The 57,671-nt window shown below is 49.6% G+C and carries 54 protein-coding genes and 1 riboswitch (1 of these 55 running past the window's edge); of the genes, 4 read left to right on the forward strand and 50 right to left on the reverse strand.

The window, feature by feature from the left end; translation table 11 throughout:
• Positions 1-35: 35 nt before the first annotated feature.
• Complete coding sequence (locus D1831_RS04525) at positions 36-887, forward strand: phage integrase N-terminal SAM-like domain-containing protein (protein ID WP_125071738.1); 852 nt, start codon at positions 36-38, stop codon at positions 885-887.
• 328 nt (positions 888-1,215) lie between these two features.
• Complete coding sequence (locus D1831_RS04530) at positions 1,216-1,416, forward strand: YozE family protein (RefSeq protein WP_125071739.1); 201 nt, start codon at positions 1,216-1,218, stop codon at positions 1,414-1,416.
• Positions 1,417-1,474: 58 nt separating this feature from the next.
• Here the strand turns inward: D1831_RS04530 and msrA are convergent, their stop codons facing one another.
• The 6 genes from msrA to parE form a co-directional block, all read right to left on the reverse strand.
• Positions 1,475-1,993 carry a peptide-methionine (S)-S-oxide reductase MsrA gene (gene msrA / locus D1831_RS04535; RefSeq protein ID WP_125071740.1) on the reverse strand — a complete coding sequence of 173 codons (519 nt, stop codon included), beginning with the start codon at positions 1,991-1,993 and terminating at the stop codon, positions 1,475-1,477.
• Positions 1,990-2,445, reverse strand: coding sequence for a peptide-methionine (R)-S-oxide reductase MsrB (gene msrB, locus D1831_RS04540; protein WP_125071741.1), 456 nt, complete (start codon positions 2,443-2,445; stop codon positions 1,990-1,992). The genes msrA and msrB overlap by 4 nt, the downstream gene beginning before the upstream one ends.
• 156 nt (positions 2,446-2,601) lie before the next feature.
• Complete coding sequence (locus D1831_RS04545) at positions 2,602-3,531, reverse strand: manganese-dependent inorganic pyrophosphatase (RefSeq protein ID WP_125071742.1); 930 nt, start codon at positions 3,529-3,531, stop codon at positions 2,602-2,604.
• Between the two features lie 22 nt (positions 3,532-3,553).
• Positions 3,554-4,513, reverse strand: coding sequence for a LysR family transcriptional regulator (locus D1831_RS04550; protein WP_125071743.1), 960 nt, complete (start codon positions 4,511-4,513; stop codon positions 3,554-3,556).
• A 218-nt stretch (positions 4,514-4,731) separates the two neighbouring features.
• The gene (gene parC, locus D1831_RS04555; protein ID WP_125071744.1) at positions 4,732-7,182 is read right to left on the reverse strand and encodes a DNA topoisomerase IV subunit A; all 2,451 of its coding nucleotides are present in this window, start codon (positions 7,180-7,182) and stop codon (positions 4,732-4,734) included.
• Between the two features lie 13 nt (positions 7,183-7,195).
• Positions 7,196-9,202 (reverse strand): DNA topoisomerase IV subunit B, encoded by a 2,007-nt coding sequence (gene parE, locus D1831_RS04560; RefSeq protein ID WP_125071745.1) that lies wholly within the window; start codon positions 9,200-9,202, stop codon positions 7,196-7,198.
• Positions 9,203-9,599: 397 nt separating this feature from the next.
• On the opposite strand from parE, the gene plsY reads away from it, so the two are divergent.
• Positions 9,600-10,208 (forward strand): glycerol-3-phosphate 1-O-acyltransferase PlsY, encoded by a 609-nt coding sequence (plsY, locus tag D1831_RS04565; RefSeq protein ID WP_125071796.1) that lies wholly within the window; start codon positions 9,600-9,602, stop codon positions 10,206-10,208.
• A gap of 181 nt (positions 10,209-10,389) precedes the next feature.
• Here the strand turns inward: plsY and D1831_RS04570 are convergent, their stop codons facing one another.
• The 43 genes from D1831_RS04570 to dnaE form a co-directional block, all read right to left on the reverse strand.
• Positions 10,390-11,268 (reverse strand): aldose 1-epimerase family protein, encoded by an 879-nt coding sequence (locus tag D1831_RS04570; RefSeq protein WP_125071746.1) that lies wholly within the window; start codon positions 11,266-11,268, stop codon positions 10,390-10,392.
• Between the two features lie 25 nt (positions 11,269-11,293).
• A complete protein-coding gene (gene hslU / locus D1831_RS04575) occupies positions 11,294-12,712 on the reverse strand; it encodes an ATP-dependent protease ATPase subunit HslU (RefSeq protein ID WP_125071747.1) in 1,419 nt (472 codons plus the stop codon).
• 16 nt (positions 12,713-12,728) lie between these two features.
• Positions 12,729-13,271: an HslVU peptidase proteolytic subunit gene (hslV, locus tag D1831_RS04580; RefSeq protein WP_125071748.1), complete on the reverse strand. Its 543-nt coding sequence runs from the start codon at positions 13,269-13,271 to the stop codon at positions 12,729-12,731.
• A 17-nt stretch (positions 13,272-13,288) separates the two neighbouring features.
• Positions 13,289-14,200 (reverse strand): tyrosine recombinase XerC, encoded by a 912-nt coding sequence (xerC, locus tag D1831_RS04585; RefSeq protein ID WP_125071749.1) that lies wholly within the window; start codon positions 14,198-14,200, stop codon positions 13,289-13,291.
• A 67-nt stretch (positions 14,201-14,267) separates the two neighbouring features.
• Positions 14,268-15,608 carry an FADH(2)-oxidizing methylenetetrahydrofolate--tRNA-(uracil(54)-C(5))-methyltransferase TrmFO gene (gene trmFO, locus D1831_RS04590; protein ID WP_125071750.1) on the reverse strand — a complete coding sequence of 447 codons (1,341 nt, stop codon included), beginning with the start codon at positions 15,606-15,608 and terminating at the stop codon, positions 14,268-14,270.
• 278 nt (positions 15,609-15,886) lie between these two features.
• A complete protein-coding gene (locus D1831_RS04595; RefSeq protein ID WP_125071751.1) occupies positions 15,887-17,644 on the reverse strand; it encodes a peptidoglycan amidohydrolase family protein in 1,758 nt (585 codons plus the stop codon).
• 191 nt (positions 17,645-17,835) lie between these two features.
• A complete protein-coding gene (gene topA, locus D1831_RS04600) occupies positions 17,836-19,998 on the reverse strand; it encodes a type I DNA topoisomerase (RefSeq protein ID WP_125071752.1) in 2,163 nt (720 codons plus the stop codon).
• Positions 19,999-20,086: 88 nt separating this feature from the next.
• Positions 20,087-20,953, reverse strand: a complete 867-nt coding sequence (gene dprA / locus D1831_RS04605) for a DNA-processing protein DprA (protein ID WP_125071753.1) — start codon at positions 20,951-20,953, stop codon at positions 20,087-20,089.
• A 34-nt stretch (positions 20,954-20,987) separates the two neighbouring features.
• Positions 20,988-21,755, reverse strand: a complete 768-nt coding sequence (locus tag D1831_RS04610; RefSeq protein ID WP_125071754.1) for a ribonuclease HII — start codon at positions 21,753-21,755, stop codon at positions 20,988-20,990.
• A complete protein-coding gene (gene ylqF / locus D1831_RS04615) occupies positions 21,748-22,602 on the reverse strand; it encodes a ribosome biogenesis GTPase YlqF (RefSeq protein WP_125071755.1) in 855 nt (284 codons plus the stop codon). Before ylqF ends, D1831_RS04610 begins: the two co-directional genes overlap by 8 nt.
• Positions 22,603-22,694: 92 nt before the next feature.
• On the reverse strand, positions 22,695-23,180 hold the full coding sequence (locus D1831_RS04620; protein ID WP_225422769.1) for a GNAT family N-acetyltransferase: 486 nt from the start codon (positions 23,178-23,180) through the stop codon (positions 22,695-22,697).
• A 74-nt stretch (positions 23,181-23,254) separates the two neighbouring features.
• On the reverse strand, positions 23,255-24,760 hold the full coding sequence (locus D1831_RS04625) for a S41 family peptidase (RefSeq protein ID WP_125071756.1): 1,506 nt from the start codon (positions 24,758-24,760) through the stop codon (positions 23,255-23,257).
• A gap of 30 nt (positions 24,761-24,790) precedes the next feature.
• Positions 24,791-25,012: a YozE family protein gene (locus D1831_RS04630; protein ID WP_125071757.1), complete on the reverse strand. Its 222-nt coding sequence runs from the start codon at positions 25,010-25,012 to the stop codon at positions 24,791-24,793.
• Positions 25,013-25,021: 9 nt separating this feature from the next.
• Entirely contained in the window at positions 25,022-25,681 is a 660-nt protein-coding gene (locus D1831_RS04635; RefSeq protein WP_125071758.1) for a YpmS family protein, read from the reverse strand.
• A 12-nt stretch (positions 25,682-25,693) separates the two neighbouring features.
• Complete coding sequence (locus tag D1831_RS04640; RefSeq protein ID WP_125071759.1) at positions 25,694-26,635, reverse strand: SGNH/GDSL hydrolase family protein; 942 nt, start codon at positions 26,633-26,635, stop codon at positions 25,694-25,696.
• Positions 26,636-26,710: 75 nt separating this feature from the next.
• A complete protein-coding gene (locus D1831_RS04645) occupies positions 26,711-27,562 on the reverse strand; it encodes a DegV family protein (RefSeq protein WP_125071760.1) in 852 nt (283 codons plus the stop codon).
• A 105-nt stretch (positions 27,563-27,667) separates the two neighbouring features.
• On the reverse strand, positions 27,668-28,159 hold the full coding sequence (locus D1831_RS04650) for a dihydrofolate reductase (RefSeq protein WP_125071761.1): 492 nt from the start codon (positions 28,157-28,159) through the stop codon (positions 27,668-27,670).
• 178 nt (positions 28,160-28,337) lie between these two features.
• A complete protein-coding gene (locus D1831_RS04655) occupies positions 28,338-29,480 on the reverse strand; it encodes a hypothetical protein (protein WP_125071762.1) in 1,143 nt (380 codons plus the stop codon).
• 349 nt (positions 29,481-29,829) lie between these two features.
• The gene (locus tag D1831_RS04660) at positions 29,830-30,780 is read right to left on the reverse strand and encodes a thymidylate synthase (protein ID WP_125071763.1); all 951 of its coding nucleotides are present in this window, start codon (positions 30,778-30,780) and stop codon (positions 29,830-29,832) included.
• Positions 30,781-30,793: 13 nt separating this feature from the next.
• A complete protein-coding gene (locus tag D1831_RS04665; protein WP_125071764.1) occupies positions 30,794-32,704 on the reverse strand; it encodes an ABC-F family ATP-binding cassette domain-containing protein in 1,911 nt (636 codons plus the stop codon).
• 176 nt (positions 32,705-32,880) lie between these two features.
• Positions 32,881-33,348: a hypothetical protein gene (locus tag D1831_RS04670; protein WP_125071765.1), complete on the reverse strand. Its 468-nt coding sequence runs from the start codon at positions 33,346-33,348 to the stop codon at positions 32,881-32,883.
• Positions 33,349-33,405: 57 nt separating this feature from the next.
• The gene (locus D1831_RS04675) at positions 33,406-34,629 is read right to left on the reverse strand and encodes a CCA tRNA nucleotidyltransferase (RefSeq protein ID WP_125071766.1); all 1,224 of its coding nucleotides are present in this window, start codon (positions 34,627-34,629) and stop codon (positions 33,406-33,408) included.
• Entirely contained in the window at positions 34,626-35,411 is a 786-nt protein-coding gene (dapB, locus tag D1831_RS04680) for a 4-hydroxy-tetrahydrodipicolinate reductase (RefSeq protein ID WP_125071767.1), read from the reverse strand. The genes D1831_RS04675 and dapB overlap by 4 nt, the downstream gene beginning before the upstream one ends.
• A gap of 191 nt (positions 35,412-35,602) precedes the next feature.
• Positions 35,603-36,406, reverse strand: coding sequence for a Cof-type HAD-IIB family hydrolase (locus D1831_RS04685; RefSeq protein WP_125071768.1), 804 nt, complete (start codon positions 36,404-36,406; stop codon positions 35,603-35,605).
• A 64-nt stretch (positions 36,407-36,470) separates the two neighbouring features.
• Positions 36,471-37,739: a tetratricopeptide repeat protein gene (locus D1831_RS04690; RefSeq protein WP_125071769.1), complete on the reverse strand. Its 1,269-nt coding sequence runs from the start codon at positions 37,737-37,739 to the stop codon at positions 36,471-36,473.
• 176 nt (positions 37,740-37,915) lie between these two features.
• A complete protein-coding gene (locus D1831_RS04695; RefSeq protein WP_003640587.1) occupies positions 37,916-38,191 on the reverse strand; it encodes an HU family DNA-binding protein in 276 nt (91 codons plus the stop codon).
• 254 nt (positions 38,192-38,445) lie between these two features.
• Positions 38,446-39,756 carry a ribosome biogenesis GTPase Der gene (gene der, locus D1831_RS04705; protein WP_125071770.1) on the reverse strand — a complete coding sequence of 437 codons (1,311 nt, stop codon included), beginning with the start codon at positions 39,754-39,756 and terminating at the stop codon, positions 38,446-38,448.
• Positions 39,757-39,843: 87 nt separating this feature from the next.
• Positions 39,844-41,133 carry a 30S ribosomal protein S1 gene (gene rpsA, locus D1831_RS04710; protein WP_125071771.1) on the reverse strand — a complete coding sequence of 430 codons (1,290 nt, stop codon included), beginning with the start codon at positions 41,131-41,133 and terminating at the stop codon, positions 39,844-39,846.
• 89 nt (positions 41,134-41,222) lie between these two features.
• Positions 41,223-41,906: a (d)CMP kinase gene (gene cmk, locus D1831_RS04715; RefSeq protein WP_125071772.1), complete on the reverse strand. Its 684-nt coding sequence runs from the start codon at positions 41,904-41,906 to the stop codon at positions 41,223-41,225.
• Between the two features lie 33 nt (positions 41,907-41,939).
• The gene (locus D1831_RS04720; protein WP_125071773.1) at positions 41,940-42,560 is read right to left on the reverse strand and encodes a LysM peptidoglycan-binding domain-containing protein; all 621 of its coding nucleotides are present in this window, start codon (positions 42,558-42,560) and stop codon (positions 41,940-41,942) included.
• Positions 42,561-42,621: 61 nt separating this feature from the next.
• Positions 42,622-44,061, reverse strand: a complete 1,440-nt coding sequence (locus tag D1831_RS04725) for a RecQ family ATP-dependent DNA helicase (RefSeq protein WP_125071774.1) — start codon at positions 44,059-44,061, stop codon at positions 42,622-42,624.
• The gene (locus D1831_RS04730; RefSeq protein WP_125071775.1) at positions 44,054-45,088 is read right to left on the reverse strand and encodes a helix-turn-helix domain-containing protein; all 1,035 of its coding nucleotides are present in this window, start codon (positions 45,086-45,088) and stop codon (positions 44,054-44,056) included. Before D1831_RS04730 ends, D1831_RS04725 begins: the two co-directional genes overlap by 8 nt.
• Positions 45,089-45,200: 112 nt before the next feature.
• Positions 45,201-45,785, reverse strand: a complete 585-nt coding sequence (locus tag D1831_RS04735; protein WP_125071776.1) for an ECF transporter S component — start codon at positions 45,783-45,785, stop codon at positions 45,201-45,203.
• Between the two features lie 122 nt (positions 45,786-45,907).
• Positions 45,908-46,029: riboswitch (FMN riboswitch) on the reverse strand.
• Between the two features lie 55 nt (positions 46,030-46,084).
• Positions 46,085-46,801, reverse strand: coding sequence for a pseudouridine synthase (locus tag D1831_RS04740; protein ID WP_125071777.1), 717 nt, complete (start codon positions 46,799-46,801; stop codon positions 46,085-46,087).
• Positions 46,801-47,409 (reverse strand): SMC-Scp complex subunit ScpB, encoded by a 609-nt coding sequence (scpB, locus tag D1831_RS04745; protein ID WP_125071778.1) that lies wholly within the window; start codon positions 47,407-47,409, stop codon positions 46,801-46,803. Before scpB ends, D1831_RS04740 begins: the two co-directional genes overlap by 1 nt.
• The gene (locus tag D1831_RS04750) at positions 47,396-48,163 is read right to left on the reverse strand and encodes a segregation and condensation protein A (RefSeq protein WP_125071779.1); all 768 of its coding nucleotides are present in this window, start codon (positions 48,161-48,163) and stop codon (positions 47,396-47,398) included. The genes scpB and D1831_RS04750 overlap by 14 nt, the downstream gene beginning before the upstream one ends.
• The gene (locus D1831_RS04755; RefSeq protein WP_125071780.1) at positions 48,129-48,512 is read right to left on the reverse strand and encodes an N-acetyltransferase; all 384 of its coding nucleotides are present in this window, start codon (positions 48,510-48,512) and stop codon (positions 48,129-48,131) included. The genes D1831_RS04750 and D1831_RS04755 overlap by 35 nt, the downstream gene beginning before the upstream one ends.
• 14 nt (positions 48,513-48,526) lie before the next feature.
• A complete protein-coding gene (gene xerD / locus D1831_RS04760; RefSeq protein WP_125071798.1) occupies positions 48,527-49,417 on the reverse strand; it encodes a site-specific tyrosine recombinase XerD in 891 nt (296 codons plus the stop codon).
• Between the two features lie 7 nt (positions 49,418-49,424).
• A complete protein-coding gene (locus D1831_RS04765; protein ID WP_125071781.1) occupies positions 49,425-50,312 on the reverse strand; it encodes a CvfB family protein in 888 nt (295 codons plus the stop codon).
• Between the two features lie 18 nt (positions 50,313-50,330).
• Complete coding sequence (locus D1831_RS04770; protein ID WP_125071782.1) at positions 50,331-50,789, reverse strand: DUF441 domain-containing protein; 459 nt, start codon at positions 50,787-50,789, stop codon at positions 50,331-50,333.
• Positions 50,790-50,940: 151 nt separating this feature from the next.
• Positions 50,941-52,701: a pyruvate kinase gene (gene pyk / locus D1831_RS04775; protein WP_125071783.1), complete on the reverse strand. Its 1,761-nt coding sequence runs from the start codon at positions 52,699-52,701 to the stop codon at positions 50,941-50,943.
• An 86-nt stretch (positions 52,702-52,787) separates the two neighbouring features.
• Positions 52,788-53,750: a 6-phosphofructokinase gene (gene pfkA, locus D1831_RS04780; RefSeq protein ID WP_125071784.1), complete on the reverse strand. Its 963-nt coding sequence runs from the start codon at positions 53,748-53,750 to the stop codon at positions 52,788-52,790.
• Between the two features lie 113 nt (positions 53,751-53,863).
• The gene (dnaE, locus tag D1831_RS04785) at positions 53,864-57,214 is read right to left on the reverse strand and encodes a DNA polymerase III subunit alpha (protein ID WP_125071785.1); all 3,351 of its coding nucleotides are present in this window, start codon (positions 57,212-57,214) and stop codon (positions 53,864-53,866) included.
• Between the two features lie 135 nt (positions 57,215-57,349).
• On the opposite strand from dnaE, the gene D1831_RS04790 reads away from it, so the two are divergent.
• A complete protein-coding gene (locus tag D1831_RS04790) occupies positions 57,350-57,550 on the forward strand; it encodes a YjzD family protein (RefSeq protein ID WP_125071786.1) in 201 nt (66 codons plus the stop codon).
• Positions 57,551-57,618: 68 nt separating this feature from the next.
• On the opposite strand, the gene clpB is transcribed toward D1831_RS04790, so the two are convergent.
• Positions 57,619-57,671, reverse strand: partial view of an ATP-dependent chaperone ClpB gene (gene clpB, locus D1831_RS04795; protein ID WP_125071787.1) — the 3' end only. The gene runs 2,557 nt beyond the window's last position; only the last 53 of its 2,610 coding nucleotides appear in the window; its start codon lies beyond the right edge, outside the window; the stop codon is at positions 57,619-57,621.

The following is a 57,671-nucleotide window of genomic DNA, read 5'->3' on the forward strand; positions in this document are numbered from 1 at the left end:
GTAACAGTTTATAATCAGAAAGGATCTGCACCACCATGACCGCACAGTTTCCATATGAAAAAAGTTTTACCAAACAGCTCCAAGCTAACGGTAAACAACCTTCGACCATTGAGCAATACCAATTGACCTTAGCCGATTTTTTTAACTACGAACAACACTTCAACGAAACTTTTGCTAAGGACCAGTTACTAGCTGACTTAACTGAGAACGACGTTCAAACCTACTTGGATATGTTGCAAGACCAGCGCTCGTTCAAACGGTCTACGATGAACAAGGCACTCTCAAATCTGAACGGTTACTTCAGTTATTTGTTTGAACACCGGATTATTACAACGTTGCCAACGTTTAGTATTAAGGGTAAGGCGCTAACTAACGATCAGCAGCTGTTACGCTGGCCTGACCAATTACCAAGCTTGCTCCAAAACGACGATTTGCACGTCTACACGCGGGCGTTCTTACTATTTACTTGCAAGGGCTTCACAACGGCTGAAATGTTAGCCCCGGATTTTGAACAACAACTTAACCATATCACGTTCAGCGATAGCGAACAAGTGTTCTTGGAAAAGCTAATGACCTTTTTGCAACCACTGCGAACTAGCGGTCAGTCCGGACTATTTTTAAAAGTCCGTCAGCGGGGTCAAGACGCCCACTTATCCTTAGCCGCGTTACACAAATACCTTGGCGGTGACAGCCAGCGCGTCGGTTTACCGCTCAAGCCCGTGGCATTACGCCAAAGCTACGTTCTGTGGGTCTTGGATCAGCACCGCAACACGGATCCGGAAATTCTGATGCGGCGCTTAAGGCTCGATGACAGCAGCTTAGCTTATTACCAAAACTTGCTGCGGCGTCAGGACTTACGTCAATTTAGAAATAATCCCCAGTCTTAAACGGTTCAAACCGGCATTGACGTAAATAATAAGTGTTGGGACCCAAATTCTTCCCAACACCCTTGCTGAATGCCTTTAGTTGTCTCCTGGCACACCCTTAACGGGGTGTGCCAGCTTTTTTAATTGACCAACAATTTTTTACCACGGTCGTTCGATTTTCATAATATTTACATTATTACAAAAACTTAACGAGACTTCACAAACCAATCACAGACTTTACGGTTGATTTGCTACATAGTTAAGAAGCCTTAAAAGCCCTGTACAAGCGGCCCTGAGCCCGTTAAACTAGGTACATCTTGTTACTTAAGTTTTTGAAAGGATGACTCAGATGACTTTTTATCGCTGGCTAGAACCATTTATTGACCAACGGGGCCCGTACGCTTCAGCAGCCTGCTACGCCCATTCTGATTTTGATTTCCCATTAACTAGTGATGTCCGTGAATTATCCGATTACATTACTTATTTAAATATTCGCGACTCCGTTAAGCAATCATTCTATTCCGCCCTGGACGCTTACCAGGCGGCTTAATACCAACCAAAATAACCCCGTTAGCAATTTATGCTAGCGGGGTTTTTCATGTTTAAAATTAAACTTGCCAGTGTTGTTTAATGAACGTTTCCCGACCGCCCATTTCCTCAATCTGGTAACGAAACTGGTTTCGCCGGTAAAAGTCCTGGTGCTCCGGTTCCGCCGGGTAAAACGGTTTGGCAGCTTCAATTTGCGTCACGATGGGTTCTTTAAAGCGGCCACTCGTTGCCAGGGCGTTTTTGGACGCCGTAGCGACCCGCCGTTGTTCCGCACTATTCACAAAGATTACCGGCCGGTAGCTATCTCCCCGGTCCTGGAACTGCCCAGCCGCATCGGTGGGATCGGTTTGACGCCAGTAAATTTCAACCAGTTGTGCGTAGCTGATCATCGCCGGATCGAAGGTGATCTCAACGGCTTCCGTGTGCCCGGTCGTGTGACTAGCCACCTGCTCATAGGTGGGATTGGCGACCGTTCCGCCAGTGTAACCCGAAACAACTTTCTGGATGCCCGGTTGCTGATCAAACGGCTTGACCATGCACCAAAAACAGCCCCCGGCAAAAATTGCGGTTTCCGTCATTGGTGATCACCTTCAGACTTTGCGAATAAATCAACGTACTGGCCATAACCAGCCGCCCGCAACTCGGCTAGCGGAATGAACTTTAACGCGGCCGAGTTTATGCAGTACCGTAATCCCCCCTGTGCTTGCGGTCCATCGGGAAAAACGTGGCCGAGGTGAGAGGCAGCTTGGGCACTCAGGACCTCGGTCCGGTGCATACCAAACGACTCGTCGTGGTGCTCGGTTAGTTGCGCATTTTGAATTGGCTTCGTAAAGGACGGCCACCCGCAACCAGCGTCGTATTTATCTAACGAACTGAATAGCGGCTCGCCACTAACCACGTCAACGTAAATCCCCGCTTGGTAAAAATTATCATAAACACCACTGAACGGCCGCTCCGTGGCGGCTTCCTGAGTAACCGCGTACTGTTCCGGGGTTAACCGTTGTCGCAACGACTCCTTGTGTTCACTCATCCAATCAGTCCCTTCTATTATATCAATCGATTGTGCATAATCAATTGTGCGCAATCAATCGGCCCTAACGTATACTATACGCTACTTTTGCTTAATTACAAAAAAGAAGTTTCCGCAATTAAACGGAAACTTCTTTGAATTGACAATTTAATTAACTTAGGCGTTAAACGCGTCGGTCAATGGTGGTACCACTTGCTTCTTCCGTGAAACAACGCCTGGTAAACTTAAGCGGTTATTGGCCAGCTTCTTACCAAAGGCCTTTTCAACGGGTTCCGTTGGGGCCCCAACGACTAATAATTCGGAATCACTGTTTAAGATGTTGGTGGCCAAGATCAAGAACAGGTCGTAACCTTCAGCTTGGTTTTCATCCTTAGCAGCGGCTTCCAAAGCGGCTTGGCGCTTGAAAACGTCATCCAAATCAACCGTGTTGATTTGGGCAACGCGAACCGTTGAACCGTTCATGTCAAACGATTTAGCATCGGCATCGATCAATTCCTTTTCGGACTTGCTGTCGATGTTGGTACCGGCTTTAAGCATTGCTAAGCCGTAAGTTTCGTAATCAACGTCGGCAATTTTAGCTAAGTCCTTAACGACCGCAACGTCGGTTGGCGTGGTGGTTGGTGACTTCAACAATAAGGTGTCGGAAATGATGGCGGATAACATCAAACCGGCTAACTTAGCAGGAATTTCAACGTGATTTTCTTTGAACAGTTTGTAAACAACGGTGCTGACACAGCCAAGTGGTTCGGCCCGGTAGAATAATGGTTGGGCGGTGTTAAAGCCAGCAATCCGGTGATGGTCAACCACGTGGGTAACCGTTACGTCGGCGATGTCGCTAACACTTTGTTGGGGTTCGTTATGGTCCACTAACATAACTTTGTCAACTTCGGGAGCCGCCTTAGTGATGACCCGTGGAGCTGGTTCGTTAAAGTGGTCCAAAACAAACTTAGTTTCTTCGTTTGGTTCGCCCAAAGCAACGGCTTCGGTATCGGCACCCAACTTATTTTCTAAATATGAAAAGGCCTTGGCCGCCACAATTGCGTCGGTGTCAGGATTTTGGTGTCCAAAAACTAATTCCTTACTCATTAGCACAAAACTCCTTTAAAAACTATTTTTGATTAATTTTTTGTAACCGTGAAATGTAATCGTCTTGGCGGAGATAGTTATCAAATTCGTCCAAGAAGTTCTTGATGCGCGGAATTTGGTCCTTATCTTTCCGGAAGACAAAGTTCAAGTCAAACTTGATGGCCGGTTCAAACGAAACCGTGTGGAGTTGATCCACCACCGGGTTAGCCACCATGAATGAGTTTGGTAACGCCGTATTGGTCTTAGTGGCCGCAACGAACCGGTAGATCTGTTGGGGCGTTGTAAACCGCGCAACCGCCGTTGGTAAATCGGCCATCTGGTTTTTGTAAGATTCCCGGATAACCTGATCCAAATAGTAGTTCTCGGGATACATGGCCCAAGGTTCGTCAATCGTATCCTTAAACTTAATCCGTTTCTTTTTAGCCTGCTTGGGATCACTAGAGATGAACAACAGCTCGTCTTGGATGATTTTTTTAGACTGGTATGGTTTCCAGTTTTTGATGCTTTCATCCGGTAAGTACATGACCGCTAAGTCGATACGGTTATTTTCCAAACGTTCCCAAATCTCTTTACGCGTTAACATGTGAAACGAAATAATGACGTTCGGGTTAGCTTCATAGTACTTAATGGCGAAGTCTTCAAACACGTGATCTTCAATGGAAGCCAGGATCCCGATGTTAATTGAACCCTGCGTTGCGCTGGTCGTTTGTTGAATCTCGTCCGTCGCTTTATTTAAAACGTCGTAAATACTATGCGTGGCGTTGAGCATGGTGTAACCCGCATCGGATAAGCGTAATTTTTTCCCTACGGAGTAAAAGAGGGGCGCACCCACCGTGCGTTCCAGCTTCTTAATTTGTTGGGTTAACGCCGGCTGCGTGATTCCTAAAATCTGCGCCGCCTGCGTATAATTCATAGTTTCAGCTAATTGCAAGAAATAAGTCAAAGTTTTTGATGAAAAAATACTTTCTTGAGTTGTCTTCATGAATTTTACCTGATCCTTTCGTCTTATCATCATCTTATGATATCTATAATATTATACAAGATTAGATTTGAAAGCAAGCGCTTGTTATCGGTAAATAAACCTTAACTAATTATTAAACGATGAACCATACAACTATATCTTACAGCTAACGCCCATCCCCTGGCAAGCATGGGTACCGACCGGGTTTCCCCATTCTTTATCAAAACGTTACGCTATCTTTACACGGTTAGCGGTACCGGGTGACGCTGCATGGTCACCGGCGTCCCCTCCGTGTCCGTATCGATCACGAAGGAGCCGTTTGAGTACCGCGCACTGACGGGGTGATCGTCACTCAGAATCGAATGCCGTTTACCACGGTCGGTCAGGACTTCCAGTGCGACGCCGGTTGCGGTCCCGTCGATCAGGACGTAGTCGGCAACGCGGTGAGGATTGTTCTTCAATTCCCGGAGCACTTGAACGCCCCGGCGCGCCCGACTCGTTACCGGAATGTCCGCAACCTTCATCTTTTTAAACGAGCCCCGCTGGGTGATCATGGCAACTAAGTCCCGGTCATTAGCAACGACGACCCGTACGACGAGGTCGTCGCGAAGATCCATTGATTTAACTCCCACGGCTTTTGAACCGATCGTTGGCACTTCGCTTAAATCGTAGCGTAACCCGTAACCGTGCTGGGTGATCAAGACTAACGTGCCGGTTGGGGCGGCCGGTAAGTACTTGACCGTCACCACTTCAGAATCGGCACCCTTTAACTTCATAAACTGACTGGCGCGTGTCTTATACGTCCGTCCGGGAACGTAGTCGGCAAAGGCGGTCTGCTTAACGTACCCGTCGTTGGTCGCCACTAAGAATTTCCCGGTTTCTTTCAACGTTGCAAAGCTAAAGACCCAGGTAATTCGTTCGTTATCGGCTAAGCCAATCGTTTGTGAAACGTGTTCCCCGGTATCCTTCCACTTAGCATCGGTAATTTCGTACACTGGCCGGTAGATCAAGTGGCCCAAGTTCGTAAACATCATCAGGTGATCGAGGGTGTTGTTCTTCGCCAAGTAAATTGGGAAGTCCTCGTCCTTTAAGCCGTTATCATCGGGATCCGACGCCGAGTACGATCGCAGACTCGTCCGTTTAATGTACCCGTCGTGACTGATCATAACGACCACGTCTTCTTGGGGAATTACCACTTCGGTCTGGACCTTCAACTCTTGAATCTCATTTTGAATTTCAGTTAGCCGGTTCGTCGGGTACGCCTTTTGAACGGCCTTTAATTCTTTACGTAAAACTTTGTCCAACTCTTTGGGTTGTTCCAAGATTTTGTGGTAACTTTCAATGGCCGCGGCCAGTTCCGCCGCTTCCTTTTCAAGTTGGGTCACGTCCGTGTTGGTCAAGCGATAAAGCTGCATCGTCACGATGGCTTCGGCCTGTAATTCGGTGAAGTCAAATTGGGCCACTAAGTTTTGCTTGGCGTCCTTCTTATCCTTACTACCCCGAATGGTTTTGATCACCTGGTCCAAAATAGACATGGCCTTGATCAGCCCTTGGACGATGTGCTGCCGGTCAGCCGCCTTTTTCAAGTTAAACTGGGTCCGGCGAGTAATGACGTCGCGCTGGTGCTCCAAGTAGGCCGTTAGAATCGTCTTTAAGCCGACGTGTTCGGGCCGCTGGTGATAAATGGCCACCATATTAAAGTTATACGTAATTTGGAGGTCCGTATTTTTAAAGAGGTAGGTCAAAATTCCTTCCGCGTTCACGTCCCGCTTCAGTTCAATCACGATCGATAACCCTTGGCGGTCACTTTCGTCACGCACTTCGGCAATTCCTTCGATTTTTTTCATAATGCGAATTTCATCAATTTTTTTGACGAGTTGCGCCTTATTGACTTCGTACGGAATTTCCGAAACTTCAATTTGGGTTTTATTTCCCTTGATGGGAACGATCTTGGTCCGGGAACGAACGACAATGCGTCCGCGCCCAGTTTCATAAGCTTGTTTAATGCCGGCTAAGCCCTGAATGATCCCGCCCGTTGGAAAATCGGGTCCCTTAACAAAGTCCATCAGGTCTTCCAAAGTCGCCTTGGGGTGGTTCATCAAGAACAATACCGCGTCGATGACTTCGGTTAAGTTATGCGGCGGAATTTCCGTTGCGTACCCCGCCGAGATCCCGGTTGCACCGTTAACTAATAAGTTCGGGAAACGGGCGGGCAACACGGTCGGTTCGTACTCGGTATCATCAAAGTTTAAGACCATGTCAACGGTCTTTTTATCAATATCGCGGAGCATTTCCCCGGCGACCTTGCTCAACCGGGCCTCGGTATACCGCATCGCGGCGGCCGGGTCTCCGTCCATCGAGCCGTTATTACCGTGCATTTCAATTAACGGTTCCCGCAGTTTCCAATCCTGACTCAGCCGGACCATCGCCTCGTAGATCGATGAATCCCCGTGGGGGTGAAAATTCCCCATGACGTTCCCAACCGACTTAGCGGACTTCCGAAACGCCTTATCAAAGGTGTTTCCATCCTGATTCATGGCGTACAAAATCCGCCGTTGAACGGGTTTTAACCCGTCACGGATATCCGGTAACGCCCGTTCTTGAATGATGTACTTTGAGTAACGGCCAAAGCGGTCGCCCATGACGTCTTCAAGCGTTAGTTCTTGAATTTTTGGTTGTTCAGTTGCCAATTTGCGACCTCCTTTAATGCTTTAATTGTTGCGCTAACTCTTCGTCGGCCTGTTCGTGTGCCGATGAAACGGCCTCGTTATCTAACAGGGACCCGTCCTCGTCGAGGTTAAAGTGCACGTTGCTTTCAATCCACTTCCGCCGCGGTTCAACCTTATCACCCATTAACGTCGTGACCCGCTTTTCGGCTAACGCCGCGTCGTCGATTCGAACCCGCACCAGTGTCCGCTTTTCGGGATCCATTGTGGTTTCCCAGAGTTGTTCAGCGTTCATTTCACCCAGCCCCTTGTAGCGTTGTAAGGCGTAGCCCTTGCCAAAAGTCTTGGTGCGTAGGGCGAGTTCTTCGTCGGTCCAAGCGTACTCGGTCCGCAGCTGTTTGCCCTGCTTCTTTTGCAGCCGGTACAGCGGCGGCAGCGCAATGTAAATTTTACCCGCGTCGATCATTGGTCGCATGTACTTATAAAAGAACGTCAGTAATAAAATTTGAATGTGGGCCCCGTCGGTATCGGCATCGGTCATAATGATGATTTTATCGTAATTGCTTGACTTCAAATCAAATTCCGGACCGACCCCGGCACCAATCGTGTAGATCATCGTGTTGATTTCTTCGTTTTTAACAATGTCGGGCAGTTTAGCCTTTTCGGTGTTTAAGACCTTCCCCCGTAATGGTAGAATGGCCTGAAACTTACGGTCACGTCCCTGTTTAGCCGAGCCGCCGGCCGAATCCCCTTCGACTAAGAACAGTTCGTTTTTCTTCGCGTTTTTGGACTGGGCGGGCGTTAACTTACCGGATAATAACCGTTCCTGTTTACGCCGCTTTTTACCGTTCCGACTCTCGTCACGGGCTTTACGGGCGGCTTCCCGGGCTTGACGAGCCTTGGTGGACTTCCGAATCAGCATTTGCGCAAACTCGCCGTTTTCCATCAAGAAAAATTGGAGTTGCTCGCTAATCACGTTATCCACGATGGTCCGGGCTTCCGGCGTCCCGAGTTTTTCCTTCGTTTGGCCTTCAAACTGCAGTAAGTTTTCGGGAATCCGGAGGGAAATCACGGCGGACAGCCCCTCCCGCACGTCGGAACCCTCTAAGTTTTTATCCTTATCCTTTAATAAACCGACTTTACGGGCGTACTCGTTAAAAGCCTTGGTCCAGGCACTGCGGAAGCCAGCTTCGTGGGTCCCACCATCCGGCGTCCGCACGTTATTAACGAAGGACAGTAAGTTTTCGGAGTAGCCGTCATTATACTGGGCGGCCACTTCTACCTCGACCCCTTCCTTCGTGCCGTCGAAGAACATGACGTCACCCAGGGTGTCCTTATCTTCATTTAAGTAGCTTACGAAGGCCTTGATGCCGTCTTCGTAGTGGAACACGAGTTCCTGTTCCTGGCCTTCACGTTCGTCCGTCAGCGTAATTTTAACGCCCTTTAACAGGAAGGCGGATTCCCGCAACCGTTCGGCTAACGTTTGGAAATTATAAACCGTGGTTGTAAAAATGCTGGCATCCGGTTTAAACGTAATCGTGGTTCCGGTAGGCTTATTAGTCTTGCCCTTTTTCTCCAGGGTACCGACCGGGTGACCACCGTTTTTAAAGTGTTCCACGTAACGGTAACCGTCACGAATAATGGTGACGGTCAGTTCGGTCGATAACGCGTTAACCACGCTGGCACCGACCCCGTGTAACCCCCCGGACGTTTTGTAACCGCCCTGGCCAAACTTACCACCGGCATGAAGGACCGTTAAAATCACTTCGGGTGTCGGGATCCCAGACGCGTGCATCCCGACCGGCATCCCCCGACCATGGTCCACCACGGTGATACTATTATCGGCATGGATCACAACGTTGATCTCTTTACCGTAACCGGCCAGTGCTTCGTCGACCGCGTTATCAACAATTTCGTAAACTAGGTGGTGGAGTCCGCGACCGTCCGTTGAACCGATATACATCCCCGGTCGTTTTCGAACGGCTTCCAATCCTTCTAGGACTTGAATTGAAGAATCATCGTATTTTGGGCTTTTTTTTGCCATTCTCACAACTCCTTTAAATTTTGCGTTTTTACTTCTTTTTTTGACCTTAAATTTAATGAGCTTGATTTAACGGTCTTGACACCGCTAACTAAAGCTATGCAAATTTGATTATAGCACAGGAAATTGATTTTACCGCGACTTTTTTGTGTTTGCGTGTGGCTCAGGCGAATTTTAAGTTCAACTTCAACCAGATTTTAACGTAATTTTAAATTTATCCGCCTAAAGCCAGCTTACTAATATGCGAATGTACGTTCGCCTTATTGTAGTAAGTTCGTTAGGTGTTTGTCAACTGTAAACTTTTTTGAACTCAGACCCCCCCATCATCCCTAAAGCATGCTAAAATATTGAAGTGATTCTATTGCAGGAGGAACTTATCTTGATTTTAAAACTATCCATCATGCTGATCGTTGCCTACCTGATTGGCTCGATTCCTTCGGGGGTCATTATCGGCAAGCTATTCTTCCACACCGATATCCGACAAACTGGTAGCGGGAACATTGGCACAACGAATACTTACCGGGTGCTCGGTCCAACCGCTGGGACGATCGTCATGGCAATGGACATTTTAAAGGGGACCATCGCCGCCCTCCAGCCGACCGTGTTATACCATTTGGATAACCGGTACACGTTGTTAGTGGGCTTAGCCGCGATCTTAGGCCACACCTTCTCCATTTACATCGGTTTTAAGGGCGGCAAGGCGGTCGCTACGAGCGCCGGAATCCTACTCGCCTATAACTGGGAATTTTTCTTAATTGCAAGTGCCATTATGTTTACCCTCGTCTATGTCACGAGTATGGTCAGCGTAGCCAGTATGACGTCGTTTCCAATCGTGACCTTAATTGCGATCTTTTATTACCGGGACCCGCTGCTTTCGATCGTCGCTCTGGTCCTAACGATTTTCATTTTTTACCGACACCGCAGTAACATCGCCCGTATCAAAAACGGTACCGAGTCACTGGTCCACTTTGGAATCGGTTGGCACCGCCGGCAAGCTAAAGATAAATAAATCAACGAAAGCCCACCGATCTTTTGGTGGGCTTTTTGTAACGATTTGATAAACTGGGATTGTTGACTAGGTGTTATTTAGTTTAGTTAAAGTAACGTGATACTATTCATCTTATCTAATCCGCCCGCTAACTTTCCCGTCAAAAAGGTCCTAGCCAATCTGACTAGGACCTTTGGTTATGCTAGAAGAACTTAACTTGGTACTGGGCGTTAAACGTCTGGTTCGCGGCTAAGCGGTTGATGGCCATCTTGTGACTTAACTGACCATCCGCGTGCACGTTGTCCGCGATGCCCCACCACGGTTCGAGGCACACAAACGGGGCGTCGGCCGGGTACGGTGACCAAGTACCCACGTACGGGGCGTCTTCGATCGTCATCGCGACCCCGTGGTCATCTAAATCCGAGCTGAGCATCAAAGTCGTTTCTTGGTGCTTCAAATCTAAAATGACCGCGTCGTCTTTAAAGAAATCCCGGGTTAACGGCAACGGTTTCGTTAAGTCGAGCTCGTCAGCGTTGTCGGCGTCGTTTAACGGTGCTTGTAACGGGATGTGCGGGTAAACCTGCTTCGGTGCCACCGTTAACGTGTAGTTTTCTAAGCGGCCCGCGGGATCGGCTAACGGCACGTTAAAGGCCGGGTGCCCCCCGATGGAAAACAGTAATTCTTGGTTGGCCGGGTTATGGACGTCGTAAGCCACCGTCAATTCGTGATCCTTTAACGTGTAGATCAACCGCAAGCGGAAAGCGAACGGGTACATTTTCCGGGTTGCCGCGCTGTCCGTTAATTCCAAGGTCGCACTCGTGTCCGTGTGAGCGATGACCGTAAAGTCGTTGTCACGGGCAAACCCGTGCTGACCCATGTGGTACGGTTGACCGGCCACCGTAAACTGGTCGTCCTTTAAACGGCCAACGATTGGGAACAGGACCGGGGCGTGACGACCCCAAAACTTAGGGTTCGCCTGCCACATGTATTCAATGCCATCGGCCGACTTCACGCTGCTGAGTTCCGCCCCGGCTTCGTTAATTTTTACGGTTAAATACGCATTCTTTAGTTCTACTGTCATTCGTTCAAACTCCCCTTAGTTTAAATTATAAAATGTAACGACTGAGGTCCTTGTCTTCGGCGATGTTACCGATGCGGTCGTTAACGTAGTTTTCGGTAATGGTCACTTCACCCATTTCCATGTCGGGACCTTCGTACAATAATTCTTCTAGTAACTTTTCAAGGACCGTGTGTAACCGCCGGGCCCCGATGTTTTGTGTTTCGTGGTTGACCTTGTAGGCAATTTCAGCAATCGCTTCGATGGCTTCAATTGTGAAGGTGACCTTAATGTTATCCGTCCCAATCAGCGCAATGTACTGCTTGATTAGCGCGTTCTTTGGTTCGGTCAGGATCTTCACGAAATCGTCCTTGCTTAAGTCGTCGAGTTCGACCCGGATTGGGAAACGGCCCTGCAATTCGGCAATCAAGTCACTCGGTTTACTTTCCGCAAACGCCCCGGACGCGATGAACAGGATGTGGTCCGTATTGATGGGACCGTACTTCGTCGAAATTTGCGACCCTTCGACGATCGGCAAAATGTCGCGTTGCACCCCTTCACGGGAAACTTCCCCGGAATTTTGCTGCCCACCGGCCGTGATTTTATCAATTTCATCAATGAAGATGATCCCGGTATTTTCAGCCCGCACAATCGCGTCGTGGTAAATATCAGCGTTATTGACTAATTTTTCGGATTCTTCCTTAACTAAGATCTCGCGGGCTTCCGCCACCGGCATCGTCCGTTTGATCCGCTTCTTCGGCATGATCGAACCGAGGGTGTCGCCTAAGTCGATGCCCATCTGACCGAGCATGTTATTGTTACCGGCGGCCGCCTGTTGCGGATCATCCATCTCAATGGTCACGTCGGAATTTTCCAACTGACCGGCCTTTAGCTGGTCGGCAACTGATAAACGTTGGTTGCGGACGTCGTCGGTGACCTCTTCGTTATTATTATCCTCGGCGTTCGGCATCTGGCCGTTTTGCAGCTGGCTAAACATGTTCATCATGTTCTGGAAATCGTTCCCGTTGCGGTTATTTTGCTTCTTTTGCGCGGGAACTAACAGCTTAACTAGGCGCTTATCAGCGGCAGCCACGGCCCGGGAACGCACCCCGGAATAGGCTGACTGCTTTTCCATTTCAATGGCCACGTCAACTAAGTCACGCACCATTGATTCCACGTCGCGGCCCACGTAACCCACTTCGGTAAACTTAGTGGCTTCGACCTTCACGAACGGTGCCTGAACGATCTTGGCTAACCGGCGGGCAATTTCCGTTTTCCCGACCCCGGTTGGTCCGATCATTAACATATTTTTAGGGGTAATTTCGTCCTGCATATCTTGGGACAGTTCCATCCGGCGGTAACGGTTGCGTAACGCAATCGCTACGGCCTTTTTCGCATCGGTTTGTCCAATCACGTAGTTGTCTAAGGCGGCTACGATCTGTTTAGGCGTTTTATTGATTGCTTCCATCAGTGATTCTCCTTTATTATAAGGCTTCGGAAATGACGTTATGGTTGGTAAAGATGTCGATGTCGCCAGCGATGTTGATGGCGGCTTCGGCAATTTCTTGCGCGCTCATATCCGGAGCGTGCATTTGCATCCCGCGGGCGGCAGCCAGTGCAAAGTTACCACCCGAACCGATCGCTAACACGTCGTTATCGGGACTGATGACTTCACCACTCCCGGAAACTAAGAACATTTCGTCCTTATCCATGACGATCAGTAGGGCTTCCAGCTTTTGTAACGCCTGGTCACCACGCCATTCCTGCGCGAGTTCCACGGCGGCCCGTTGCAGATTACCGGAATATTCGTTGAGTTTCTTTTCAAAACGGTCTTCCAAGTTAAAGGCGTCCGCCACGCTGCCGGCAAACCCAACGACAACTTGGTCGTTGTAGATGCGCCGGACTTTGTGCGCCGTCCCTTTCATGACGACTTTTTCACCCATCGTCACCTGACCGTCGCCGGCCATGGCGTTATGTCCGTTTTGACGAACGGCACAAATGGTTGTTGCTTCAAATTTCATTGGCATAGTTGATCTCCTTTAAGTTACTTCCGCGTTGCCCGCGGGAAAAAGTTACGGTAATCCTGTTGTAAGTGTTCCTTAGTCACGTGCGCGTAAATCTGGGTAGTCGATAAACTGGTATGTCCCAGTAATTCCTGGACCGTCCGTAGATCCGCCCCGTTGTTCAGCATCTGGGTGGCAAACGTGTGCCGCAGCATGTGGGGGTGAATGTCGGCCGTCAAACTGCTCTTTTTTACAATCTGGTTCAAGACGTATTCGATCCCGCCACCGGTAATTGCCCCACCGTGCCGGTTAATGAACACCGTTTGGTGCTGCTGCGCGTATTTAGCCATGACCGGCGTACGGCAAACTTCGTAGTAGTGTTGCAGGGCCGTCGCCGCGTACCGTCCGAACGGGACGTAGCGTTCCTTATCGCCCTTCCCACGAATCAACATCATCTTCATTTCAAAATCGACGTCGGTCAGTTGGAGGTCAACGCACTCGCTTAGCCGAATCCCGGTCCCGTACAGGACTTCCAGGAGGGCCGCGTTGCGCGCCCCCATCACGCTATCATCCGCGTAAACGGTTTTAAACAAGACGTCCAGTTCCTTCTGGTAAAAGAACCGCGGTAACCGCGCGGCGTGTTTTTTTAACTGAACGTAAACGAACGGATTGACCTTGGCCAGGTCGTTTTTGACTAAAAAATTATAAAACGAACGCAGGCTCGACACTTTCCGCGCAATCGAATTGCGCGTCAAGTGCCGGTCATACAGGTGGCTCAAGTAAACGTTCACATCCAGATGGTCAACTTCAGTATACGCTTTCGCACCGCCATTGGCCGTTAAGAAATCGTTAAAAGCCTGAATATCTTCCCGGTAAGCCGCGGCGGTCTCGTCTGAATACTGCCGTTCAACCCGAATGTACTTTAAAAAGAGGGCTAAATAGTCTGTTTCCATACAAAAACCTCCATACGTTGCTACTTTAGCAAAGTATGGAGGAAAACACAATTATGCGCCTTATCGGTTAGTTTTCACCGGTCACGGTCGGCGCTAGCGTTTCGGCCCGGAAAGTTTCTAGGTCGGCTAAGGCCCGTTCGGAAATCGCGGTGTTCCGTTCCCGTTTGTCCCGGATTCGTTGTTTTAATTTTGGAACGATCCCAAAGTTGGCGTTCATCGGCTGGAAATGACTCGCGCTAGTATGGGTGATGTAGTGGGCCATCGCCCCCATCATCGTATCCGTTGGGAAAACGACCGGTTCAAGACCGAGTGCCAAGCGGGCGGCGTTGGTTCCCGCCACGATCCCGCTAGCCGCACTTTCAATGTAGCCTTCGACCCCGGTCATCTGGCCGGCAAAGAATAAGTTCGGCCGTTGCTTCGTTTGGTAAGTCGGTTCTAGCAGTTTTGGGGACTTCATAAAGGTATTGCGGTGCATCACCCCGTAACGCACAAATTCGACGTTTTCTAGCCCGGGGATCATTGAAAAGACCCGTTTCTGTTCGCCCCATTTTAAGTGGGTCTGGAACCCAACGATGTTGTATAAGTTCCCGGTAGCGTCGTCTTGCCGCAACTGCACGACGGCAAACGGCTGCTTGCCGGTCTTCGGGTCTTCTAACCCGACCGGCTTCAACGGGCCAAACAACATCGTTTGGCGACCGCGTTGGGCCATCACTTCGATCGGCATGCAACCTTCAAAAACGTCGGAATTTTCAAAGTCGTGTGACTCCGCCATTTCGGCGTGGATCAACGCGTCGTAAAAGGCGTCAAACTCTTCTTCGGTCATCGGACAGTTCAGGTACGCCGCTTCACCGCGGTCGTAGCGGGACTTTAAGTAGACTTTGTCCATGTCAATGGAGTCCTTGGTCAAAATCGGGGCGGCCGCGTCAAAGAAGTGCAGGTCGTCTTCATCGTTAAATTCTTGAATCGACTTAGCCAACGACGCTGCGGTCAGGGGACCGGTTGCCACGACGGTGATGCCATCGGTTGGTAAACTGGTTATTTCCTCGTTGATCACTTCAACGTTGGTTAAATTTGTAATCGCTTCGGTGATTTCCGCCGAAAAGGTGTCGCGGTCGACCGCTAAAGCGCCTCCCGCGGGTACGGCGTGGTGTTCGGCCGCTTGCATCACGATCGAATCCATTTGCCGCATTTCGGCCTTTAGTAGTCCGGCGGCGTTGGCGAGCTGGTTAGCCCGCAACGAGTTGGTACAAACTAGTTCGGCAAACTGACTCGTGTGGTGCGCCGGGGTCATTTTGCTCGGGCGCATTTCGTATAAACGGACGTTGACGCCCATATTGGCAATTTGCCACGCGGCCTCGGAGCCCGCAAGCCCCGCGCCGATAACGTTAACAGTTGGTATTGATGCCATCCTGAATTCCTCTTTTCATTAAAAAGCCATACCATTGATAGTATTATCGTAATCATACCGAAGATCCCATTAGATTACAAACGTCCCTTTCGATTGTTGCATCCGTTTACCACGGTATTTAGCCGATAAAACCGAACTTTAAATTTTTAAGGTGTGAGTTTTCTCGGTAAATCATCCATAAATAATTTTGTTTTCTTAACTTTATACTGTCTAAAATCAATGATTGTTAATAAAAAGCCGTATCCAGGCCAACGTCTGGGTACGGTTTACTAGGCCTACTAAGCCCTCAATCGATCGTATAAGCGATAAACGTGGTAACTCATTTTACCGTGTTCTTTGTAGTACCAATTATACTTAAACTCTTGGATAGCCTGGTGGTAAGCGTCGTGATTCCAGCCACAAGTTGAAATAACTGAAGCTTTCTTACCACTACCGTTAGAAACAACCATGGTGTGCCCAGCACCTCCAGTTGCATCGCCCCAAATCACAATGTCACCCCACTTAGGTGCATAAGCCTTAGCCGTCTTAGCGTTTCCGTTAGCGGCGTTAAAGTACCCATTGCGCAATAACCACGGTCGAATTGAGATGGTGTTGTAGCCACCGTAACGCATGTTTTCAGCAGCGGGACGACTAGCACCCGCTTTCCAAACGGCCTGGGTCATTGAACCAGAGCAGTCCGCCGTTCCATCTCTTCCCGTCCGTGAACCGAGCATTGAATACGTAATTTTGCCTCGCCGCTTCAGGAACCAACTGATAACCCGGTTAGAGAAGCTTCTCAAAACACCCTTACTACCAAAGTAATAGGAACGGGTTTTAATCCGGTGCCAACCAATAAACCGACTGCCAGTTTTACGACTAAAATAGTACATGTGGTGACGCAGCTGTTGCCAACCGTGAACCATGTGACCCTTTTTATTATAATAAACCGTCTTCTTCGTGCGCTTAGTTGCCTTCACTTTATGAAAACCGGTCTCCATCGCACCACTCTTTTTGTTGAACAGGTACCAATACTTTTTAATGTGGTGTTGATTGTACAACATCCGGCCTTTCTTGTTATAGTAAACGGTCTTTTTCTTCTTACCAGAAGCCTTTACTTTATGGAAACCAGTTTCCATGGCACCGGTCTTCTTATTGAATAAATACCAGTGTTTTTTAATTTTGTGCTGGTTGTACAGCATCCAGCCTTTTTTATTGTAGTAGACTGTTTTTTTCTTTTTACCAGAAACCTTCACTTTATGGAAGCCAGTTTCCATCGCGCCACTAGCCGCGTTAAACAAATACCAATGTTTCTTGATTTTATGCTGGTTGTACACCATCCAACCCTTTTTATTGTAGTAGACCTTTTTGGGCTTATTATGATCCCCATTAACGGTTTGAAACCCCGTTTGCATGATACCGGTACCCGGGTCAAACAAGTACCAATGGGACTCAATGTCTCGCTGACCACTAGCGCGTTCCGCGGTCGTCGGATCATAATAATAAGTATTAGCTGACTCATCCGTATAAAATCCAGTAACGTTTTGCTGCGTTGCATTATCAAATAAATAAGTCTTCCCGTTTTCTACTTTGGTCTGCTTTCCCGTAGTTACGGGTGCCGCGCTGCTAGCAGATTGATCATCCACAGCGACGGCTGGCGCTGCCAATCGTCGTTGAGCCTGACTCGTCGGAGTTACTGCAGATGCTGCTTCAGACTGGTTGGAACTAGCCGTTTGCGCCGGCACCGCTGCACTAGTTGACTGACTATCAGAACTCGTTGCCGCGGTAGATTGTTGATCCACAGCAACGGTAGCTGACGTCGCCGTAGCACTGGACGCCGACACCGCATGTTCTTCATCCTGACTAGGATCTTCCTGACTACTGTTCGATGAACTGGCATCCCCTGCAGCCGAGCTAGTGCTAACCGCAGTAGTCGTTACTGGTTTAGCCGTTTCATCAGCCTGAACAATCTTTGACTGCAACAAAACAACTGAACAAACTGATAACATTGTTAGGCTCGGTAATAAGCCTAACGTACACCCCTTATGTAACTTATCCATTAAAATTCCCACCAGAATTCCTTTTGTTTTATTAGAATAAATAATTAATTTAATTAAATATAATAATATAATTATTCTATCATCGCTTTAAACGATTAACAAGCTCATCTATTGAGAATTTAAACGGCTGGCTCAATAAAAAGGACCAAGCTACGTTAGTATCGTAGCTTGGTCCCTTAACTGTAGACAATTTATTTTTGAACGTTTTCTGAGTAGTCGCCGTTTGGACATAGCACTTGTTTGCCACCCTTGACCTTCTTTTCGACCAAGTAATGACCATCCTTCGGGCAATCCCGCCCAATCGGCTTATCCCAAGAAACAAAGTCACAATCGGGGAAGCGCGAACAGCCGTAAAATAACCGGTTCTTCTTGGACTTCCGTTCAATCACTTGCCCCTGTTTACACTGCGGGCAAACGACCCCAATTTCCTTGACGATTGGCTTGGTATTGCGACAATCCGGGAAGCGCGAGCAGGCGTAAAACTTACCGTAACGGCCCATTTTAATGACCATCGGGGCCCCACAGATATCGCAGTCGAAGCCGGCCAGTTCGTCTTTGATCTGGATCTTCTCCATCCCTTCTTCGGCCTTTTCAACTTCCTTAGAAAACGGCTTGTAGAAGGAATCAACCACTTCGACCCAATTTTCCTTACCGGCTTCGGTCGCGTCTAACTGTTCTTCTAAGTTAGCCGTAAAATCGACGTTGACGACGTCCGGGAAGTATTCCTGGATGATATCGTTGACGATTTCGCCCAGCTCCGTCGGGACAAGCCGGCGGGATTCAAGCTTCACGTAGTAGCGCCGCTGAATCGTATCCAACGTTGGCGCGTACGTGGATGGACGCCCCACGCCGTTTTCTTCCAGTGCCTTGATCAAGTTGGCTTCGGAATAACGGGCCGGTGGCTGAGTGAAATGTTGTTGCGGGTCGGTCTTACTTAACTTAACGACGTCGCCTTCATTCAAGTCCGGTAAAACGTTGTTCTTTTCGGTCTTATCATAAATCTTAGTAAACCCGGCGAACTTAGTCTTCGAACCGTTAGCCCGGAACTGGACGTCGTTTTGATCGATTGTGACCGCCATCGTGTCCAAAATTTCGGGGGTCATCTGACTCGCTACGAACCGGGACCAGATCAATTGGTATAACCGGAACTGGTCCCGGTTTAAATACTCCTTAATGCTGGCGGGTGTCCGAAAAACGGAGGACGGCCGAATTGCTTCGTGGGCGTCCTGGGCGCCTTCTGGTAACTTTCCCTTGACCGGTTTAGTTGCCGCGTATTCGGCCCCGTATTCTTTGTGTAAAAACTGGGACGCTTCGTGCTTGGCAATCGACGAGATCCGGGTCGAGTCGGTCCGCATATAGGTGATCAGCCCAACGTTACCGTCTTTTCCCACGTTGATACCTTCGTACAACTGTTGCGCGGCCATCATGGTTTTACGCGTCCGGAAGTTTAACTTACGGTTCGCGTCCTGTTGCATGGTGGAAGTCGTAAACGGCGGTGCCGGGAAGCGTTTACGTTCCTTTTTGACCACTTTGGTGATATCAAAATCCCCGTTACGGTCCAGTTGCTTAAGCACCTTTTGCACGGCGGCGTTGTCGTCTAGCGGCATCTTTTTGCCGTGGGTGCCGTAAAAGTTCGCCATGAACTTCGAACGGCCCTTTTTAAACTCACTTTCGATCGTCCAGTACTCTTGGGGAACGAAGGCCTTGATCTCATTTTCACGCTGAATGATCAAATCCAGTGCAATTGATTGGACCCGCCCAGCGGACAAGCCCTTCTTAACCTTTTTCCAGAGTAACGGACTAATCGAATACCCCACCAGCCGGTCGAGAATTCGCCGGGCCTGTTGAGCGTCAACTAAGTCCATGTCGATCGAACGGGGTTCTTTAAAGGCGTTTTTAACGGTGTCCTTGGTAATTTCGTTAAAGACGACCCGGTTCTTATCCTTCGGGTCCAGTCCTAGCAAGTAGGACAAGTGCCACGCGATGGCTTCCCCTTCACGGTCGGGGTCAGATGCGAGGTAAACGGCTTTAGCCTTCTTAGCTTCTTTACGCAGGCCCTTGATAACGTCACCCTTACCTCGAATCGAGATGTAGTGGGGTTCGTAGTCGTTTTCAACGTCGACTCCCATCTTACTTTTCGGTAAATCCCGGATGTGACCGAGACTGGCGACGACCTTGTAGGAACGGCCCAGGTACTTTTCAATGGTTTTCGCTTTGGAAGGTGATTCCACGATCACCAATTTTTTTGCAGTGGATCGCGTTTTACGTTTAGGTGTTGCTTTGGCTTTGGTTGTCTTTTTAGCCGCGGGCTTACGTTTTGCCGCCGGCTTAGCTTTGGTTGTACTAGCAGCCACTAGATCAGCTCCTTACACTTTTGATCATAAATATTATGGATCAGGTTCTGACAAATCCATGTAATCATATTTCAAAAGTTTCAGCTTGTCAAATTATCGGTAAAAACTCTTCTATTATATGCCGAGAATTTAGCACCGGTTTGGCTCCTGCGGCAATCAGTTGATTACAACCAACCGACAACGGTGCGTCAATTGGTCCGGGGACCGCCAGCACGTTACGGCCGTTTTGTAACGCTAAGTTGGCCGTGATTAAGCTGCCGGAACGCTCGCGAGCTTCCACGACCAGGAGCGTCTGGCACAGCCCGGCAATGATCCGGTTGCGTTCCGGAAAGCGAAAGCGCGCGGGCCCGGTTCCCAGCGGATACTCGCTCATTAATAAACCAGCCTTACTAACTTGTGCTTGCAAATCGGCGTGCACTTTAGGATACGCCCGGTCCAAACCGGTCCCGATGACCGCAATCGTTGGTAACCCACAAGCTAAAGCCGTTTGGTGCGCGTAACCGTCCGTGCCGGCAGCCAAGCCACTAACGATCGTTAACTGCTCGGTCGCAAGCGGCGTCAGTAGCCGGGTCACACAACGCAGCGCGTACGGCGTCGCCTGCCGTGCACCAACCACCGCCAGTTTGCGCCCCGCTAGCAACGCCCGGTTGCCCTTTAAAAATAGGACGATGGGCGGGTGAAAGCCCTCCAGCAATCCCAACGGATAATCGGCATCCACGATCGTTAGGACGTCTAAGGCCGCGTGACGGGTGCACCGCCGGGCAAATTCGGCGCTTTGCCAGTCGGCCAAAAAAATTGCCATGTGGCGGTGATCAAGCTGGGCTAAAGTTCCCAAAAGGCCCGCATCCGTGACCACCACGTGTTGGTGCACGCAGTGTTTTAAGATGCGGGTAATCGCCCGGTAACTAAAACCGTGGACGAGGGTCAAACGAATTAATAGGCTCCGTAATTGCATAAACTTCACTCCCTTTATTTAGGAAGCTCCGCAATTACCGCCGAATTGCGTTTTGGACCGGTGAAAACGACCGCCGGTGAATCGGGGTCACGCCGAGTTGTTGCAAACCGGCCAAGTGTTTGGCCGTACCGTAACCCATGTTATCGGCAAAGTCGTAACCGGGATAAACTTGGGCGTAAGTCGCCATCAAGTGGTCCCGGGCAACCTTTGCCACGATACTGGCCGCCGAAATACTGGCACTCTTAGCGTCCCCCTTAATTAAACGGGTCTGCGGGATCGGCACCGGAATCTGCATGGCGTCAACTAGTAACCGGGTCGGTTGCACGCTCAAATTATTGACCGCTTGCGCCATGGCCACCCGGGTTGCTTCGTAAATGTTGAGCTGGTCAATTTGTTGGGGACTCGCCACGCCCAAGCTAACCGCGACGGCCTCTTCCAAAATTTTAGGCATCAGTTCCGCCCGCTTTTTAGCCGTTAACTGCTTAGAGTCGTTGACTTCTAACAAATCAAAGTCTTGCGGTAACACCACCGCGGCCGTCACGACTGGCCCGGCGAGCGGGCCGCGCCCCACTTCGTCGATCCCGGTAACGTATTGGCCACCGTGGGCCCAAAAGTCCCGTTCTAACTGCATGTGCCGGTTAAAGCGCGCTGTCAGTGCGGCGACTTTTTCCCGTTGCTTTAAGTAGCGCCGGTACACCTGTTGAACGCCCTTCCGTTCATCCGTTAAAGCGGCTGCCAAGACGGCGTCACTAGGATGATTGGCTAACAACCGCTTAAAATCGGCAATCGTGTACTCAGGCATCGGCACCATCCCCGGTCAAGTCAAGCGTAAAGCGACCCAGTCGGCCCTTACGAATATCTAACAAAAAGGCCACGCAGAAACGTTCCCAGTCGTCACGCATGCCGGCGTTCTTAGTCATGGCGACTAGCAAGTCCGGATTTTCTAATGCCAATTGCGCTTCCGTTAATTTGTAACGTTCGATCAACCGATTCGCGTAGTGGTGCTTAAAAAAGTCTAAGGCGTAGAGTGCCACGTCGTCGTTCGGGTAAATATTTTCCTTAATGGCCCCGGTGACGGCTAACTTTGTCCCCACGACCTGGTCTTCAAACTTCGGCCAAAGGATTCCGGGTGTGTCAAGTAATTCCAATTTATTGGAGGCCTTCAGCCACTGCTGACCCTTGGTAACTCCGGGCCGGTCGCCCACCTTGGCAATCTTTTTGTTAACGATGTGATTCAGCAGGGTCGATTTACCGACGTTGGGGATGCCAACACAGACCGCGCGAATTGGCCGGTTCGTGATCCCGCGAGCCGCAATTTTAGCTAACTTATCCGCCAGCATTTCACTAGCCGCCGTCGTAATTTGTTTGGCGGTGGTGCGGTTTCGTGAATCGACCGCGATGGCCGTTTGCCCCTGAGCTTCGTAGTGTGCGACCCAGTCGGCCGTTTTTTGCGGGTCGGCCAAGTCCTTTTTTGTCATAATGAGTAAATGCGGTTTTTGTTGAATGACTTTTTCAATATCCGGATTACGGGAGGCCTCGGGAATGCGGGCGTCCACGAGTTCAAAGACAATGTCTACGAGGTGTAAGTTGTCTTGAATTTGGTGGATTGCCTTGGCCATGTGCCCGGGATACCATTGAATGTTTGCCATAAATAAATCTTCCTTTCACCCGTTACGGGAGACGTTCGTTAAAACACTGTTTCCATCATACCGGCAAATGACTAAAAACACCAGCACGACCGCTAGTTAACGTCTTTTTCAAAGTAAATCACGGTCATCCCCGGTTGGATAACGGTTTGTTTTCCCAAAATTTGGTGATAACCCAGCTTCGTGTACAGGTGCACTAGTTTGGTTTCCTGGGCAATCGTGTCGACGTGCCAAGTGTGCACGTTTGGGTAACGACCTTCGATTTGACTTAACGCGGCCGCGGCCAAGTGGTGCTCCTGAAAGGACGGCAAAATTAATAACGGTGAAATGCGGGCTTGTTTTGGCGCTTCACCCGTGATGACCCGGATCAGTCCCACCACCGTCGCCCCGGTTAAAATTGACCAGTAAGTACTCCCGGGTCGGACCACCTTGGCCGCCACGCTCGTCGCCGTTTCACAGTACGGATTCGTTGCCGTATCGCGGTAACGGGCGTACAGGTCGGCAAAGCTCTGGTGATACATCACTAAAATCTCGGCAACGTCGGCTGCCGTTAACTTTTTAAACTGGACGTTCGGTAACATCCAACCACTTCCCTTTACGTCGATCATAGTCTAAAAAACACCCAACGGTAACCCGCTGAGTGTCTTTCGTTAAACTATTTTGTATTTTTGATCAATTTCATGGCCGCGTCGTACGCTTTGTCATTATCACTGATCTTAGTGGCTAGTTCAGTTTCAACCTTGGCCAGCGTCTTTTTATCAACTTTCCCAGTGGCCGTTAACTTCGCGTGCTTCTGGTAAGCCTTGACCGCCGTAGTCGTGGTCGTCCCAAAGTAACCGTTAGCGGTCCCTTTGAAGTACCCCAAGGCTTGCAAGTACTTCTGGAACGTCTTGACATTTTCGTTGACCTTGTCCGCCTGCAAATCACTTAACTTGCTGACGATCGTCAAACTGGCGTAACTCGGTTCAGCCGCCTTAACGTCCGGTGTTAAGCCCTTCTTGTTGATCCAAGTACCGTTAGGCGTTAACCACTTGGCCACCGTGATCTTCATTTCGGTCTTATCACTAAACGAAGTGACCGTTTGAACGGTCCCCTTGCCGTACGACTGGGAACCGACCAGCTTAACCCCGGCCGACTGGTGCAGCGCCGCCGAGAAGATTTCCGCCGCCGAAGCACTCCCACCGTCAATTAACACGGTCGTCGGTTTGGTTTCTTTGAACCCGCCATCGTATTTCTTGCCGGCCACGTATTTTTCAGCGGAACCGTCGCGTGCTTGGACCTGCATGATGGTTTTGCCGTCCTTAATGAAGTACGAAGCCATCTTTAAAGCCGCCGTCATTAACCCGCCCGGATTGCCGCGCATGTCGATGACCAGCTTCTTGGCACCCTTTTTGTCGAGCGCCTTTAACGCGGTCTTAAATTCCTTCGCCGTGTTGGTTGAGAAGGTCGAGACGGTAATGTAACCAATCTTTTGACTGCCGCCAACCAATTTGTAATCAACGGTCGTTACCGGGATCTTCGCCCGCTTTAACGTCACGTTAAAGGTCGAAGTCCCACGCTGAATGGTCAAATTGACCCGCGTGCCAACCTTACCGCGCATCATGTTGACTGCTTCGGTCAGGGTCTTGCCGGCGACCGACTTACCGTTGACCGCTTTAATCACGTCCTTCGGCTTTAAACCGGCCTTCTTAGCGGGCGTGCCAGCAATCGGCGAAATGATCTGCAGGTAACTGCCCGACTTCTGAACCTGCGCCCCGATGCCGGAAAACGAACTGTCAATCGTGTCGTTTAAGCTTTCAGTTTCGCTCTTATCCATGTATTCGGAGAACTTATCGCCCAATGAATTAACCATCCCGTTGATCGCACCGTTGGCCAGTTTATTGGCGTTGACCGGCTGGTAATAGTTATCACTAATGGTCTCGTATACCGACTGGATCTTTTTCATGGCACTGTTAGTCTGTTGCATACTGCTAAGTTGCTGACTAACCGCGCGACCGATGAACCAGTACGTCCCACCGACCCCGACGCCTAGCGCCACGACAATTGAAATAATGTAGGTCCATAGACCAACGCGCCGTTTAGGGTGCTTCGGTTTATTCTTCAGGTGCGGATTAGTTTTGGGTGCGTCCGTCTCCTGGTGCTGCTTTGGTTCCTCTGGCATGCCGAACTTCCTCTTTCCTACGAATTAAATTTAAGCTTCACTGGCTAAATACGCCTGCCACGCGTCGTCAAAGATCGTCATCCCGGGCAAGTAACCCGCGTTAAGTTCTAAATACTGTGAAACTTCGTGAAAATCCTTACTCTGCTTAGGAAACGACTGGTCGAAAAAGGCGTTATTGGCGAATTCGGCTAACGGCGCGGTACTGTCCGGATTCCGCTGCGTCATTAAATACTGATAAAACGTTTTGTGCATAGTTCACCCCTAATTACTGCTACTGCTTGGAATGTGCATTTCAAACTTAAAGCTGTTGTTCTTCAAATCAACTTTATCCACACTATACCGCACATCGTGTTTGCCGACCAATTTATTCAAGTATAAATTGATGGTCTTATTCTTGGCGCTTAAACTGACCCAGCTTGGAATCTTGTAATTATTATTGATGTAATTGATCACAAAACTAATCGGGATCGACATCGTCCCCACCGATAACTTGGTTGCTTTGAGCGAGATGTTCCCGTTATCGATCACGCTTGGTTGCATCGTGATCACAAACGACACGTTTTGCCCAAGCACCTTCGTCGTCCCGAGTAAGTAGGCGGCGTCTTCCCGGACGACAAAGCGGTACTTCAAGTCCTGACCCTTTTGCAAGTCGGCCAAGTAGTAACTGGCTAAGGCGTTCAGTTGTTGCCGGTTCATTTCAATGGGAACGCTCGCCGCGTCCGTGTTACTAGTCTTCGTTAGCGTCGTGGCTTCGCTTGGTGACCGGAAAATCTGGGTCCCGACGTAGGCCCCGGTCCCAACGACCAGGGCAATCAAAACGATGGCGACCCATTTCCAAGCGTTAAATGGCCCGCTTGGTCGGGGAGTTTTAAGTTTCGTTTTTGCATCCGTTACTTTTTTACTGCGTTGCGCTTCCCGCATGCCATTACCTCCTTAATTTTTTAGCAGCCAGGCGTCGTGTGCCATCATTGTCTGGTATAACTTCGTTGAAAAGACCCGGTAACCCTTCTTATTCGGGTGGAAGTTATCACTCGTTGAAATCAAGTTATTGACCTTGCTTTCAGCCGATAGTGCACTGGTGATGGCCGACGCGCTGGTCAGGTTTGTCAAAGTGGTTGCCGAAGCCGCCTGCTTTAACTTTTTGATTTGCGCGGCCGTCTTGTACTGCCCGTGTGACATGGTTTTGTTGATATCCATGAAATAGGTGTGGTCGTACTGGCTCACGGTCGTCTTGGTCTGATCATTCCACTGGCTGACGTAGCGGGTGATCGACGTGACGTTCGGGAAATTCACGTAAATCGGGTTATAAATGCTAAAGACAAACACCGACGCTGATTTATTTAAACTTTGCAATTTATTAAACAACGTCGTCAATTTCTTAGCGTAGGCGGTCTGCGCTTTAGCCACCGTTGAATTATTTTTAGCGGTGTTATTGGACGTGATCGAACCTTCCAGCGTTTGTAACAAGTCGTTGCCACCCACGGTCACCGTAATAACGTCCGCCTGGGCGATTTTTTGTTGGAGCTCCTTAGACTTGTTGATCCGGGCTAAGATCTGATCACTGCGATCACCGGACTTACCCGCGTTGGTCGTCGTCACCTTTAGATGCTGCTTTTTGGTGAGGGTTTGTTTAATTTGACCCACGTAGCCGCCTTCGGACTCGTCCCCAACCCCCTCGGTCAGCGAATCCCCGACCGCGACTAACTTAATGGACTTCTTGTGAGGTGTCGCTTTGCTAGCCGTTTTAGTGGTTTTAGGTGTTGTGGATTGCGAACTGGACTGTGGGTGCATGAAATGGTTGACCCCGAAGAAGACGGCTCCGGCCAACACCACCACGATTACGACCACTTTAACGGTCTCCCAGATTTTTGACATTGGCAAAACCCCTCTCGTATTGATTTTAGTTTTGACTAATAAGAAAAGGGGGCGCTGCTTGGCGTCCCCACGTTTTTAAGCTGGTGTTTGCGTGTGGTATTCCACCGCAAAGGCTCCCGGACCACCATGGGTCGCAATGATCGGTACCGTTGGTTGGACACTGACCTTGAGACTAGGTAGCGCGGCCTGCAAGCGGGCTTTATATTCTTCGACCCGTTCGGTTGCCCCTACGTGTGAAATGGCAACTTCGACCACGTTCGGGGTGGCGATGATATCGTCTAATACCTTGTCAAAGAATTTATTGATGGCTTTGACCCCGCGCCCCTTCATCTTGACGTCGAGTGTCCCGTCATCAACTTCTAAGGCAATCTTCACGTTTAACAGGGTACTAATGGCCCCAGTCAAACGGCTGATCCGCCCACCGGCTACTAAGTTATTGAGCGTCATCACGCCCATGAATAGCTTCGTGTGTTCCTGCGTCGCGTGCACGGCGTCGATCACCGCCTGCTTATCCGCCCCGGCTTGGGCGAGTTTCGCGGCCGTGACCACTTGAAACGACATGGCCCGGTCGGTCGTCTTGGCGTCGATCACCGTTACGTCGGTCTTAGAAATCGAAGCCGCCTGTTCCGCCGTGTGGACCGTACCCGAAATGGCTTCGAGCATGTTGATGCAAACAACGCTGCTGCCGTCCGCGCCCAACTTGTCAAAGGTTTCAATGAAGGTTCCCAGGGCCGGTTGACTGGTCTTAGGCAACGACTTCGCAGTTGCCATCTTACTAATGAATTCTTCACGCGTGATCGTTTCGTCTTCCACGTAAATAGTCCCATCGATCATGACGGTTAACGGAATCACGGTAATATCGTACTTTTGAACCTCTTCGTCCGTTAAATTTGCCGAAGAATCGGTCACAATCTTGATTTTCGTCATACTTTGCCACGCTTTCTTATGGTTGTAAGGTTTACCCAACCGTTACAATAAATTAATGCTTTCAGTATAGCAGAAATGCCCGTTAGTTTCACGGTTCGAACCGAATTAACGGCGGGTAAAATCATCAAAACTGAACGGATAGCGATTTTTAGCATCCACCATCCCGTCAACGTGACGACTTAACTGCCACTGTTCATAATCCACCGTGGGCATCCAAGTATCACCGCCGTCAAAAGCGTGCTTGATCTTGGTTCGGTATAACCGGTCGGCGGATGGTAATACGGCCTCAAACACCCCGGCCCCGCCAATCACAAAAATCAGTTCATTGGGCCGCTCAGCGTTCAGCGCCCACAGTTCATCTAAATGACGCAACTGCTTAACGCCCACCGGCAAAGTCAAGTCCCGGTGTGACAGCACCCAATTCGTACGGTGTGGCAGGGGACGTTTAAAGCCGTCAAAGGTCTTGCGGCCCATCACCACGTCGTGATTAGTCGTCAAAGTTTTAAAGCGGTGCATGTCGGCCGGTAAGTGCCACGGTAACTGCCCGTTGGCCCCGATAAGTCCATTTTGGTCCTCAGCCCAGATCAGTGCAATCATTAAGTTCCTCCTCGTTAAGCAACCAATTAAACCAGTTGCAATTTTTTCCTATCTAAATTATATAACAAATTTTTAACCACACCGTTTGATGCAAGTAAAAATAACCAAATTGAAAGGAATTCAGCGTCACTTAATTAGAGAGCCTTAAAAGACCAACCATTAAAATTACAAACCGGCCTTACTTTGCGGCGCCTTTGGCAACGTGCAACCGGTGCTCCACGCGGTTGAGCACCGTGAACAGGTAGCGCTGGTTAGCACGACCATTGGAATCCTTCATTTGAACGTAACCGTCATAAAGGGCCGCGTACTCACCGTACAAAGTAACCATGTGAGCCTTGCTTAAGCGCTCGCGGCCAAGCAGCCGCTTTGGATCATTTTTCAGTAAGTAGCCCATCCGGTTAAGTTTACTGCGAATGGACCGCATCCACCGCTGCTCATAAGTTTTGGCGGGCATCGCATCCGCAATCAGGTAAACCGGCTGATGGGCTGGCTGGGGGTACCGTTTATGACTAGTTTGCAACAGCCGATAACGGTACGTCTTTTTTTGAACACTTAATTGATTGGAAACTCGGGGCATTTTAACCCGTTTCGTTTTCGTCGTCGGGTAGTTGATTTTCCCCCGTAACTGCGACGCTAAAACCCAGCCTTTAACCCCTGCCCGCCGATTATAAACGTAGCGATAACGGTAGCGTTTTGCACCGCCGTCCTGAACGTCATTACTACTGCCAGCCGTCCAATAAAACTCAGTGGATTCGTTCGAAGTGACGACCGACAAGTGGCGAACCGTTTTAAAGTGGGTCAGTAAGCGGGACGTGTAGACTTTGATTTTTGCTGGCTTGACGCGTAGCCGTGTGGGCGCATAACAAATATCCTTAGCCTGTTCCGTAAACGGTGTTGCGTGGCGGACGGTGCCGCTTAAATGGGTTGCGCTGACCCAACCGTTCGTGAAATGAGCACTTTGACCACCGTAAACGTAACGATACGTCACGTGACGCCCATTTTTTAACGTCATTCGCACACTTCTTTTAGAGCGGAGCGTGGTTTCCTTTAATCGCTCCGGTGACGTTAAGTCAACATTCCCATAAATCACGTTCCGCCGGCCGTGCGTGAGTACCTTAAACTCGGTTTCAGGATACTTGACACCCCCGTTAACGTCCTTGACCTTCGCCGCTTTGGCCGCAATCTGAGCCTCACTAATCTGCGGGTCCCGCTTGAGAATTTTCTTAAGCGACAACGTTTTGGCCCCAGCAGTTACCCCGATTGTTGCCGTTGATACCCCCAGCAACAACGCGAGCAACCACTTTAAATCGTTTCTTTGCATCCCCAGTTCCCCCTTAAATTTAAATCGGATTAAGTTCCGCTAGTTTCAAACCGATCCGCTTAATTGCAGACTAGGCTTAGCGGTCCCCATCCGGACAGCAATTTTATTAACGCTTACTTAAACTATAGAATTAATTTGAACCGATAAAATCATTTATGCAAAAAAGGCCGTTTAATTAGCGTTACCGTCCGTTAAATCATTTAAAACCAGCCAATTAGTATTTTTTTCACGCAAAAAAACATTACTTGATAGCCGATTTGGCTGCCAAGTAATGTTTAATTAACCATCATTAATTATTTTATATTAGCCATAAACTGGTAATAACCACTCAGACTCTTAATCATCACCGTTAAATGGCGACCGGGGCCTTAATGGCCGGGGCCGGGTCGTAACCGACCAGCTTGATATCCTTCATTTCGTAGTCAAAAATGCTGTCGTGCGCACCGCTCAACTCTAATTGGGGTGCCGGCTTAGGTTTACGGGTCAACTGTTCCTTAATTTGATCCAGATGATTCGTGTAAATGTGGGCGTCGCCCAACGTATGCACGAATTCTCCAACCTGCAGACCGCATTCCTTAGCAATTAGGTGGGTCAATAACGCGTAACTCGCAATGTTGAACGGAACGCCTAAGAACACGTCCCCGGAACGCTGGTATAACTGACACGACAGCTTACCGTCCGCCACGTAAAACTGAAACAGCGTGTGACACGGTGGTAAGGCCATACTGGGCACGTCTTCCGGGTTCCACGCGGAAACGATCAGCCGCCGCGAATCCGGCGTCTTTTTGATCATCTCGATCACGTTGGCAATCTGATCAATCGTTTCCCCGTTACGGGTCTGCCAGTGGCGCCACTGCGCGCCGTAAACGTCACCCAGGTTGCCAAACTTGGCCGCAAAGGCGTCGTCGTTTAAGATCTGGTCGTCAAACTGCCGCTTGGTCTCTTGATAAACCGGGGCAAAGGCCGGGTCGTCTAACCGCCGGTGCTCAAAGTTATGCATGTCCGGGCCGGTGTATTCGGGCGCGTTGACCCAATTTTTAAAGGCCCATTCGTCCCAAATGTGGTTATGGTGCTGGAGCAGGTACTGGATGTTCGTGTCCCCGTGTAAAAACCACAGCAACTCACTCTTGATCAGGCCAAACGGCACCTTCTTAGTCGTCAGCAACGGGAAACCCTTACTCAGGTCAAACCGCATCTGGTACCCAAAGATACTGTACGTCCCCGTGCCGGTGCGGTCATCCTTATAGGTTCCGTGGTCGAGGATCGTCCGCGCTAATTGTAAATAACTATCTTCTAACATCCGTGCGCTCCTTTCAGGCCTCCGCGTACTGGCTTAAATAGTCCCAGCGGTCCATTTTTTCGTTGATTTCGTTTTCAGTCTTAGTCAGTTCCTTTTGCAGGTCGGCCAACTTACCGTAATCGCTAGCGTTATCGGCCATCGCCTGCTCAATTTCGGTCTTATGACCATCGAGTTTTTCGATGACGCCCTCAATTTTATCGTATTCCAACTGTTCAGCGTAGGTCAGTTTGACCTTTTCCTTGGGTTTAGCCGGTGCCGCCGGCGTATTAGTGGTTGTCTTTGTTTTAGCAGCAGCTGGCGCCGGATTGTCCGCGGCCTTTTGGGCCTGTTTCTGATCCTTTAAGTAGCTGGAGAAGCGCCCGGCGTACCGTTCGATCTTGCCCTGACCGTCAAAGATCAGTAACTTAGTCCCGACCTTATCCAGGAAGTAACGGTCATGGGAAACGGTAATGACGGTGCCGGCAAAGTCACTCAGGTAATTTTCCAACACGGTCAACGTCCCAATGTCCAAGTCGTTGGTCGGTTCGTCTAGTAGCAGGACGTTCGGTTGTTGCATCAGCAATTTCAGCAGGTACAACCGCCGCTGTTCACCACCGGAAAGTTTGCGGATCAGCGTTCCGTGCATCGAACGGGGGAACAAAAACTCTTCCAACAGTTCGGTTACCGACACGTGCTCGCCCTGCTTATTCAGCACGGTTTCACCGACGTCTTGTAAATAGTTGATGATCCGCTTATCACCAGGAATTGGTTCGGTCTGTTGGGTGTAGTAGGCCATTTTAACGGTCTCACCGATCGTCACGGTTCCCGAATCTAACGGTAAGCGCCCGGCAATTACGTTTAACAAGCTGGATTTACCCGCCCCGTTCAACCCGGTGATCCCGATCCGGTCGTTGGCCTGAATCAGCATTGAAAAGTCCTTCAAAATGGGGTGCCCGTCAAACGCCAGACTGGCATCCTTTAATTCAATCACCTTTTTACCTAAACGTTGCTGCCCCAGCGAAATATCCACGTCACTATCGACTTGGAGCGTGTTTAAATTGTCCTTTAAATCGTTAAAACGGTTAATACGACCCTGCTGCTTAGTGCTCCGGGCCGGGGCCCCCGCGCGCATCCAGGCCAGTTCCTTTTTATAGAGCTGCTGCTGTTTATGCTCAGCAGTCACGTCCCGGGCGACCCGTTCGGCCTTAGCCTGCACGAAGTCCTGATAGTTCCCGGTATACTTGTAAAGTTCACCAAACGAAAGCTCAAACATTTGGTTCGCCACCTGGTCCAGGAAGTACCGGTCGTGGGTAACGACGATCAAAGCGCCCTTATACGAGGCCAAGTAAGATTCCAGCCACTCGATGGAATCGAAATCCAAGTGGTTGGTGGGTTCGTCCAATAACAATAAATCGGGGGCTTGAATTAAAACTTGGGCCAAGCCGACCCGCTTTTGTTGTCCCCCGGACATGTGTTTCACGACTTGTGTCAGGTCCGTGATGTGCAACTGCGTTAAAATCGTTTTGACGTCACTTTCAGCGGTCCAGGCATCTTCCTGATTCATGCGGTCTTCCGCATCCGTGTAGGCCCGTTGCGTGGCGGGATCTTCCGGCCGCTTAGCGTAAGCGGCCAGCGTTTGTTCGTAATGCCGAATCGTCCGAAAAACCTGCTGGCTCCCGGCTAACACCGCGTCAATCACCGTCAAGTCTTGATTCAACGCTGGTTTTTGTTTTAAATAACCGATCGTGTAATTCTTGGGTTTGACCAGTTCCCCGGCTTCCGGCGCGGTGACCCCGGCCAAAACGTCCAACAAGTTGGTTTTACCAGACCCGTTGACCCCGATCACCCCGATCCGGTCGTGTTCGTTCACGATAAACGAAATATCGTGAAATAACGTCTTCTCACCGTAAGTTCGGGTCAGATGTTCCGCTCTTAATGTTTGCATATTCTACGATCCACCCTTTTTCATCATTACGTTCTATCTTAGCTAGAAAACGGTAAAAACACAACCGTCAACCGTCTTGCCAAGTAGTCCACACTAATCGACACACTAAAAAGCCCGCTGCCGGAAATTTCCGGACACGGGCCTTTAAACTTACGCATATTCAGTTAACGCCCCTGCTAAACCGCACCGGGCTTATCGGTGTCGCCGTATACGTCGATCACCGTTCGCGTATCGTCCACAACTAGGTGCAGGCGACCGTCCTTGGAAATTGAACTGGTTTGATAAACGTTATCGATGCCGTCAACGTCCTTAGCTTTGAACGGTAAGTAAACTTGTTCACTACCCCGTTCGTCACCGAACAAAATATCGATTTTTTCAATGTCTTGGTAATGGGTGACCCGTTCAAACATCCCACTCGTCACCGTTGATAACTGGGTCGATTCAGGATCGACCGCGTCAGCATCCGGTTTGAATTCAGCTTTGAATGATTTGCAAGGGTGAATGATGGTCATCTTGCCACCCTTGATCCGGCCGTAACTCGTGGTAACCCGGCCAATCCATAAATCGGAGATGTCTTGATGATTGACGACCCACGTGTCACCATTGCGGAAATGAAATTGTAACGCTTCTAATGCTCTTTCCATTTTAATCACCTCATTGAATTAGTTTCAACTTTAATCGTACCAGATTAATAGAAAATATCAATTGTTTTTTGAATCCGCTACCATCCGCGCAAAATCAAGTAATTTTGCGGGTTCATTGCTAACTTGACCGGTGATCACGGCCCGCAGACACGCCGCTAAAACTTGGCCCATGGCCGGACCGGGCGTGACCAGCTGGTGTTTCAGCAAATCACCACCGTTGATGGCCAGTTCGTGTTTGTCATGGATCGGTAACGCCGCGTAGACCGCGGCTAACTTGGCCTGGGACTGTCCAAAGCCAAGTACGGTCGCAACCTGATTTGCCGTTGTCAGCGCGTCTAAGCCAGTATCAAAGTTTTCCTGACTAGTTAGTTGGCCGTTTGCTTGCAACGCCGCTAGCGCGACGACGGCGGCCGTTACGTGGGTAATCAGGTCGTTGCTCGTTTTCCAAACCTTTAAAAATTGACGCACGCTGGCAACGCTGCGCCGCTGTGTCAACCAACAAAGTAGGGTCCAGGCGCTCTCCACGGTCGTCAACTGCCACGCGGGTAGCGCCACTAACCGTTCTAGGGCCGCACGCTGGTCAGCCATTAGCGGCATGTACTGGTACAGTCCCGTACTTAATAACGCGTTCAACCCGCGGACCGGGGTCTGACCAAGCAACAGCTTTTCCCACTCAACGCGGGTCCGTTCCACGGCGATCTTCGTCAACAAAGCCGCGTTGTCGGTGACGGCTTGCAAGGTCGCGGGTTCAATTTTAAAGTCCAGCTGACTGGCAAACCGGACCGCCCGCATCATCCGCAAAGCGTCTTCGTGGAAGCGGTCTTCCGCCACCCCCACGGCGCGCAGGACCCCAGCCTTTAAATCACTCAGGCCGTCGAACAAGTCGATGACTTCCCCGGTCGTTTTCATGGCCAGGGCGTTGATCGTAAAATCCCGCCGCTTAAGATCTTCTTTTAAGGAACGGACAAAGGTCACTTGATCTGGTCGCCGAAAGTCCTGGTACCCGGACTCGGTTCGAAACGTGGTCGTTTCGTAACCATTACCGTGGTCTAAGATCATGACGGTACCGTGCTCAATGCCGGTATCCACGGTTCGTTTGAACAACCCCTTAACCTCGGCCGGAAACGCGCTGGTCGCGATGTCGACGTCGTGTAGTGGTTTGCCCAAAATCGTGTCACGCACACAGCCCCCCACGAAGTACGCTTCGTAACCGGCCGCCTCGATCGTCTCCAAGACGGGCCGGGCCGCTTCAAAAGCCGCCGGTAACTGAGTCAAAATCATAGAAGGTGCTCCAGACCAACGAAGAGTTCGTGGTACTGGTTCACTTTTTCCACGGCCACTTTAACACCGGTCATGAACGAAATCCGGTCGAAGGAATCTTGGCGAATCGTTAAGCCTTCACCAGGGCCGCCAAACATGACTTCTTCGTGGGCCACTAACCCGGGAAGCCGTACCGCGTGAATCCGCATGCCTTCGTATTCGGCACCGCGGGCTCCCGGAATGGTTTCGGTCGCGTCCGGATTCCCCTGTTCCTTCGGCTTCCGAACTTCAGCAATCTTCTTAGCGGTACTGATGGCCGTCCCGCTAGGTGAGTCAATTTTATCGTCGTGGTGCATTTCAATAATTTCAACGTCTGGGAAGTACTTCGCCGCCTGTTGTGCAAACTGCATCAACAGTACCGCACTGATGCCGAAATTCGGTGCGATCAGACCACCGACTTGCTTTTCTTTTGCCAGGGCCTGTAATTCTTGGACCTGCTGATCGGTCATCCCGGTCGTCCCGATAACGGGAGAAATGCCGTGATTCAAAGCAAACTTGGCGTTTTCAAAAACCGCCGTGGGGATCGTGAAATCGATCCAAACGGTCGCAGCGGTCTTGATTTGGTTTAAATCGTGAAACGCGGGAACGTCCTGACCCTTAAAACGGTCGTCCTCACCTAAATTCTGTTCCTGACTACGCGCGTCGTAAACGCCCACTAATTCGAAGTCCGGGTTATCGATCACCATTTGCGCAGCGGTGCTGCCCATCCGGCCCTTATAGCCGGCCACAATTACTTTTACCAAAATAATTCCTCCTCAAGGTTAATCTAAGACTATTTTAGCAGACAATCTTCAATTACGGCAGGTTAATCCCTTGAAAACGGGGCGGCCCGTGAAATAAGTCACCGGCGCCTCCCCCTAATAAAAAAACTTTCCGGGGCATCATTCCCGAAAAGTGATTAAAACGCTAATTAATTTTTATGGTAACCCCGCCATCAGATCAACTGATCAATGGTGGCGAGCACCCCGTCGTGGTTATTATCCAGTTTCGTTTGGAACCGGGCAACTTCCTTGACCGGGGCAATTGCGTTTTGCATGGCGTAACTATAATCGGCTTCCCGCAGCATCTCGAGGTCGTTACCGTTATCGCCAAACGCCGCCGTTAAACTAGCGGGAACCTGCCAGTGCGTTTGCAAGTAGGCCAATCCGGCCGCCTTGTTCACGTGCGGTGGAATCACGTCTAAGCCGTTACCACCACTGACGGTGGCCCGTAACCGACCAGCAAACTGCTGATTAATGGCCGCAGCGTGCCAATCAGCACTGGCGTCGGCGTCCGGCCAACTAAAGGTCGCCTTATACACGTGGTCGTCGATCGCCGATAAATCTGAAACAATTTGCAGGTTACTTAAAAAGTACCGCATCACGGCACTGTCGTCCACCGGCCGGATGTAGGCCCCGCGTTTTCCGGACACGGAGATCTGTGCCCCGCTTAGTGCCGGGGTCGTCGCCACAAACGTCAGTAACTCCTGCAATAGGTCCAGGTCAATTAGGCTTTCGGATAACGGCTGGCCGTTACTATCGATCACGAGCCCCCCGTTTTCCGCAACGTAGGTCAGCTCACCCGTAATACCGTCCAGCACGTCAATGCAGTGCTGCAACTGGTTACCACTAGCAACAACGAAGTGTTGGCCCTGGTGATTCATCTGGTCCAGCTGGGCCTGAAACCGCCCGCGGTCAAACTGGTGATCATCACGTAAAAACGTGCCGTCCAGGTCGGTCGCAATAATTCCAACTTTCAAAAAACCACTCCTTCTTCATCCGGTTCATATAAGTTCATTTTACCAAACTTGAAAGGGGTTTCAACTAGTAACCCTGATCCTCAAAATCTTCTAACATAGCGACCATTTCACCGTCATCCGGCACGAGCGCGACGTAGTTCCGTAAAGCCGCCACCGTTTCCGTCACCATTCCGGCTTCCCTAAAGAAGTAAATGGCGGGTTTCAAAAAGTCCACGTTATGTTCAAAGAACGGGTACGCGGCCAGGTAGTTGTCCTTGGCTTCTTTAAAGTGATCCAAATGGTCGTTTGAAACGGCTAAGTTCCAGTAAAATTGGGGATCAAATTCATTGATCTGCAAGTACTGGTCCAATAATTCAACGTTGTCCTGGTAACGCTCCTGCTGAACCAGTAAGTTGGACAGTTCCAGTACGGTCGTTAAATTATCGGGGTCAATGCTGAGCCCTTCCCGTAAGTACTTTTCAGCGAGGTCCTGATCGTCCAATTTAAGCGCTAAGCGGGCCGTACGCAAGTAGAGTTGCTCATTGTACTGGTCCACCGCCAAACCTTCTTGCAGCGTTAGCAACGCCTGATCCAGCTGATGCAAGTTTTCCTGCGCTTCGGCTAAGTACGGGTACACCGTCGCGTACTGGGAATCCTGTTCCCGTAATTTGTTAAAAATATCAATGGCTTTGCGTGGTTCGTCTAGCTGTAAGTAGGTAAAGCCCAGTTCAAACTGACTATCGGGCGTTAACTTGGCCGGTTTGATCTGTTCCAAATAACCCACCGCCTGTTCAAAGCGGCCGGCTTCCGCGTACGACACCCCGAGCCGTTCGACCAAGTTGACCTTGGAAATTTCTAAGTGGCCCTTTTTGATCAGGTCTAAATAAAAATTGATGGCCTTATTATAGTTTCGAATCAAGAAATAGAACTCCGCCAACGCAAACTCCACGACGGGTTCGTCCGGGTCGATCCGGTAAGCTTCTAATAACTTTTGTTCACTGACTTCAAACAGTTCCTGCGTTTGGTACAAATCGGCTTCAACCAGCAAAGCTTGTACGTACGCTGGTGAATCGGGCTTGACCTGGTGCAAATAATCCAACGCAAGATCACTATCCCCTTCGTCAATGGCAATGTCCGCCAACCCGGTTTTTAAATCATCTTCGTTGGGATACTTTGCTAATAATTTTTTATAAGTGCGGGCGGACTGCTTTAAAAAGCCCAACCCGTAGAGCTCCTCGGCTAGGCTAAACAACGTGTCATCGTCATCTTTGCGCAGTGCCCAGGCAAAGTGTTTTTTAGCCGTCTCCAGTTGCCCGTTGGACAGTGCGGCCAGCATTTTTTCTGAGTAAGACATGGATACACCCCTTAAAGTGGTCGCCACGCGGACTGCGCGTACGTCATCGGTGCGCAACCACGGTTTAACAATTTCATTACGTGACGCCGTTTCGACTAACTATCATAACGCAAACGACAACAAAAAAGCCAGTATAACGGTTGCTATACTGACTTAAAAGTTTGCACTTTTGAAAATTATTTAACTGCATCCTTTAAAGCTTTCCCTGGCTTAAATGCAGGTACTTTGCTTGCTGGAATTTGGATTTCGTCACCAGTTTGTGGGTTACGGCCCTTACGAGCAGCACGTTCACGTACTTCGAAGTTACCAAATCCGATCAGTTGAACTTTTTCACCCTTTGCAAGAGTGTCTTGGATTGATGCAAATACTGCGTCAACTGCAGCAGTTGCGTCTTTCTTAGTTAAGTTAGTTGCCGCAGCAACGTTGTTAACTAATTCAGCTTTGTTTGCCATGTTTGAATTCACCTCCCCTTTGCAGAGTGAAGATGTAGAAGTCTTTTTTTAAATGACGTACATCCAGATGATCATTTTTGAGTGGTCCAAAAATGAGAGAAACGATGACAAGCATCATTTCTTCATCAAAGATAGCATAGGAATGCTGTAATAGCAAGCTTTTTTAGGGTTTTTGACTAAAATAGCGCCAATGAGCAATAATTATTTACAAGCTCAATCGATTGTGCTAAAATGCCGGTTTAACGCGCTTTTGACTACTTCCGGCGCCGTTCGATCATGTGGATCGGCGTCCCAGTAAAATCAAAGGCGTTCCGAATTTGATTTTCCAAGAACCGCTCATACGAGAAGTGCATCATATCGGGGTCGTTCACGAACACCACGAAGGTTGGCGGCTGAATGGCTACCTGGGTCGCGTAGTACACGCGCAGCCGCTTTCCGTTGTCACTCGGCGTCGAGTTCATGGCAATGGCGTCCATGATCACGTCGTTCAAGACAGACGATTGAATCCGCCGCGTGTGGTTGGTATTGACCTTTTTGATCAGGGCCGGTAACTGTTCCAAACGCTGGGTCGTCTTGGCGGAAACGAAAATAATCGGGGCGTAGGCCAAGTACACGAACTGGTCGCGGATGTAGGCTTCAAATTCCTGCATCGTATGGTTATCCTTTTTAACCAAGTCCCACTTGTTGACCACGATAATGATGGCCTTACCCGCTTCATGCGCGTAGCCGGCCACCCGCTTATCCTGCTCACGAATACCCTCTTCACCGTTAATAACGAATAACGCCACATCACTATTATCAATGGCCTTAAGGGCCCGCATCACACTGTAACGTTCGGTATTTTCGTAGACTTTACCCTTTTTCCGAATGCCGGCGGTATCGACCATCACAAAGCGGTCCCCGTCCTCATCGGTAAACTTGGTGTCAATGGCGTCCCTGGTCGTACCAGCGACGTCGGATACGATCACGCGGTCTTCACCCAACAAAGCGTTAACGATCGAAGATTTCCCAACGTTCGGCCGACCAATCAAACTGAAACGAATCGTGCCGGGCTCGTCTTCACCGCTCTTTTCAGGGAAGTTCTTAACGACGGCGTCCAATAAATCCCCCAAGCCTAAACCGTGGGAACCGGATAACGGGTACGGGTCGCCAAAGCCAAGTGAATAAAAATCATAAATTTCGGAACGTAATTCGGGGTTATCAACCTTGTTGACCCCCAAAACAACCGGTTTATCCGACCGGTATAAAATTTGGGCCACGTGTTCGTCCGCGTCGGTGACCCCTTCCTTAATGCTGACCAAGTAAATGATCACGTCGGCTTCGTCAATCGCAATCTCGGCTTGTTCCGTAATTTGCTTAATGAACGGGGCGTCGTCAATGTCGATTCCCCCGGTATCAATCAAACTAAACTGTTGACCGAGCCACTCACTATTGGCGTAGATCCGGTCACGGGTCACCCCCGGAGTGTCTTCAACGATTGAAATCCGGTCACCGGCGATGCGGTTAAAAATTGTTGATTTACCAACGTTGGGCCGCCCAACAATGGCGACAACTGGTTTTGCCATCTGAAATCCTCCCTTACGTAAAAATCCTAATCATAAAAAAATATCCTTCAAGGCAAGCTTGAAGGGTATTTTTTACTCAATCAATGATTACTTTTCATCATTGTTGTTTTCAGCGTTCTTCAATTCGTTACCGATCAAATCGCCTAAAGTAAAACCACTTTGTTCTTCAGGAGCGTTAGCCGTTGAACGTTCGCTAGCAGTCCGGTTGTCGCGGTTGTTGTTGCGACGACGGTTGTTGTTACGACGTTCTGGTTGAGCTTCTTCTTCGCCTTCAGCGGCTTGTGGCTTTTCTTCCAAAGCTTTAATGGATAAAGCTAAGCGCTTTTCGTCAGGACGAACGTCTAAGACCTTCACCTTAATTTCTTGGCCAACCTTCAAAACGTCGTTAGGCGTTGCAATGTGTTGGTGTGAAATTTGTGAAATGTGAACTAAACCTTCAACCCCAGGGAACACTTCAACGAAGGCCCCAAAACTGGTCAAACGTTTAACTTTACCGTCAAGCACGGCACCTTGTGGGGCTTTTTCTTCAATGCCATCCCAAGGTTCTGGTAAAGTGGCTTTAATTGATAATGAAACCCGTTCGCGGTCTGGGTCAACGGATAAGATCTTAACCTTAACTTCTTGACCAACTTTCAAGACGTCAGCAGGCTTTTCAACCCGTTCGTATGAAATTTCAGAAACGTGAACTAACCCGTCGATACCGCCAAGGTCAACAAAGGCCCCGAAGTTCGTCAAACGAGCAACTTTACCTTCAACCGTTTCGCCAGCTTGTAAAGTCTTCAAAGCTTCTTCACGTTGAGCTTCGCGTTGCTTTTCAACGACGGCCCGGTGAGATAAGATCAAACGGTTTTCGCTAGGTTCGATTTCAATAATCTTAAGTTCAAGTTCTTGGCCCTTGTAGGCGTTTAAGTCTTCAACGTAATGATCATCAATCATTGAGGCAGGGATGAAGCCACGAACACCAGCGTCAACGACTAACCCGCCCTTAACAACTTGCGTTACCGGAGCTTTAATCGTGTGACCTGCTTCGTATTCTTTTTCAACATCGTCCCAAACTTTGCGAGCTTCTAACCGACGATGTGACAGTAAATAACTGCCGTTTTCTTTGTCGCTGCCAATCCGAGAAATGACAACCAAGTCTAAGACGTCACCAACTTTGGCAACTTCGTTGACATCGTCGACCCGTTGAGTTGAAAGTTCCTTCAAAGGAACAACCCCTTCAACACCGGTACCTTGGATCCCAACAATAACTTGCTTATCGTCGTCGATTGCTAAGACTTCACCCTTAACAACGTCACCGACGTTAACTTCTTCAACGCTGTTTAAGGCGTCTAAAAGTTCTTTTTTCTCATTTTGACTGTTTTCGTTTTCACTCATGCAAATTTCCTCCTGTCAACAATAACTCTAACCTATATCATAGCTGAAAACTCTATGAAAAGCTAGCTAAAAGCATTAAGTTAATGCAATTAGATTGCTGAACTTTGTTTTTTTATAATATTAGCGATCGTATCAACCACTTGTTCAATCGACATCGGGGTCGTATCAACCAGGACGGCATCGGCCGCCTGCGTCAGTGGTGAAACCTTCCGAGTGGAATCCTTGTGGTCCCGTAACTCGATTTCGGCCTGTAATTGGGCCAGGGGCGTTTCAATCCCCTTTTTAACGTTTTCGGCGTAACGGCGCTTGGCCCGTTCCGCGGCGGAAGCAACTAAGAAAATTTTGACTTCCGCGTGGGGTAAGACGGTCGTGCCGATGTCCCGACCGTCCATCACGATGCCCCCGGCATTGGCCATTTCCCGCTGTTGGTCGGTTAAAATTGTCCGTACCTTGGGTAAGGCCGCAATTGTCGAAACGTTGTTAGTAACGTCCGGCTGGCGAATTGCCTGGGTAATGTCCTGCGCGTTCGCGAAGACCAGTTGATCCGGCTCCCCCGGTTTAAAACTGATTTTTAACGACTGCATGGCCGTGATCACGGCCGCTTCGTCAGTTAAGGTCACGCCGTGTTGCATGGCCCATAAAGTGACGGCCCGGTACATCGCACCGGTGTCGACATAAATATAGCCAAACCGTTTTGCAACCAGCTTGGCCACGGTACTCTTACCAGCCGAAGCCGGTCCATCGATGGCTACTTGAAGTGCTTGTTCAGCCATTAATAATACCCTCACTCTTCAAAATTCGTGTTTTTAACGGACACGTAACCGTTGCCCCGCCGAAATGGTGGCGCCCGAAGACAACCCGTTTAGTTCCAAAAGCTTGTCCACGGAAATCCCAGCATTCGTCGCGACCCGGTAGACCCCTTGACCGGCTTCTACCGTGACGTACTTAGTTCCGGAAGTTGAAGAACTACTGCTGCTTGCTGAACTGGAACTGCTCTCAGTACTCGCAGCGTCTTCGCTTTCAGACTTAGCGGCCGCTTTACTACTGGCAGCTTTAGAACTAGCCAGTGCTAAACTGCTGCTTTTTGCGGCGGCCTTTTTCTTAGCCGCAGCTTGGGAGGCACTCTTTTTACTAGCCGCGTTCGACTTATCAGCCACACTCGTCGACTTTTTCGAGCTTGAACTAGCAACTTGTTCGGTCTGTTGCGGATTATTGAGCGAATTTTTCTTCACCAAAAAATAACCAATTGGTGCTAAGGCGAGCAACAAAATTAAAACCACTAAAATGGTGGTTAACGTTGAATTACTATTGTCTTGTTTGCGTTTTTGAGTCCGCGATAAATTGCCCGAGTCATCCCGATCGTCTTCAAAAGTTTTATCCCAGGGCTTGTCCGCCTGAGGCTTATTATTATCATTTTTTTGACTCATAGGGTGTTCCTCCTCAAAAAACTTTCACCCAATATTGTAACATAACCCTCAACTGATTTCTTTAAGAATTTAGTAAAAACAACCGGCTTAAAGCTTTTACCCAGTCGGTATCGGTGGTCACGGTGGGGGTCGCCGAACGGGTTAGGCCCAATGCCGCTAGCGGCAGCGGGGCACCGTCTAACTGACAGCAGCGTTCATCGTGTTGCGGTGCCGTTTCATCAAAATACGTCAGCATGACCGCCCGGCGGCAGGTTGAACTGGTTACGTAAGCCATCAGTGCTTGCAGCTCCCGTTCCTTAGCCCGGGCCCGTTTTTCAAACAGCTGGCTGACCGTGGCAACGTCCGCCCCGTGCTGCCAGTAGTATTGCAAGACTTGACTCACTTCACTTGCCGGTTCCCGTTTATGAGTAAACCGGTCAAAATCAAGCGCGATTTCGTTGGGACTCGCCGCGGTTAGTTCATTCAAATTACGGACTAAGTTTTCGTCGCCCGCGACGTATAAAATCATCGCCAACGACGGTTCACCGTCACGCCCCGCCCGACCAATTTCTTGTACGTAGTCGGCTAAAGTCGTTGGCAAGTGGTAGTGGATCACCATCCGAATATCCGCTTTATTAATCCCCATCCCAAACGCCGACGTTGCACAAATCACGTCCAAGTCGCCGGCCATGAACTGTTGCTGGATCTTAAAGCGGTCTTCCGCGGACAATCCCGCGTGGTAAGCCGCGACCCGCAGCCCCGTTTGCTCACGGAGCCAGTCGGCCGTTAAATCGGTTTGTCGCTTGGAACTAAAATAGACGATGGCCGGACCGCGGACCCCGGTCACTAACTGTTGTAAGCGGGCCCGTTTAGCCGCTTCATCGCTTAAGGTCGCGACGGCTAAATAAATGTTTGGCCGGTTCACCGAATATAAGACCTGTTGCGCACCGGGAACGCCCAACTGGGTCACAATATCGTGACGAACGTGCTGGGTCGCCGTCGCGGTCAGCATGAGGGTCCGCGGCTGCCCTAACGTGGTGCGCAGTTGTCCTAGCGACTGGTAATCAGGACGAAAATCGGGTCCCCACGTCGAAATACAGTGGGCCTCGTCCACGACAAACAGCGCCAAAGGAACCGTCGTTAAGGCGGTTAAAACGGCCGGTTGACTGAGCATTTCGGGTGACACGAATAAGTATTTAATGCTGGTTAAGTGGTTTAACAGGTGCTGGCGCACCCCAAACGCCAATTGGGACGTTAAAGCGGCGACCCGCTTTTCACCCTGATAATTTAGACGGGCAACTTGATCCTGCATTAACGAGATCAGGGGGGACACGACCACCACGAGGCCGGAAACGACACTACCGACGAGTTGGTAGATCAGTGACTTTCCCGTACCAGTCGGTAATACGGCCAAAACGTCCTGGCCGTTTAACAGTTTGCTGATCACCTCAAGTTGTCCGGGACGGAAACTTGTAAACCCGTACTTGGCCCTTAATAACCGGTATAACTCATCGTTAGTCATGCTGACACCTCATAATCTGAAATAACCGAAAGTAAAAGAAGTCTAGTTGGGGGGCTACGCGTTGGACCTGGTCAAATCGCCAGCTCGTCAAGTCCGGCTGATCCGCAAAAACCGTAGTTAGTTGGGTGATCAACGCTGGCGAAAGCAACTGGTCAAAGGGAAACTCCGGGGTTAGAATAGCGACTTCCAATAGGTGTTCCCGAACGGTGCTGAGTTTCAATTTCCGGCGCTGTGCAATGGCCGCCAAGTCCCCGCCCCGCAAAAATTCCTGCAATGTTTGCTGGGCACTGTCGCTCACCGGTGAAGCCTTCACTAACGGTGCCAACAACGCCCACAACGGGTCTTGCGGGTGGTGCTGTAACCAAACGATCCACCGGCAGGTCAAATCCCTTCGAATGACCAATAGTTCCACCGGCTCCCGGTTAAACTGTGCGGCTAACTGGGCATCGGTTTGCCCCGGAAATTGGTAGCCCGTCAAGCTTTGAACGAAGATCCGTGCCAGTTCGTCCGGTAAGGTCGTTAAAAATGCCTTTAACGCGGCAAAAATGGTCGGTGCTAACTCCGGTCCGCGGTAACGACGAAACCAGGCTTTCACCGTAGCTTGCACGCCCGGGTCAGTCGTGACCGGGTAATAGCGATTTTCGTGGTGGGCCGCTTCGGACACTACTTGCAGGGCTAACTGGCTAAGCGCAGCAAACCGGCGAACGGCGACCGTTTGAAAAGTCACGGATGCCACCGGCTGATACCGCTCCTTTTTAAGGGCGCGCTGATGAACCATTCCTTGAGCCGTTAACTGGTAGTAGCCGGCCTCAGGGCTGGTCAAATCACCGGCGGTTACCAGTTTAGTCGTCGTTGCCAAAAACGTTTCGAGCGGGACACCGTGCCAACTATCCAGTTGATCCAGACAACCGTAAGTTAGGCCGGCAAACAGGGTGGACACGGTCCGGCGCCCCCGTAACACGTTAAAAATCCCCTTTGCGCGCCGGGGTGTCGGGGCGAATAGTAATAGTATGTAATCAGCAAACACCCGGACTCCCTCCTTTCAATCTATTTAGCATAGCACGCACCGTCCGTTTGAACAAAAAGAGTGCCCACTAATCAATTGCGTGAAAAGTGGACACTAACGGTTAATTTTTTAGTTAAACCCGACTCGCCAGTTGGTTATGGTTGCCCAACCACTTTGCCAAGCGTTGATAAACTAGCCAGAATACCGTTCCTACGAGGACGCCCTTAATCAAGTTGAACGGCACGACCACGAACAGAACGAAACTATTTAATGACAAGCTCAAATTGAAGCCCATGACTTGTAAGTAAAACGGGAGTACAAACGTTAAATTAGCGACCGATTCGACCACGGTCAGAAAAATCGTTGCCAGCCCCACTGCTAGTGGTAACCGGTACTTCGCATTGCCTTTAAAATAACGTAAAACTAACGCAAACACGATAATCAAACTAGCTGAACCTAAGAAACTAGCGAGTGAACCGATCAAGTCATAGATGGCAAACCCCATCGTCGCGGAGTGAATCACCAGTTTTAGAATCGTGATGGTAAACGCACCACCGACTCCGTAAAGGATCAATCCAATCAAAATCGGAATGTCGGAGAAATCAATCTTCATCCAGCTGGCCGCCGGTAAAATCGGAAACTCCAGTAACATCAAAATGTATGCACACGCGCCGAGTAAGGCAATGCCCACTAGTCGGCGTAGCGTTGTTTGTTCCATAACGCACCCTCCTATGGGTCATCTTCAATTGAACCCCTTGTCATGACTATGTAAAAAAAGCCGCTCGAATAACCGTTAAACGTCATCCGGGCGGTCTTATCTGCAAGTTTATGGCAAATAAGCTCGATCTTCTTTATACCAGACTTTACTGTCGACTTTGGAATTGCACCAAATCACTATGCCACTGCATAGGTCGCGGGTTTTTACCGCCGGTCGGGAATTGCACCCTGCCCTGAAGATGAACCAAATATTTATTTTTACAATTATATTTTAAACACAACGCTCCCAAAATGCAAGCGTTATCTTTCACCCTTTAACTTACTAATTTCAATTGGTTTAAGTTTGCGGTATTCGCCCGGTTGTAAACTTTGTAAATCTAAAACCCCGTACCGTTCCCGCTTTAGCTTGGTTACCGGGTGTCCAATGGCCGCCAGCATTTTCTTTACTTGGTGATTATGCCCCTCGTGAATCGTCAGCTGTACTAAAGCATTATTTTTTTTATGATCACTATCCAACAAGTTGGATTTTGCGGGCGCGGTCGTCCGGCCGTCGATCTCAACCCCTAAACGTAACTTTTTAAGGTCGGCGTTAGTTGGGACTCCTTCAACCTTAGCTAAGTAGGTCTTTTTAACTTCAAACTTCGGGTGGGTCAGGCGGTTGGCTAACGCCCCGTCGTTGGTCATGATCAGTAGTCCGGACGTATCATAGTCTAAACGGCCGACCGGGTAGATCCGCTCGGGGACGTCTTCAAAGAAGTCCATGACCGTTTTACGGCCCTTCTCGTCGTGGACGGTCGTGACCACGCCCCGCGGTTTATAAAAGAGATAATAAACCAGTTTTTCCGCGTTTAACGGTAAGCCGTCCACTTCCACGTGGTCGCTTGGTTCAACCTTGACACCTAGTTGGGTCACGGTTTGACCGTTAACTTTAACGTGACCGGAAGTGATTAGGACTTCCGACTTGCGCCGGGAAGCGACCCCCGCTTCCGCCATTACTTTTTGTAAACGTTCTGCCATTAGTTTTCCTCTCGATCTTCATGTTCGCCCTGCAATTTATCCTGAAACGCGTTTAAAAACAAATCGGTCTCGGGCGCCGGATGTTCGGCGTCGCTCAACGCGTCCAGGTCGATTGCGGGCAAGTCGTCTAACGTCTTTAAACCAAAATAGTCTAAAAATAGCTCCGTCGTTCCGTATAAAATGGGCCGTCCGGGTTCACTCAAACGTCCGGTCTCGGTGACGAGTTGGCGTAAAACCAACTTCTGAATCGTCGACCCGCTCTGAACCCCGCGAATTTCGTCGATCTCAATCCGGGTCAACGGTTGCCGGTACGCAATAATTGCCAGTACTTCTAACGACGCCTGTGACAGACTCGTCGATAACGGCGCTTCAAAGTAACGTTTGATGACCGGCGCAACCGCCGCTTTCGTGGCTAAGCGGTACGTGTTTTCCGTTGATAACACCGTTAAGGCGCTGTCCGGATCCTGCTCGTACTTCGCGGCTAACGTGGTTAGCATGGTGGTGATCGCCGGCTTAGCAAAACCGGTCGCGTGTTCGATTTCAGCCACGTTGATGCCCTCATCACCGGCGACAAAAAGCAGGCCTTCAATTTGTTCAATGTTCGTCATGCTGTTGATCTTCCCGTCTTAAAGATAAATGAATCGGTCCAAATTGATCACTTTGGGTCAGTTTGATCTGGGCCTGTTTGGTTAATTCTAGTACGGCCATGAAGGTCGTGACCAGCATTTCATCGCTCGCTTCCGGCGTAAACAGGTCCGCAAACACCATTTTAGCGTGGTGGGCCCGCAATTGCGACTTAATTTGGTCCATACGCACGTCAATATTGACGTTTTCGGCGACCACCGTTTTCGTCACTGGCCGGGCCCGCCGCCGTTTAGCGACGAGTTGGCGAAACGCCGCCTGTAGATCGGCCACGGTAATGCCTGCGGTTAACTTTGGGGTGGCCAGGTCGCTGGGCACTAACATTGCCTCACGCGTAAAGTGTTGGTGCCGCGCCCGTTCCTTGACCCGCAGCTCCCCCGCTGCTTCCTGGTAAACCTTATAAGCCAATAATTCCGCTACCAGCGAATCCCGCGGATCGTCGGCTTCTTCTTCCTCGTCTTCCACCGGCTCCGGCTGTGGCAAGAGGTAGCGGCTTTTAATGGTCATCAAAGTGGCGGCCATTACCAGGTAGTCCCCGGCAATGTCTAATTTTAAAGCCCGCATAGAATGCAGGTAATCCAAGTATTGCTGGGTAATGGCGGCGATTGGAATATCGTAAATATCCATTTTGTTTTGCCGAATTAGGTGTAATAACAAGTCGAGGGGACCCTCAAATTCAGAAATTTTAATGGTGATCGGTTGTTGTTGATTGTTTGTCACGATTTCGCTCCCACTCGCCAATAATTGGCGCCATTTCTAAAGTTCCCATGACCCGCTTATGGGGGTACAGTGCCGCTAATTCGTCTAACATCTGCTGCTGGTTTTGCGCGGTCCGCTCTTCCGGTGATAACGAGTCGTGGTGGACCAAAATAAAGTCGGGACCAATTTCGATTCCAATAATGCCACTAAAATCACCGTCGGCTTGCCGCCATAGCAACAATTGATGGTCGTCGGCAGCTAAGTACCAGCGCATTTCAGTTTGCAAATGAGCGATGTCTTTAAAATCGGGAACGAAGGAAAGCAGTCCCATCGCGACCTTTTCGTAATCTTTTCGGTATTTAACTAGCAACCTCTGCCTCCTAACTAAGCGCGCGGATGGTACTTATTGTAAACTTCCGCCAGGCGCTTTTTAGTAATGTGCGTGTAGATTTGGGTCGTCGAAATGTCCGCGTGCCCCAATAATTCCTGAACCACCCGTAAATCCGCACCGTTTTCCAAAATGTGGGTGGCAAACGAATGGCGCAACGTATGCGGGGTCACGTTTTTTTCAATGCCCGCCGCGCGCACCTCGGCTTTTAAATTCTTCCACACTCCTTGTCGGGTCAACTGCCCACCGTGATTGTTCAAAAACAGGTAGGTGTTGCGCCGTTTGGGCGAGACCAGCTTCGGTCGGGCCGACTTCAGGTAGCGGTCCACAAAGTCAATGGCAACGTCCCCAATGGGGATGATCCGTTCCTTATCCCCCTTCCCAATCGTTTGGATCAGGCCGAGGTCCAAGTGTAAGTCGTCCATTTTTAAATTGATTGTTTCGCTGACCCGTAATCCGGTCGCGTACATCACTTCTAGTAGTGTCCGGTCACGCAGCCCCAGGGGTGTGTCGAGCTTGGGCACCGCTAAGAGCCGTTCAACCTCGTGGGGCGATAGCACTTGGGGCAAATGTTGGGCCCGTTTGGGGGTGTCAATTTTGATCATCGGGTCACTGTCGACCTGGTGCATTTGGGCCAAGTATTGAAAAAACTTCCGTAAACTCGAGACACTATGAATAATCGTGTTACGTGACTTACCCGTTTCGTCCAAAAATTGCAGGTAGTTTAGCAAAACGTAGCGGTCCACCTGATTATAATCGGTGATCTTTTGGGTCATTAAGTACTGACTAAACTCCGTTAGATCCTGCGAGTAGCTTTTAATGCTATTCGTCACTAAGCCGCGCTCAACACGCAAAAAATGCAGGTAATCAGCAAGCTGGTCCTGCATTCGTTGCTCAATCTTGGGTTTGTCCATCAGCTTGTTCCACCAGCTTGATTTCACCGGGCTGCTGACTGATCAACCGCTGCTTCAGCAGGTTACCGATTGCCCGTTTGAACTGGGACTTACTAATGCCAAAGTACGTCCGGATATCTTCCGGATCACTCTTGTCCCAAAACGGTAAGGTGTGGTCCGCCTGATGTTGGAGTGCGGCCAACAACATCTGTGCGTCGTCACCAATTTCTTCGTAACCCCGGGGCTTCAAGGATAAGTTCAATTCGCCGTCCCGTAAGTGCCCAATGACCCGGGCTTTGAGGTGCTGACCCAACCGCGGTTCTTGATCCCGCTCGGACGGGTGCACAAATCCCAGGTGATTGTCATCGGTAATCACCGACGTACCGGCCATTTTCAGCCGAAATACGGTGACTTCAGTATCTTGATTTTTAACCTGTTCCCGGTCATACGGCTTCGCCAACGCCTGAAAATCCGTCATTTCGGCTAAAGTTCCCCATAACCGTTGCTTGTTATCACGCGTTAACTTAACGTACAGCCGGTCGTCCTTTTTAGGCCAGAGCCGACTGATCGTTGGCAGTTCGTCAAGTGAAACTACGAGGTCCTTGTTGGGTAAGCCCACGTCAACAAACACACCCAAATCGTGCCGTGTCCGGACAACCGTTCCCCACACAAAGTGGTCAAACGAAATCTCCGGGACGTGCCGGGTCATTTGTAAGTGGTGGTCCTCATTTTCATACACAAAACCTTCGTAGAGGCCGCCAATGTGCAGCGGCTTTTCGGGCTCCGCTTTATCGACCCACAGGGTTTGTCCGTTAACTTGTACAAAGTACGCGTCATCATTTTCATCGGTTACCTTTGCCGTAACCACCGTTCCCATAATACTATCCATCAATTTTGCTCCTTTAACCTACGAAATACTGAGATGTAGGACTTGAATAATGCAATAAGTAATTCCGGCCGCAATAATTGGACCGGCGGCAATCCCTTTTAACAAAACAACCCCCATAATGGTTCCAAAAACGAGGGCGACCGTAATTTCCGGCGTGGCTGATAATAAGCCCACCCCGTGAAAAGACAGTACTGAAACCAGAACCCCACAAGCGACCGCGATCCATCCGACCGGCGATTTAAACGCGTGTAGTAAGTCCCGAAAACCAATTTGACCAGTCGCAATTGGAATCAAAATGGCAACGGTGATCACCGTGACGCCCCAATTGATTCCCTTTTGACCAATCGTCGTTAATAATTTATTGGTATTTGGAATTAACTTGATCAACAAAACGACCACCGTTGCAATTTGTAACGACTGATTTTTACCCAGCCACGCAACGAGTAGAATTGCTAATAAAAACAACCAACTTTCCATACGACACCTCACGTGATATTTATTGTAACTGAAAACGCCCCAAATTACGAGGATTCCCGGTGATTCCTACCGAAAAAGTCGCACTTAGTCCTATGTAAACGAAAAAGCCGCCGCAAAGCGACGACTTTTCGTAATCAAATTTAATTTGATCTTAAAGGGCGTTGGAAGCACCGCGATAAACGATCCCACGACGTGAATCAACGGTGATCAATTGACCATCGGCAATCACAGTAGTAGCATCCTTAACACCAACGATAACTGGAATACCCATTGAGATACCAACAACGGCAGCGTGTGAAGTTAAACCACCATTTTCAACAACTAAAGCACTAGACTTTTCGATTGCTGGTAAGTAGTCTTTGTCGGTCGTCTTAGTAACTAAGATGCCGCCTTCAACAGCCTTGTCAATAGCTTCTTGTGCTGACGTAGCGATTACGGCTTTACCGATAACCGTTTCATCACCAACACCTTGACCATCAGCTAACTTAGAACCAATTAATTGGATCTTCATGATGTTAGTCGTCCCGCGTTCACCAACTGGCACACCGGCAGTAATCAAGATCAGGTCACCTTCCTTGGCAAAGCCAAGTTCAACGGCCTTCGAAGCAGCTAAGTCAAACATGTCATCAGTGGTTTCTGGTTTGTCAGCCACGATTGGTTGAACACCCCAGTTAACCATTAAACCACGTTGAGTCCGTTCGTCAAAGGTAATTGCTAAGATATCAGCATTTGGACGGTACTTCGAAATCATCTTAGCCGTGTAGCCAGATTCAGTCGCAGCAACGATCGTCTTGATGTTTAAGTTCTTAGCAGCCCGCGCAATGGCGATACCAATGGTTTCAGTAACACTAGTCTTGTCGAAACGGTTTAATTGTAAGTTACCGTTTTCGGCTAACGTGTTTTCAGCCTTTTCGTCGATCTTAGCCATCATGGCAACTGATTCAACTGGGTAAAGACCGTTTGCACTTTCACCAGAAAGCATCGTTGCGTCAGTACCATCAAAGACGGCGTTGGCAACGTCAGATGCTTCGGCACGCGTAGGACGTGGGTTTTCTTGCATGGAGTCTAACATTTGAGTGGCCGTGATAACGGGCATCCCTAAAGCGTTACACTTCTTGATCAAGCTCTTTTGTACCAACGGCACATTTTCAGCTGGAATTTCAACACCCATGTCACCACGAGCAACCATCAAACCGTCACAAACCTTCAAGATTTCATCGGCGTTGTCGATACCTTCTTGAGATTCGATCTTAGGGAAGATTTGAACGTGTTCCATGTGCTTTTCTTCGAGTAATTCACGAATGTCTAAGACATCTTGTGGCTTACGAACGAATGAAGCAGCAATGTAGTTAATTTCGTGATCCAAACCAAAGCGAATATCGCTTGAGTCCTTTTCAGTAATCCCAGGTAAGTTGATAGAAACGCCAGGAGCGTTAGTACCCTTACGTGAGCCTAAAACACCGGCGTTTTGAACGGTGGTAACCAATTCACGGTTAGCATCGTCCTTTTCGTCGATCTTCATGTCTAATAAACCATCATCGAAGAGGACATGACCGCCAACATGAACATCGTCATAAAGGCCATCGTAGGTAACAGCAATTTTGTCATGAGTTGATTCCAAAGAATCGTCCATGGAAATACGTACCTTATCACCGATCTTGTATTCAGACTTTCCGTCCTTTTGAACGGTCGTCCGAATTTCAGCACCCTTGGTATCAAGCATGATACCAACAGTCTTACCCGTAATCTTTTCTGCTTCGTGAACCTTGTTTAAACGGTCCAAGTGTTCCGCATGGTCACCATGTGAAAAGTTGAAACGGAAAATATTTGCGCCGGCTTCGATTAATTTAACAATAGTGTCAGTATCGGTGCTGGCAGGACCAAGTGTTGAAACAATCTTGGTTTTCTTCATAAGAAAAATCTCTCCCTTGAAAGTTTTTTATAAAAAGACATTAACGTCATTTTTATCAAAGTTTAGTTATAAAGTGGTTACCGTTTTTAGTGAAATGAAATTTCTTCATTCAACTTGCTGAGCGATAATTCCGCCTTATGTTTGGAATCGAATAGATCTAACATGTTATGGGTAACCAATTGGTTGTTTTGAATCCCAACGGCTAAGCCACCCTTACCGCTAAGTAAGAGTTCAATGGCGTAAGCCCCCATTTTACTTGCTAAGACCCGGTCTTTAGCCGTTGGTCGGCCACCACGTTGCATATGACCAATGGTGTTGGCACGTGCGTCAAAGTCACCGTATTGTGATAACTTTTCAACGAATTCATCAGCGCCCATCACACCTTCAGCCAAGACAACGATGTTGCAACGGTGTCCGTTGGCACGGTTATGCTTGATCTTGTTAGCAATGGTTTCCATGTCCCATTCCAATTCAGGAATCACAATTGCGTCGGCCCCGGCAGAAACACCGGCCCACATGGCAACGTCGCCGGCACCACGACCCATAACTTCCACAACGAAAGTCCGGTCATGACTGTGCGCCGTATCATAAATGCGGTCAAGGGCTTCTACGTCGGTATTAACCGCCGTATCAAAACCAATCGTGAAATCAGTAAATGGAATATCATTATCAATTGTTCCGGGAAGCCCAATCGTGTTGTAGCCGTGTTCAGTTAAACGTAAGGCCCCGTGATAAGAACCGTCGCCACCAATAACGACCAGGGCATCGATACCGAAACGTTTCAGTTGTTCGATTCCCTTTAATTGACCTTCTTCATGAGCAAACTCAGGATAACGTGCGGAATATAACAAGGTACCACCTTGGTTGACCACACCGTCAACGTCTGCTGCTTCGATTTTATGAATGTCACCAGCAACCAACCCGGCAAAGCCGTAATTGATGCCGTATGCTTCTAACCCTTCGGCCATTGCTTTGCGAGCAACGGCACGAACGGCCGCATTCATACCAGGAGCGTCGCCGCCACTGGTTAAAATACCAATGCGTTTCATTTTTTCACCTCAGGCAATAAATTGAGTTCGTAACTCCATAAGTGATTCTAACACTTTTAAATCTGGTTGTCTGTTATTTTCGCAAATTAAATCATGGTGAAAACGCCGTCACATCAAGGGGTTACGTTCTTCATCACCACATTATCGCGACCTAATAACGTTGTAAGCGCTCCAAACAAATCATCATTTTCAGCGACCCAATACTGTGAATTTAGTTCAACTGTCCGGTGGGCGCTGGCGGAATAGATCAAAACCGGGTTAGGCCCCGGGTAACGGCGCAGAAGCGCTAAAATCTTTCTTTGAATTTCCGCACCCGCCTGTTCTGGCTGTAACCGCAAAAAGAGTTGACCGGCCGGTTTAGGAAACTGATCCGCAAGTTGCCAATTATCCACAATAACTTGTAAGCCCCGCTGCTGTTCGACCTTTCCCGTGATCAAAACGATACTTTCCGGTTGTAGTTGTGCTTGCAGCCGTTGGTAAGTAGTCGGAAAAATTGTCAGGTCGATTTCGCCCGAGAGGTCACTCCCGGTCGCAAAGGCCATGGGCTGACCACGCTTGGTCCGAATCGTCCGTACCTTAGTGATATAGACTAACAATTTGACCCGCTGCTCATTAGTGAGCGTACTGATCAAACGCGTTCGCTGTTGCTGAGCCAACCACTGGTAGGTTTCGACCGGGTGACCCGAAACGTACGTCCCCAAGTACTCGGCTTCCTTAGCCAGCCGTTCTGCTAGTGGCAATTCGGGCTGCTTCTTGATCTTCGGTGCTAACGATGCGAACAAACTCATGCTGTTACCCGCGAGTTCCGCGCTGGACATCAATTCCGGCACGCTCGTCAACAGCTCGGCCCGGTTCAAGCCAAAGTGGTCAAACGCCCCGGCGTAAATCAAAGCCGTCATTAAATCGTCCTTTAACCACTTCGGGTCAACGCGCTGCATGAACTGCTGCAAGTTTTTGAACGGTCCGTTAGCTTGGCGCTCGCTGATGACGCTTTGAATGAAGTCACGACGTAACCCCTTGATTGAACTTAACCCAAAAATCAGCTGCTGCCCGTTCCAGTCAAAGAACTGCCCACTGCGGTTGATATCCGGTGCGACGATTGCCACGTGGTGTTGCTTGGCTTCCGCTAAGTACTGCTTTAGTTTCGTTCCGTTACCCAACACGGAATTCATTAACGACGTAAAAAAGGCACCCGGAAAATGGACTTTCAGGTAGGCCAGTTCAAACGCCATCTTACTATAAGCTACCGCATGTGAGCGATTAAATCCATAATTTGCGAATTGTTCGATATATTGATAAACCTGGACCGCAACGTCCGGCGCAAAGCCGTTTGCTTCGGCACCGGCAATAAACTTTTGCCGCATTTCATCGATGACGGCCCGTTTCTTCTTACTCATGGCCCGCCGCAGTAAATCGGCTTCACCTAAACTGAAGCCCCCCATTACGGCGGCAACTTGCATGACTTGTTCCTGATAAACTAAGATGCCGTACGTTGGACCCAAAATCGGGGCCAGCTCCGGTGCGGGATAGTTCACGGGTTCCTGACCCCGTTTACGCGCAATAAAGTGGTCAATATTTTCCATGGGACCCGGCCGGTACAGGGCGTTGACCGCGGCTACCAGTTCAAAATTATCGGGGTGTAACTTCCGCAAAACGTTCCGGATGCCCGCCGATTCAAACTGGAAGACCCCGGTCGTATCCCCCGCCTGAAACAGTTTTAACGTTTCCGGATCGTTGAGGTCGATCTTGGTAATTGCAAACGGCTGACCCGTTTGGCGCTGAACGTAGTGTAAAGCACTCGCCATCAAAGACAGGTTCCGCAGCCCTAAAAAGTCCATTTTAAGTAACCCGACCGCTTCGACGGTGTCCTTGGTGTATTGGGTCATCATCATCGTTTCACTACCCGCTTGCAAGGGGACAATCGTGATCAATGGTTGCTGACTCAACACCACGCCGGCCGCGTGAGTCGAATAGTGGCGCGGCAAGCCCTCTAACCGTTGGGCGGTTTCAAATAACAACCGGTTCTTACTCGAATCTGCGACCATGTTTTGGAGCCGCTGCGAACCAGCGTACGCTTGTTTTAGCGTAATGTGCAGTTGGTTAGGAATCGCCGCACTCCAGTCACTCATTTCAAAGGTCGATAAACCAAAGACCCGGCCGACGTCGCGTAAAGCCTGTTTTGCAGCGAGCGTTCCGAACGTGATGATCTGGGCGACCCGGTCATGACCGTACTTATCGTGTACGTACGCCAAAACTTGTTCCCGCCGGTTATCCGGAATATCCAAGTCAATATCGGGCATGTTCGCCCGCTTGGCATTCAAAAACCGTTCAAATAATAAGTGGTACTTGAGCGGGTCCACGTCAGTGATTTTTAAAACGTACGCAACCAGCGACCCGGCTGCGGACCCCCGCCCCGGCCCCGTCATAATGTCGGCCTGGTGGGCAAAGTTCATCACGTCCCACACGATGAGAAAGTAGTCGTCAAAACCCATTTGGTCGATGACTTTCAGCTCCCGCTCCAGCCGTTGTTGGTACGGTTGGGCGTCGGTTCCGGGAGCCATCGCCGCCAACCGTTCCTGTAAGCCAGCCGTACACAGCTCCCGTAAATATTGGTTTGCCGGTTGTTGCTGTGGTGTCGGGTACTTTGGTAACTGGGGTTGCTGAAAGACTAGCTCCACGTGACACGCCGACGCGATTTTCCCGGTCGCAGCCACCGCCGCCGTTAAATCAACGTTTTGATAATCTTGGATGACCGTTGCCGCCGGTTTTAAGTAGTGCGCCCCGGCCAGCCCCCGTAATTGTTCCGGGTGCTCGATCTGCTGGCCACGTTCAATTGCCCGCAGGACCGATACGGCAAAGTAGTCGGTCGGCTGCACGTAATCCACCGGGTCAAGGGCCACGATGGGCAACCCCACCTGGTCAGCAAAAGTAACGACCGTACTCCGCATGGCCGGTGCCTGGTCTAACGACACCCCTAAATATAGGCTGTTCGGATCAACTTGGGCTTGCAACTGCTGTACCCAGTTCGTCACTTGCGAACCAGCGTCTTGCATAAGTAGGGCCGTCAATTCACTGTCCTTAGCCGGCGTTAAAACGATCAAATGGTGTAAATGTGGTAACACCGCCGTCAGCGTGAGCGGCTGATCCGTTGGTGCCGTTTGTTTCATCGTCGAAAGGCGCATCAGTGTTTGATAACCATCCCAGTCCTTAGCTAACACGACCAGGCTAAACGTTTGGTCGGTCAACTGACTCCCGACTAAGTTCAGGGTAATTCCTAAAATCGGGGTGATTTCGGCTTGCCGACAAGCGTTATAAAAATCCACGATACCGTACATGACGTCCACGTCCGTCAGTGCCAGGGCCGGGTAACCCTGCTGCTTAGCAGTTTGAACGAGTTCGTTAATCGTACTCGTACTTTGTAACAAACTGAACGTGCTGAGCACTTGTAAGGGAACGTACTGCATTGCTACCGACTCCTTTCCATCATGATTTAAAGTTACTCCCATTATACCAAACAGTTGTTCTTTACGGCAGTGATAACCTGATTGGATTTTCAAAGTGGTTGTGCTAAAATAACTTTCATTGGGAGGTGTCGGAAGATGATGAAACAACTTACAATTATCGTTTGGGCGGTTTTGTTCGGGGAAGTGATCGGTTACATCGGTGGTGCCCTCGAAACCTTATCTTGGAACCCCGGTGAAATCGGGATCATTTCAGCCGTCTTTGCGCTGATCGTGGTCAACGGAATCACCCTAATTACTAACCATTCCCTACCCGTTAAAGGTTCTGAAAAAAAGTAATCTAAAATAAAAATCCGCGGTAATCAAGCATTTGATTACCGCGGATTTTTCTATTGATAACCGCACCCTTATTCGGGGGTCGAAGCACTCGGTTGATTTTCAAAAACCAAGTGATCATCCA

The sequence above is a fragment of the Lactiplantibacillus garii genome (assembly GCF_003885105.1).
Lineage (GTDB): Bacteria > Bacillota > Bacilli > Lactobacillales > Lactobacillaceae > Lactiplantibacillus > Lactiplantibacillus garii.

What these genes read in the sequence shown, in the direction of transcription:
- cmk (WP_125071772.1), bottom strand. Translation starts at nt 41,906, where the DNA reads ATGGCTGAACAAGCACTTCAAGTAGCCATCGATGGACCGGCTTCGGCT.
- D1831_RS04650 (WP_125071761.1), bottom strand. Translation starts at nt 28,159, where the DNA reads ATGATTGCACTGATCTGGGCTGAGGACCAAAATGGACTTATCGGGGCC.
- D1831_RS04625 (WP_125071756.1), bottom strand. Translation starts at nt 24,760, where the DNA reads ATGCCAGAGGAACCAAAGCAGCACCAGGAGACGGACGCACCCAAAACT.
- msrA (WP_125071740.1), bottom strand. Translation starts at nt 1,993, where the DNA reads ATGACGGAAACCGCAATTTTTGCCGGGGGCTGTTTTTGGTGCATGGTC.
- D1831_RS04610 (WP_125071754.1), bottom strand. Translation starts at nt 21,755, where the DNA reads ATGCCTGAGTACACGATTGCCGATTTTAAGCGGTTGTTAGCCAATCAT.
- ylqF (WP_125071755.1), bottom strand. Translation starts at nt 22,602, where the DNA reads ATGGCAAACATTCAATGGTATCCCGGGCACATGGCCAAGGCAATCCAC.
- hslV (WP_125071748.1), bottom strand. Translation starts at nt 13,271, where the DNA reads ATGCCAATGAAATTTGAAGCAACAACCATTTGTGCCGTTCGTCAAAAC.
- D1831_RS04525 (WP_125071738.1), top strand. Translation starts at nt 36, where the DNA reads ATGACCGCACAGTTTCCATATGAAAAAAGTTTTACCAAACAGCTCCAA.
- hslU (WP_125071747.1), bottom strand. Translation starts at nt 12,712, where the DNA reads ATGGAAGCAATCAATAAAACGCCTAAACAGATCGTAGCCGCCTTAGAC.
- D1831_RS04630 (WP_125071757.1), bottom strand. Translation starts at nt 25,012, where the DNA reads ATGCACAAAACGTTTTATCAGTATTTAATGACGCAGCGGAATCCGGAC.
- D1831_RS04545 (WP_125071742.1), bottom strand. Translation starts at nt 3,531, where the DNA reads ATGAGTAAGGAATTAGTTTTTGGACACCAAAATCCTGACACCGACGCA.
- msrB (WP_125071741.1), bottom strand. Translation starts at nt 2,445, where the DNA reads ATGAGTGAACACAAGGAGTCGTTGCGACAACGGTTAACCCCGGAACAG.
- pyk (WP_125071783.1), bottom strand. Translation starts at nt 52,701, where the DNA reads ATGAAGAAAACCAAGATTGTTTCAACACTTGGTCCTGCCAGCACCGAT.
- D1831_RS04740 (WP_125071777.1), bottom strand. Translation starts at nt 46,801, where the DNA reads ATGGCAGAACGTTTACAAAAAGTAATGGCGGAAGCGGGGGTCGCTTCC.
- D1831_RS04765 (WP_125071781.1), bottom strand. Translation starts at nt 50,312, where the DNA reads ATGGATAGTATTATGGGAACGGTGGTTACGGCAAAGGTAACCGATGAA.
- parE (WP_125071745.1), bottom strand. Translation starts at nt 9,202, where the DNA reads ATGGCAAAAAAAAGCCCAAAATACGATGATTCTTCAATTCAAGTCCTA.
- D1831_RS04670 (WP_125071765.1), bottom strand. Translation starts at nt 33,348, where the DNA reads ATGGAAAGAGCATTAGAAGCGTTACAATTTCATTTCCGCAATGGTGAC.
- D1831_RS04530 (WP_125071739.1), top strand. Translation starts at nt 1,216, where the DNA reads ATGACTTTTTATCGCTGGCTAGAACCATTTATTGACCAACGGGGCCCG.
- D1831_RS04725 (WP_125071774.1), bottom strand. Translation starts at nt 44,061, where the DNA reads ATGACTAACGATGAGTTATACCGGTTATTAAGGGCCAAGTACGGGTTT.
- D1831_RS04635 (WP_125071758.1), bottom strand. Translation starts at nt 25,681, where the DNA reads ATGCGGGAAGCGCAACGCAGTAAAAAAGTAACGGATGCAAAAACGAAA.
- D1831_RS04770 (WP_125071782.1), bottom strand. Translation starts at nt 50,789, where the DNA reads ATGGAAAGTTGGTTGTTTTTATTAGCAATTCTACTCGTTGCGTGGCTG.
- plsY (WP_125071796.1), top strand. Translation starts at nt 9,600, where the DNA reads ATGCTGATCGTTGCCTACCTGATTGGCTCGATTCCTTCGGGGGTCATT.
- D1831_RS04640 (WP_125071759.1), bottom strand. Translation starts at nt 26,635, where the DNA reads ATGTCAAAAATCTGGGAGACCGTTAAAGTGGTCGTAATCGTGGTGGTG.
- rpsA (WP_125071771.1), bottom strand. Translation starts at nt 41,133, where the DNA reads ATGAGTGAAAACGAAAACAGTCAAAATGAGAAAAAAGAACTTTTAGAC.
- dprA (WP_125071753.1), bottom strand. Translation starts at nt 20,953, where the DNA reads ATGCAATTACGGAGCCTATTAATTCGTTTGACCCTCGTCCACGGTTTT.
- D1831_RS04570 (WP_125071746.1), bottom strand. Translation starts at nt 11,268, where the DNA reads ATGACAGTAGAACTAAAGAATGCGTATTTAACCGTAAAAATTAACGAA.
- D1831_RS04645 (WP_125071760.1), bottom strand. Translation starts at nt 27,562, where the DNA reads ATGACGAAAATCAAGATTGTGACCGATTCTTCGGCAAATTTAACGGAC.
- D1831_RS04655 (WP_125071762.1), bottom strand. Translation starts at nt 29,480, where the DNA reads ATGCAAAGAAACGATTTAAAGTGGTTGCTCGCGTTGTTGCTGGGGGTA.
- trmFO (WP_125071750.1), bottom strand. Translation starts at nt 15,608, where the DNA reads ATGGCATCAATACCAACTGTTAACGTTATCGGCGCGGGGCTTGCGGGC.
- D1831_RS04690 (WP_125071769.1), bottom strand. Translation starts at nt 37,739, where the DNA reads ATGTCTTACTCAGAAAAAATGCTGGCCGCACTGTCCAACGGGCAACTG.
- D1831_RS04735 (WP_125071776.1), bottom strand. Translation starts at nt 45,785, where the DNA reads ATGGAACAAACAACGCTACGCCGACTAGTGGGCATTGCCTTACTCGGC.
- D1831_RS04790 (WP_125071786.1), top strand. Translation starts at nt 57,350, where the DNA reads ATGATGAAACAACTTACAATTATCGTTTGGGCGGTTTTGTTCGGGGAA.
- xerC (WP_125071749.1), bottom strand. Translation starts at nt 14,200, where the DNA reads ATGGAAACAGACTATTTAGCCCTCTTTTTAAAGTACATTCGGGTTGAA.
- scpB (WP_125071778.1), bottom strand. Translation starts at nt 47,409, where the DNA reads ATGACGAACATTGAACAAATTGAAGGCCTGCTTTTTGTCGCCGGTGAT.
- D1831_RS04595 (WP_125071751.1), bottom strand. Translation starts at nt 17,644, where the DNA reads ATGGATAAGTTACATAAGGGGTGTACGTTAGGCTTATTACCGAGCCTA.
- D1831_RS04720 (WP_125071773.1), bottom strand. Translation starts at nt 42,560, where the DNA reads ATGAGTCAAAAAAATGATAATAATAAGCCTCAGGCGGACAAGCCCTGG.
- D1831_RS04550 (WP_125071743.1), bottom strand. Translation starts at nt 4,513, where the DNA reads ATGAAGACAACTCAAGAAAGTATTTTTTCATCAAAAACTTTGACTTAT.
- der (WP_125071770.1), bottom strand. Translation starts at nt 39,756, where the DNA reads ATGGCAAAACCAGTTGTCGCCATTGTTGGGCGGCCCAACGTTGGTAAA.
- D1831_RS04675 (WP_125071766.1), bottom strand. Translation starts at nt 34,629, where the DNA reads ATGATTTTGACTCAGTTACCGGCGGCTTTTGAAGCGGCCCGGCCCGTC.
- pfkA (WP_125071784.1), bottom strand. Translation starts at nt 53,750, where the DNA reads ATGAAACGCATTGGTATTTTAACCAGTGGCGGCGACGCTCCTGGTATG.
- D1831_RS04620 (WP_225422769.1), bottom strand. Translation starts at nt 23,180, where the DNA reads ATGTTACCGAACGTCCAGTTTAAAAAGTTAACGGCAGCCGACGTTGCC.
- D1831_RS04665 (WP_125071764.1), bottom strand. Translation starts at nt 32,704, where the DNA reads ATGCAAACATTAAGAGCGGAACATCTGACCCGAACTTACGGTGAGAAG.
- xerD (WP_125071798.1), bottom strand. Translation starts at nt 49,417, where the DNA reads ATGCAGGACCAGCTTGCTGATTACCTGCATTTTTTGCGTGTTGAGCGC.
- D1831_RS04660 (WP_125071763.1), bottom strand. Translation starts at nt 30,780, where the DNA reads ATGTTAGAAGATAGTTATTTACAATTAGCGCGGACGATCCTCGACCAC.
- D1831_RS04695 (WP_003640587.1), bottom strand. Translation starts at nt 38,191, where the DNA reads ATGGCAAACAAAGCTGAATTAGTTAACAACGTTGCTGCGGCAACTAAC.
- dnaE (WP_125071785.1), bottom strand. Translation starts at nt 57,214, where the DNA reads ATGCAGTACGTTCCCTTACAAGTGCTCAGCACGTTCAGTTTGTTACAA.